Source organism: Pseudoalteromonas sp. TB41 (genome assembly GCF_000497975.1).
In the GTDB taxonomy this organism is placed as follows: domain Bacteria; phylum Pseudomonadota; class Gammaproteobacteria; order Enterobacterales; family Alteromonadaceae; genus Pseudoalteromonas; species Pseudoalteromonas tetraodonis.
This window is the reverse complement of record NZ_AUTH01000090.1, coordinates 1-57,671: the sequence shown is the minus strand read 5'-3', so window position 1 is coordinate 57,671 and position 57,671 is coordinate 1. Positions and strand designations below refer to the sequence as shown.

The 57,671-nt window shown below is 40.9% G+C and carries 56 protein-coding genes (1 of these 56 running past the window's edge); 23 read left to right on the top strand and 33 right to left on the bottom strand.

Annotation, left to right across the window (positions count from 1 at the left end; genetic code table 11):
- The 4 genes from L641_RS0115470 to L641_RS0115450 all read right to left on the bottom strand — a co-directional run.
- Positions 1-172 carry the beginning of an IS982 family transposase gene (locus L641_RS0115470; RefSeq protein ID WP_024601142.1) on the bottom strand. 689 nt of this gene lie to the left of the window's left edge, so the window shows 172 of its 861 coding nt (coding positions 1-172); its start codon is at positions 170-172; its stop codon lies off the left edge, out of view.
- A 72-nt stretch (positions 173-244) separates the two neighbouring features.
- On the bottom strand, positions 245-595 hold the full coding sequence (locus L641_RS0115465; protein WP_024602388.1) for a hypothetical protein: 351 nt from the start codon (positions 593-595) through the stop codon (positions 245-247).
- Positions 596-1,614: 1,019 nt separating this feature from the next.
- Positions 1,615-2,862 carry a DEAD/DEAH box helicase gene (locus L641_RS0115455; protein WP_024602386.1) on the bottom strand — a complete coding sequence of 416 codons (1,248 nt, stop codon included), beginning with the start codon at positions 2,860-2,862 and terminating at the stop codon, positions 1,615-1,617.
- A gap of 91 nt (positions 2,863-2,953) precedes the next feature.
- Positions 2,954-3,658: a DUF3581 domain-containing protein gene (locus L641_RS0115450; RefSeq protein ID WP_024602385.1), complete on the bottom strand. Its 705-nt coding sequence runs from the start codon at positions 3,656-3,658 to the stop codon at positions 2,954-2,956.
- 156 nt (positions 3,659-3,814) lie between these two features.
- On the opposite strand from L641_RS0115450, the gene L641_RS0115445 reads away from it, so the two are divergent.
- Together L641_RS0115445 and L641_RS0115440 are read left to right on the top strand one after the other, a co-directional pair.
- Positions 3,815-4,210: a hypothetical protein gene (locus tag L641_RS0115445; protein WP_024602384.1), complete on the top strand. Its 396-nt coding sequence runs from the start codon at positions 3,815-3,817 to the stop codon at positions 4,208-4,210.
- 87 nt (positions 4,211-4,297) lie between these two features.
- The gene (locus L641_RS0115440) at positions 4,298-5,149 is read left to right on the top strand and encodes a CPBP family intramembrane glutamic endopeptidase (protein WP_024602383.1); all 852 of its coding nucleotides are present in this window, start codon (positions 4,298-4,300) and stop codon (positions 5,147-5,149) included.
- A gap of 57 nt (positions 5,150-5,206) precedes the next feature.
- Here the strand turns inward: L641_RS0115440 and gltX are convergent, their stop codons facing one another.
- From gltX to proB, 3 genes are all read right to left on the bottom strand, one after another.
- Complete coding sequence (gene gltX / locus L641_RS0115435) at positions 5,207-6,691, bottom strand: glutamate--tRNA ligase (protein ID WP_024602382.1); 1,485 nt, start codon at positions 6,689-6,691, stop codon at positions 5,207-5,209.
- 50 nt (positions 6,692-6,741) lie between these two features.
- The gene (locus tag L641_RS0115430) at positions 6,742-7,101 is read right to left on the bottom strand and encodes a glutathione S-transferase N-terminal domain-containing protein (protein WP_008111110.1); all 360 of its coding nucleotides are present in this window, start codon (positions 7,099-7,101) and stop codon (positions 6,742-6,744) included.
- A 106-nt stretch (positions 7,102-7,207) separates the two neighbouring features.
- Entirely contained in the window at positions 7,208-8,311 is a 1,104-nt protein-coding gene (gene proB, locus L641_RS0115425; protein ID WP_024602381.1) for a glutamate 5-kinase, read from the bottom strand.
- Between the two features lie 131 nt (positions 8,312-8,442).
- On the opposite strand from proB, the gene L641_RS0115420 reads away from it, so the two are divergent.
- Complete coding sequence (locus L641_RS0115420) at positions 8,443-9,402, top strand: DMT family transporter (protein ID WP_024602380.1); 960 nt, start codon at positions 8,443-8,445, stop codon at positions 9,400-9,402.
- On the opposite strand, the gene L641_RS0115415 is transcribed toward L641_RS0115420, so the two are convergent.
- The 3 genes from L641_RS0115415 to pdsO are packed head-to-tail and all read right to left on the bottom strand — an operon-like array spanning position 9,297 to position 12,650.
- Complete coding sequence (locus L641_RS0115415; protein WP_024602379.1) at positions 9,297-9,902, bottom strand: class GN sortase; 606 nt, start codon at positions 9,900-9,902, stop codon at positions 9,297-9,299. The two genes, L641_RS0115420 and L641_RS0115415, sit on opposite strands and share 106 nt — an antisense overlap.
- Entirely contained in the window at positions 9,899-11,899 is a 2,001-nt protein-coding gene (locus tag L641_RS0115410; RefSeq protein ID WP_024602378.1) for a marine proteobacterial sortase target protein, read from the bottom strand. The genes L641_RS0115415 and L641_RS0115410 overlap by 4 nt, the downstream gene beginning before the upstream one ends.
- 25 nt (positions 11,900-11,924) lie before the next feature.
- Positions 11,925-12,650 (bottom strand): sortase-associated OmpA-like protein PdsO, encoded by a 726-nt coding sequence (pdsO, locus tag L641_RS0115405; protein WP_024602377.1) that lies wholly within the window; start codon positions 12,648-12,650, stop codon positions 11,925-11,927.
- Positions 12,651-12,878: 228 nt separating this feature from the next.
- Between pdsO and pdsR the strand changes: the two genes are divergently transcribed.
- The 3 genes from pdsR (at position 12,879) to L641_RS23400 (ending at position 15,991) form a co-directional block, all read left to right on the top strand.
- A complete protein-coding gene (pdsR, locus tag L641_RS0115395; protein WP_024602376.1) occupies positions 12,879-13,574 on the top strand; it encodes a proteobacterial dedicated sortase system response regulator in 696 nt (231 codons plus the stop codon).
- Positions 13,568-15,703: a proteobacterial dedicated sortase system histidine kinase gene (gene pdsS, locus L641_RS0115390; protein WP_024602375.1), complete on the top strand. Its 2,136-nt coding sequence runs from the start codon at positions 13,568-13,570 to the stop codon at positions 15,701-15,703. Before pdsR ends, pdsS begins: the two co-directional genes overlap by 7 nt.
- 132 nt (positions 15,704-15,835) lie before the next feature.
- Entirely contained in the window at positions 15,836-15,991 is a 156-nt protein-coding gene (locus tag L641_RS23400) for a hypothetical protein (RefSeq protein ID WP_010387666.1), read from the top strand.
- Between the two features lie 18 nt (positions 15,992-16,009).
- Here L641_RS23400 and L641_RS0115380 read toward each other — a convergent pair whose 3' ends face one another.
- Positions 16,010-17,251 (bottom strand): multifunctional CCA addition/repair protein, encoded by a 1,242-nt coding sequence (locus tag L641_RS0115380; protein ID WP_024602374.1) that lies wholly within the window; start codon positions 17,249-17,251, stop codon positions 16,010-16,012.
- Positions 17,252-17,393: 142 nt separating this feature from the next.
- Between L641_RS0115380 and L641_RS0115370 the strand changes: the two genes are divergently transcribed.
- Positions 17,394-17,612: a hypothetical protein gene (locus tag L641_RS0115370; protein ID WP_024602373.1), complete on the top strand. Its 219-nt coding sequence runs from the start codon at positions 17,394-17,396 to the stop codon at positions 17,610-17,612.
- Positions 17,613-17,617: 5 nt separating this feature from the next.
- Here the strand turns inward: L641_RS0115370 and L641_RS0115365 are convergent, their stop codons facing one another.
- From L641_RS0115365 to L641_RS0115345, 5 genes are read right to left on the bottom strand one after another with little or no spacing between them, the layout of a single operon-like run.
- Positions 17,618-18,769, bottom strand: coding sequence for a murein transglycosylase domain-containing protein (locus L641_RS0115365; protein ID WP_024602372.1), 1,152 nt, complete (start codon positions 18,767-18,769; stop codon positions 17,618-17,620).
- A gap of 26 nt (positions 18,770-18,795) precedes the next feature.
- Positions 18,796-19,296: a DUF1543 domain-containing protein gene (locus L641_RS0115360; protein WP_024602371.1), complete on the bottom strand. Its 501-nt coding sequence runs from the start codon at positions 19,294-19,296 to the stop codon at positions 18,796-18,798.
- A 23-nt stretch (positions 19,297-19,319) separates the two neighbouring features.
- Complete coding sequence (locus tag L641_RS0115355) at positions 19,320-20,669, bottom strand: sigma 54-interacting transcriptional regulator (protein ID WP_024602370.1); 1,350 nt, start codon at positions 20,667-20,669, stop codon at positions 19,320-19,322.
- 2 nt (positions 20,670-20,671) lie between these two features.
- Positions 20,672-21,205, bottom strand: coding sequence for a hypothetical protein (locus L641_RS0115350; protein ID WP_024602369.1), 534 nt, complete (start codon positions 21,203-21,205; stop codon positions 20,672-20,674).
- 1 nt (position 21,206) lies between these two features.
- Positions 21,207-22,661: a HAMP domain-containing sensor histidine kinase gene (locus L641_RS0115345; protein WP_024602368.1), complete on the bottom strand. Its 1,455-nt coding sequence runs from the start codon at positions 22,659-22,661 to the stop codon at positions 21,207-21,209.
- A 297-nt stretch (positions 22,662-22,958) separates the two neighbouring features.
- Between L641_RS0115345 and L641_RS0115340 the strand changes: the two genes are divergently transcribed.
- From L641_RS0115340 to L641_RS0115320, 5 genes are all read left to right on the top strand, one after another.
- Positions 22,959-23,192 (top strand): cag pathogenicity island protein Cag25, encoded by a 234-nt coding sequence (locus tag L641_RS0115340; RefSeq protein ID WP_013465728.1) that lies wholly within the window; start codon positions 22,959-22,961, stop codon positions 23,190-23,192.
- A gap of 12 nt (positions 23,193-23,204) precedes the next feature.
- On the top strand, positions 23,205-23,432 hold the full coding sequence (locus L641_RS0115335) for a hypothetical protein (protein WP_024602367.1): 228 nt from the start codon (positions 23,205-23,207) through the stop codon (positions 23,430-23,432).
- 156 nt (positions 23,433-23,588) lie between these two features.
- Positions 23,589-23,825 (top strand): EF-hand domain-containing protein, encoded by a 237-nt coding sequence (locus L641_RS0115330; protein ID WP_016900452.1) that lies wholly within the window; start codon positions 23,589-23,591, stop codon positions 23,823-23,825.
- A gap of 8 nt (positions 23,826-23,833) precedes the next feature.
- A complete protein-coding gene (locus tag L641_RS0115325) occupies positions 23,834-24,070 on the top strand; it encodes a calcium-binding protein (RefSeq protein WP_024602366.1) in 237 nt (78 codons plus the stop codon).
- Between the two features lie 208 nt (positions 24,071-24,278).
- Positions 24,279-25,967, top strand: coding sequence for an amidohydrolase (locus L641_RS0115320; protein ID WP_024602365.1), 1,689 nt, complete (start codon positions 24,279-24,281; stop codon positions 25,965-25,967).
- A 27-nt stretch (positions 25,968-25,994) separates the two neighbouring features.
- Here the strand turns inward: L641_RS0115320 and L641_RS0115315 are convergent, their stop codons facing one another.
- Positions 25,995-26,231, bottom strand: a complete 237-nt coding sequence (locus L641_RS0115315; RefSeq protein WP_024602364.1) for a YgjV family protein — start codon at positions 26,229-26,231, stop codon at positions 25,995-25,997.
- A 278-nt stretch (positions 26,232-26,509) separates the two neighbouring features.
- Here L641_RS0115315 and L641_RS0115310 point away from each other — a divergent pair, with 278 nt between their 5' ends.
- On the top strand, positions 26,510-27,166 hold the full coding sequence (locus tag L641_RS0115310) for a cyclic nucleotide-binding domain-containing protein (protein ID WP_024602363.1): 657 nt from the start codon (positions 26,510-26,512) through the stop codon (positions 27,164-27,166).
- A 248-nt stretch (positions 27,167-27,414) separates the two neighbouring features.
- On the opposite strand, the gene L641_RS0115305 is transcribed toward L641_RS0115310, so the two are convergent.
- Together L641_RS0115305 and pepB are read right to left on the bottom strand one after the other, a co-directional pair.
- Entirely contained in the window at positions 27,415-27,981 is a 567-nt protein-coding gene (locus L641_RS0115305) for a phosphoribosyltransferase family protein (protein WP_008111161.1), read from the bottom strand.
- A 175-nt stretch (positions 27,982-28,156) separates the two neighbouring features.
- Positions 28,157-29,455: an aminopeptidase PepB gene (gene pepB / locus L641_RS0115300; protein WP_024602362.1), complete on the bottom strand. Its 1,299-nt coding sequence runs from the start codon at positions 29,453-29,455 to the stop codon at positions 28,157-28,159.
- A 269-nt stretch (positions 29,456-29,724) separates the two neighbouring features.
- On the opposite strand from pepB, the gene sfsA reads away from it, so the two are divergent.
- Complete coding sequence (gene sfsA / locus L641_RS0115295; protein ID WP_024602361.1) at positions 29,725-30,444, top strand: DNA/RNA nuclease SfsA; 720 nt, start codon at positions 29,725-29,727, stop codon at positions 30,442-30,444.
- 42 nt (positions 30,445-30,486) lie between these two features.
- On the opposite strand, the gene L641_RS22385 is transcribed toward sfsA, so the two are convergent.
- Together L641_RS22385 and L641_RS23605 are read right to left on the bottom strand one after the other, a co-directional pair.
- Positions 30,487-32,844: a penicillin acylase family protein gene (locus L641_RS22385; RefSeq protein WP_253944066.1), complete on the bottom strand. Its 2,358-nt coding sequence runs from the start codon at positions 32,842-32,844 to the stop codon at positions 30,487-30,489.
- Positions 32,825-33,037 carry a hypothetical protein gene (locus L641_RS23605; RefSeq protein ID WP_253944065.1) on the bottom strand — a complete coding sequence of 71 codons (213 nt, stop codon included), beginning with the start codon at positions 33,035-33,037 and terminating at the stop codon, positions 32,825-32,827. Before L641_RS23605 ends, L641_RS22385 begins: the two co-directional genes overlap by 20 nt.
- Before the next feature lie 145 nt (positions 33,038-33,182).
- Between L641_RS23605 and L641_RS0115285 the strand changes: the two genes are divergently transcribed.
- From L641_RS0115285 to L641_RS0115250, 8 genes are all read left to right on the top strand, one after another.
- Positions 33,183-34,166 carry an AraC family transcriptional regulator gene (locus L641_RS0115285; protein WP_024602360.1) on the top strand — a complete coding sequence of 328 codons (984 nt, stop codon included), beginning with the start codon at positions 33,183-33,185 and terminating at the stop codon, positions 34,164-34,166.
- 222 nt (positions 34,167-34,388) lie between these two features.
- The gene (dksA, locus tag L641_RS0115280; protein ID WP_013465738.1) at positions 34,389-34,832 is read left to right on the top strand and encodes an RNA polymerase-binding protein DksA; all 444 of its coding nucleotides are present in this window, start codon (positions 34,389-34,391) and stop codon (positions 34,830-34,832) included.
- 13 nt (positions 34,833-34,845) lie between these two features.
- Positions 34,846-35,742, top strand: coding sequence for a tRNA glutamyl-Q(34) synthetase GluQRS (gluQRS, locus tag L641_RS0115275; RefSeq protein WP_024602359.1), 897 nt, complete (start codon positions 34,846-34,848; stop codon positions 35,740-35,742).
- Between the two features lie 305 nt (positions 35,743-36,047).
- Positions 36,048-37,346: a polynucleotide adenylyltransferase PcnB gene (gene pcnB / locus L641_RS0115270; RefSeq protein ID WP_024602358.1), complete on the top strand. Its 1,299-nt coding sequence runs from the start codon at positions 36,048-36,050 to the stop codon at positions 37,344-37,346.
- 3 nt (positions 37,347-37,349) lie between these two features.
- Complete coding sequence (folK, locus tag L641_RS0115265; RefSeq protein ID WP_016900471.1) at positions 37,350-37,835, top strand: 2-amino-4-hydroxy-6-hydroxymethyldihydropteridine diphosphokinase; 486 nt, start codon at positions 37,350-37,352, stop codon at positions 37,833-37,835.
- Positions 37,836-37,865: 30 nt separating this feature from the next.
- On the top strand, positions 37,866-38,660 hold the full coding sequence (gene panB, locus L641_RS0115260) for a 3-methyl-2-oxobutanoate hydroxymethyltransferase (protein ID WP_016900473.1): 795 nt from the start codon (positions 37,866-37,868) through the stop codon (positions 38,658-38,660).
- A complete protein-coding gene (gene panC / locus L641_RS0115255; protein ID WP_024602357.1) occupies positions 38,660-39,508 on the top strand; it encodes a pantoate--beta-alanine ligase in 849 nt (282 codons plus the stop codon). Before panB ends, panC begins: the two co-directional genes overlap by 1 nt.
- Positions 39,509-39,538: 30 nt before the next feature.
- Positions 39,539-39,778 carry a hypothetical protein gene (locus L641_RS0115250; RefSeq protein ID WP_013465744.1) on the top strand — a complete coding sequence of 80 codons (240 nt, stop codon included), beginning with the start codon at positions 39,539-39,541 and terminating at the stop codon, positions 39,776-39,778.
- Between the two features lie 68 nt (positions 39,779-39,846).
- Here the strand turns inward: L641_RS0115250 and L641_RS0115245 are convergent, their stop codons facing one another.
- The 11 genes from L641_RS0115245 to L641_RS0115195 form a co-directional block, all read right to left on the bottom strand.
- On the bottom strand, positions 39,847-40,815 hold the full coding sequence (locus L641_RS0115245; protein ID WP_013465745.1) for a phosphate ABC transporter substrate-binding protein PstS family protein: 969 nt from the start codon (positions 40,813-40,815) through the stop codon (positions 39,847-39,849).
- A 79-nt stretch (positions 40,816-40,894) separates the two neighbouring features.
- Positions 40,895-42,241: a phosphate regulon sensor histidine kinase PhoR gene (gene phoR / locus L641_RS0115240; RefSeq protein ID WP_024602356.1), complete on the bottom strand. Its 1,347-nt coding sequence runs from the start codon at positions 42,239-42,241 to the stop codon at positions 40,895-40,897.
- 93 nt (positions 42,242-42,334) lie between these two features.
- Entirely contained in the window at positions 42,335-43,024 is a 690-nt protein-coding gene (gene phoB / locus L641_RS0115235) for a phosphate regulon transcriptional regulator PhoB (protein ID WP_013465747.1), read from the bottom strand.
- A 618-nt stretch (positions 43,025-43,642) separates the two neighbouring features.
- Positions 43,643-44,707: a class II fructose-bisphosphate aldolase gene (gene fba, locus L641_RS0115230; protein ID WP_008111197.1), complete on the bottom strand. Its 1,065-nt coding sequence runs from the start codon at positions 44,705-44,707 to the stop codon at positions 43,643-43,645.
- A gap of 211 nt (positions 44,708-44,918) precedes the next feature.
- Positions 44,919-46,094: a phosphoglycerate kinase gene (locus L641_RS0115225; RefSeq protein ID WP_024602355.1), complete on the bottom strand. Its 1,176-nt coding sequence runs from the start codon at positions 46,092-46,094 to the stop codon at positions 44,919-44,921.
- 50 nt (positions 46,095-46,144) lie between these two features.
- Positions 46,145-47,158, bottom strand: coding sequence for an erythrose-4-phosphate dehydrogenase (gene epd / locus L641_RS0115220; RefSeq protein WP_024602354.1), 1,014 nt, complete (start codon positions 47,156-47,158; stop codon positions 46,145-46,147).
- Between the two features lie 183 nt (positions 47,159-47,341).
- Entirely contained in the window at positions 47,342-48,088 is a 747-nt protein-coding gene (locus L641_RS0115215) for an SIMPL domain-containing protein (protein WP_024602353.1), read from the bottom strand.
- Positions 48,089-48,218: 130 nt separating this feature from the next.
- The gene (locus L641_RS0115210; RefSeq protein ID WP_024602352.1) at positions 48,219-48,842 is read right to left on the bottom strand and encodes a 3'-5' exonuclease; all 624 of its coding nucleotides are present in this window, start codon (positions 48,840-48,842) and stop codon (positions 48,219-48,221) included.
- A gap of 5 nt (positions 48,843-48,847) precedes the next feature.
- Complete coding sequence (locus L641_RS0115205) at positions 48,848-50,686, bottom strand: DUF294 nucleotidyltransferase-like domain-containing protein (protein WP_013465753.1); 1,839 nt, start codon at positions 50,684-50,686, stop codon at positions 48,848-48,850.
- A 111-nt stretch (positions 50,687-50,797) separates the two neighbouring features.
- The gene (locus L641_RS0115200) at positions 50,798-52,522 is read right to left on the bottom strand and encodes a sodium:solute symporter family protein (protein WP_013465754.1); all 1,725 of its coding nucleotides are present in this window, start codon (positions 52,520-52,522) and stop codon (positions 50,798-50,800) included.
- Between the two features lie 10 nt (positions 52,523-52,532).
- On the bottom strand, positions 52,533-52,796 hold the full coding sequence (locus L641_RS0115195; RefSeq protein ID WP_008464847.1) for a DUF4212 domain-containing protein: 264 nt from the start codon (positions 52,794-52,796) through the stop codon (positions 52,533-52,535).
- Between the two features lie 462 nt (positions 52,797-53,258).
- Between L641_RS0115195 and L641_RS0115190 the strand changes: the two genes are divergently transcribed.
- Complete coding sequence (locus tag L641_RS0115190) at positions 53,259-56,699, top strand: PAS-domain containing protein (protein ID WP_024602351.1); 3,441 nt, start codon at positions 53,259-53,261, stop codon at positions 56,697-56,699.
- Between the two features lie 49 nt (positions 56,700-56,748).
- Here L641_RS0115190 and L641_RS0115185 read toward each other — a convergent pair.
- On the bottom strand, positions 56,749-57,671 hold a 923-nt coding region (locus L641_RS0115185), incomplete at its 5' end, for a DUF2339 domain-containing protein (protein WP_024602350.1).

Here is a 57,671-nt window from a genome sequence, read left to right as displayed (position 1 = left end):
GATAACCTGATTGATGAAAGGCAATTAATATAGTCATCACTTCGCTAGAGGATAGTCGAGACGGCTTAATGCGTTGCTTCTCACCTGATTCTATTAGGTGTGTAAGCCACTGAGGTTCAAACAATAAACAAAAATCATCGACATCTACGTAAATTGCATCTAAGTTATTCATGCCCTTGCCTCGGTAATCTTATGTTTCATGGTCGAAAGATCTGATCACCGCAAGGGCATTTAGTTCCATTTCTTATGTGCAGCTCAGGTTAATTATTAATTCTGTATCGCTAACCCAGCGCACCTCAAGCCCAGTCTCTTCTGGTCGACCATCAAAGGTAAATACGTTTTCAGCGGTTAACTTAGGGTTATCGCTTTTAATGTTAACCCCACCAAAAAAGTCTGTTGTGGCTCCGCCACAATCTCCAATAGATATTTCTGCTATTTGCTTCCCATTAGGGGAAGGTACAGATTTTACTACTTCATGGTAACAAGCAGATTCACAGCCTTTAAGGATAAGTGACAAACCAGCCCAGAGGACTAATAGTATCCAAAAGGAATAACCACCAATATTAAATAGAACTTTCTTTATCGAAGAATACATCGGCACTCCATGTACAACTAACATCCCACTAAGGGGCGGTAACACATGGGCTAAAATTAGGAACGAAGTGACGCAGCCCATGTGTTAGCGTCCCAGCGAGCATCGCGAGCGCCTTTAGTGTTTTGTTAGGTTTTTCACAGTTCCCACGCGAGCAATACTAATGATACGAAAAAAAAGAGTAAATATGGTAATGGTCTGCCGATACCTTCTACAAAGATTGAGGTCCTAAACCAAATAGACAAAAAAAGAAGTATTAGAGTGACTATTGCCCACAAATAGACTTTTGCTCCATTTGGGTTTCTTAATACCCTGACCTCGAACTTTTTAAACAAAGAAACATTTTCGCTGGCGCGAATTGTCAATGCTTCTCGTTTAAGGAACTCATTGTTGAATGTGCCATAGTTTAGCGTCCCATAATACCGTTTTGTTTGCCCAGAGTAGCTTGCTGATCTAGGGTTTAAGACTAATGACCAGTTTTCTGTACTGCCCTCCGTTGGAAGAAACTTGATAGTTACCTTTTCTTGACTTGTTTTGCGTGAGCCACCGTAACTTACGGTGACTCTGAAGCGTTCAGAATCCATTCTATTTATTAAGCAAACAGACTCTTTTTTAGTAACCAAGTCTGCACTGCACACGACGTCAGGGTTTGAAAGTTCACTTTGGAAGACGATTAAAAACCATATAAAACTTAACCCAGAGAGAGAAAAGAGAACTTTTGAACGGGTGAATAATTTCACAAGAAACCTAACAATTTAATAGTGCGCTCATCGCGCATATTTCTGCCGACTCCACGCTCATTTGTCTACTATATATAGTTTTAACAAATAACCTAAGGTATTACTATCACTAAGTTTTCTAAAACTTTAAAGAAAAGTTAAATAGAACAATATGCGCGCATCGCTCATTTTCATGAATTTATGCGCAAAGAACAGTTTAACAAATCAATTAACGACGATATTTGGCCAATATCAATGACCGCTTATCGCTCTTAGCTGCCTGTTAGGTGAAGTCCTAAGCTTTTATTTGCGTCTTCTATTCGGCGCTCTTTGCCCTGTAATACGTTTTTTATCGCGATCTTTACGCGCTTTGTTAGTGTTTTTGCGGTTATCTTTTGGTGGCTTATTTAAATCAGGTTCATAGCCTTCAAGCCATTGTGGTGTTAAGCGGGTATCAAGCAGTACTTCAATTTCTTCAAGCAGCCATTGCTCATCTAAACTCACTAGCGACATAGCAAGCCCTTGCTCGCCAGCTCGTCCTGTACGGCCAATACGGTGTACATAATCTTCAGCTATGTATGGTAATTCAAAGTTAATTACATATTTAAGTGCCGGTATATCTAAACCGCGCGCAGCTACATCGGTGGCTACTAAAACACGTGTACTGCCCTCTTTAAAGTTTTGTAATGCGCGATCGCGAGCACCCTGTGATTTATCACCATGAATAGATTCGGTTTTTAAACCATCTTTACACATTTCTTTGGCAAGTTTATCAGCCATTTGTTTAGTGCGGGTGAATATAAGCACTTGTCGCCAGTTTTTCATGCCAATCATGTGCGATACCAGCTCGCGCTTTCTGTCTTCATCTACTGCGTAAATAACTTGTTCAACCTCTACAGCAGCAGAGTTGCGCTTATCAACTTCAATAAGCTCAGGATCTTTGAGCAATTTTTTACTCAGCTCAAATACACTGTCATCAAAGGTGGCGGAAAACAGTAAGGTTTGACGATCGCCTGGGATATGACGCAGTATTCGTCTAATTTCGTCAATAAAACCCATATCAAGCATACGGTCTGCTTCATCAAATACTAAAGAGTCCACGCTTGAAAGCACCACACTGCCCTTCACTATGTGATCAAGTAAGCGCCCTGGCGTTGCCACTATTACTTGCGCTGTTTTAAGTGCTTTGATTTGAGGGCCAATGCTTGCGCCACCATAGGCAAGTGCACCTTTTATATCTGTACCTTGTGCGTATTTTTCAAAGCTTGCAAATACTTGCTGAGCAAGTTCACGGGTGGGCGTTAAAATAACCACACGAGCAATGCCTGGTTCGTCTTTTTTAGTGGTATTTAAAAGCTTATGTAATAGCGGCAAAACAAAAGCGGCTGTTTTACCGGTGCCAGTTTGAGCGCTGCCCATCACGTCTTTGCCCGCTAAAATTGGCGGTATCGTTTTGTGCTGAATGGCGGTAGGCGTAGTGTAATTATTTTGCTCTATTGCCGTTAATAGTAACGGGTCTAGGGCTAGTGATGAGAACGATGTGGCAGACATAAGCTTGGCTTTAAAATAACAAAGAACGCTATTATACCTGAGCTTTAGTAATAAAAAAGGCGCTAAATAGCGCCTATATAAAATGAAGTCTTTAAGCTGGTTTTAATGTGGCTTTACGTTCATTATAAAATGCAATTAAATCATCTACGGTGCTTTGACAGTATTCACGAATACCCGATACCACCATGTGTTTTTCGCCAAAACCCACCTTTTCGCCGTTTTCGAGTAAATTAAAGCGCAAGGTTATTTTGCCGCGTTTACCAGCGTATTCAAAGCTTGGCTCTGCAAACTCAAGGGTTGGTGATTTAATATCAATGTTATTAAGGTTAATGATCATTGATTCATAAATAATCATAGGCCGCGCAGGATTTATCATTACCTCTTGCTTGCCCATTAAAGGAATAATTACATGCGGGAACGCAGCACCTGAGAACTCAACATAATTTTTTATTAAACTGTTTGTAAGTGTTGGGCATTTACTGGTTTTACCGTCGCGTTTAACCTTTAAAATTACTTTTTCGCCATGGTTTACATCAAACTCTTCTCCAGGTTGTTTTGGAAAATTTAGCTTGGTATTTTCATCAACCATACCGGCAAAGGTAAACTCCATTCGCTCACTAATGCCATAGCGGTCTAACACTAGAGAAAAAAGTAAGTCTCCTGGTGCGCAAAACTTTTTAGCGTCTTTATCATGAAGCGGGTTGTAGTCGTCGGCTACACATTTAGCAAAGCGACAACCTTGCTCACGAGAAATTGAAACATAATCAGCATGCTGCTGATAGTAAGGACTTAACATAGTGTGTTCACTGCTTAAACTGCTTATAACCTAGCTATACTACCAGAAAAAAAATCTTGAGAGGTCGAATCTGTTTAATAAAGGCGAAAAATGATAATTTGCAACTCGCTAATTAACTAAGTAAATTAGGCAAATACGAGTTTAAGGGATTAACTAATGAAGTATTTTTGTTTATTAATATGCGCGGTTTCATTATTAACTGGCTGTAATAACATTACTTACACAACCAATATCGACGACGAGGTTTTATCAGAACACGTTTCAAGCCACACTAAAAAACGTGGTCTAGAGCAGTTTTACAGTGTTCAGGACGCTCTCGATAGAGGTGCAAGCCCTCTTGGTGGAATAAAAGGCGAAAGCTGCGATGTATCAGATGATACGCGAACATCCTCAATTAGCTATAACCGTTTGAAATCACAAGCTATAGAATCCCTTAAAAACGATGTGCTTTATTTAGGTGGCAATGCATTTACACTAGAGCAGTGCCAATCAGTATCCCGCTACAATTGTGATTTAGCCGTTATTTGTACCGGACAAGCCTATAATTATTAATAGCTCAAAATTATCTAATTGAGACTATAACGCTATGTGATTCGTTTTCTCTCATTTCCCCTATCAAACAACAAGCAGTATTTGCCAATGACTTTTTACTTTTTAGCTGCCGCTATTTTATGTGTTTTCCCGCAGTGTAAACTCACTGTATTTCGCCAACCATTATGGCGATACTTATTGCTGCTAAGTATTATTAGCGCCTATTATCAAGAATATATAAATTTAAACGCGGTTGCTGTTATAGCTGTTTATGTGGGATTGTTTCACTTTACGCTATTGGCAACCTCAGCGTTAAAACGTAATGTTCTAACGTCTTTATTTATAACAGCCTCACTCGGGTTGGCCTTACATTGGTTTGCGGGTTTTAATAACCTGCCAATTGTTGTTAATGAACAAATCACCAGTAACGCAATTGCATTTACCTTGTATGCTAATTTTGATAAAGCATTAGCGGGTTTAATGCTGGCCGCTTATTTTTTTGCAAAAAATAAAACGGCAAAGCCAGTAACTTTCGGCTACCCTGCTTTAATCATAATTATCACTATTTTAGCAGCGCTCATAACTGCTTTAACGTTAAACCTTGTTGAATTTGCGCCAAAAGTACCTGAATTTTGGTTGTTATTTATAGCTATCAATCTACTTTTTACCTGCGTTGCAGAAGAGGCATTATTTAGGGGAGTGATACAAACTAAGCTTTCAAAACTAATAACCCCGAGCAGGTTTGCACTGCTCGCACCGGCTATCAGTACTTGTGTATTTTCACTGGCACACTTTTCAGCGGGTACTCATTATATGCTTGTGGCGGCTGTTGCAGGTTTTGGTTATGGCTATATTTACTATAAAACAAGCCGATTAGAATGGGCCATTTTATGTCATTGGCTCGTTAATGTGTTTCACTTTTTCTTATTTACTTACCCTATGCTGGCAACTCCATCTTAGAATTACAGGCACAAAAAAGCCGCTTAAATTAAGCGGCTTTTGAATCTGTATACGGGATTACGTACTTGGGTAATCGCGGTATGCGCGTTCTATCTTTTTAGCCTGCTTTTTAGAAATACCTAAATGGGCAAGCGCGACACGTAAACGTGCACGCGATAGGTCAGACCCTAAAATTTCCATTGCATCAAGTACAGAGGTAGACGATGTTTTACCTGTGATTGCAACAAATATTGGCTCTAAGAAGTCTTTAATTTTAAGCTCGTGGAAGGTGGCTACTTCTTTTGCAATTGCAAAAATAGCTGGTTTTTCAAAGCTACGTAAGCCTTCTAGCTGCCATACAAAAAATTGTAATGCTTGGCGAATAACATCTTCGTCAGCTTTACCGGCTGTTAATAGCGCAGGATCGTAAGTCGGGATACCGCCTACAAAGTGCCCTGCTAAATCAACCATGTCAGAGAGCGTATTTATACGCGTTTTAGCTTCTGGTAATACTTTAGCAAGCATGTCGCCATTAAATTTCCAGTCAACAAAACGCTGCATTAGCTCTGCATCAGTTAAGTTTTCGCGGATCCACATACCGTTTAACCAGCTTAACTTGTCTACGTCGAATACTGGGCCACCAAGCGATACACGCTTCATGTCAAAATGTTCAATCATTTCATTAAGGGTGAACTTTTCACGCTCATCAGGCATTGACCAACCCATGCGGCCTAAGTAGTTAAGTACCGCTTCTGGTAGGTAACCCATTTCTTTATAGTAATTAATAGACGTTGGGTTTTTACGCTTGGACAATTTTGATTTATCTGGATTACGCAGTAATGGTAAGTGACCTAGTACGGGTGCTTCCCAACCAAAATCTTCATACAGTTTTAATAGCTTAGGCGCTGAGTTTATCCACTCTTCACCACGGAAAATATGGCTAATTTGCATATGGTGATCATCCACCACGTTAGCTAAAAAGTACGTTGGAAAACCATCTGCTTTTAATAGCACTTGCATGTCTACGTTTTCCCACGGGATCTCAATTTCGTCGCGTAGGTAATCGTTAAACTTAAAGGTACCTTCGCTTGGGATTTTCATACGTATAACGTACGGTTTACCAGCAGCTAGGTTTGCTTTAATTTCATCTTCTGTATGGTTTAAGCCACGACCATCGTATTTAGGACGCAGACCTTCGGCCATTTGCTCTTCACGCATTTGGTCCAGTTCTTCGCTGGTTGCGAAACAGTAGAATGCTTTGCCGTCTTCAACTAACTGATGAGCGTATTTTTTATATAAATCACTGCGCTCAGATTGACGGTATGGACCAAACTCACCACCTACATCAGGACCATGATCCCACTCAAGGCCTAACCAGCGTAAGCTATCCATGATGGCTTGTTCAGATTCTGGTGTGCTGCGAACTTGGTCAGTATCTTCAATACGAAGTACAAATTCACCGCCTTGCTGTTTAGCAAAACAGTAGTTAAATAAGGCAATGTAAGCGGTGCCAAGATGCGGGTCACCAGTTGGTGACGGAGCAACACGGGTACGAATTGTCATGGTAATGTCTCTTTTAATAAGTGAGATGGTATGAAATACCAATAAATATTTTAAGCGGCTACTTTGTTTAAGTAAGCAATAATATCGTTTGATTCATAAAGCCATTTAACTTGGCCATCTTGCTCAATACGTAAACAAGGTACTTTAACTTTTCCGCCTTGCTCTAATAGCTCTTGGCGGTATTGCTCATCATTTTTTGCATCGCGTGTTTCAATTTTTAAGCCTTCACGCTTAATTGAACGGCGCACTTTTACACAAAAAGGGCATGCTTTGAATTGATAGAGCTTAAATTGTGCGGTTTGCTGATCAAGCTTAGTTTGCTCTTGCGGATCACGTTTTTTGCTACGCGGCGTAAAAACAAAATTAAAAAATAAGATGATACAACCTAAAACCCAGCGAACTAATTTCATCTTCAATACTCTTTACAACAAATTTAAGGTGCAAGATTTTAACACAAAAAAGCGCAACACTATAAGCGGATTATACGTTGCGCTATATCGTTAAAAAAGTGCTTAATTACAACACCACCATATCATCTCTGTGTAGCACTTCCACGCCGCTATCGTAATCAAGTAAATGGCTGATTTGATTAGAATGTGCGCCTTTTATTTTATCGATTTCAAGATGACTAAAGCGCGTTAACCCCCGTGCAATAATTTGCTGGTTTACATCAATTAAGTTAATTAAATCTCCACGTTCAAATTCACCTATTGCACGCGTAATACCTTTAGCAAGTAAACTAGCCCCCTTAGATTGCAATGCATGCACCGCACCGGCATCAATTAAAATTTGGCCACTACTTTTAGGCCCTGCCAATAACCATTTTTTTCGACCATCTTTAGGGGCGGTAAGTTTTAAAAAACGGGTGCCTGGCAGTTGCTCGCTCATGCATTTTAAAATTACATTTTCATCCGCGCCTTTGGCAATAATCACCTCAACCCCAGCTCTTCTGGCAATATCGGCTGCCTGTAGTTTGGTTGCCATACCCCCTGTGCCTAGGTTTGTACCGCTGCCACCCGCAAGTTGGCGTAACTCATCATTAATATGGGTAACTTCATCAATCAAGGTGGCGTTAATGTCAGTGCGCGGATCGCTGGTAAATAACCCTTGTTGATCGGTCAGCAATAGTAATTTATCGGCATTGGCCAAAATAGCCACTAATGCCGATAAGTTATCGTTGTCACCTACTTTTATTTCACTGGTAGCAACCGCGTCGTTTTCATTGATGATCGGCACAACATCATAATTTAATAAGGCATTGAGAGTATCGCGGGCATTTAAATAACGCTCTCTGTCGTCAACATCGGCGCGCGTTAGTAGCATTTGCCCCACGTTAACACCATACAACGCAAATAAACTTTGCCAAATATGAATGAGCTGCCCCTGTCCAATGGCGGCCAACATTTGTTTGTCTATTAATGTGCGCCCACAGGGTTTTAATAACTGTTCGCGACCTGCGGCAACCGCACCACTAGAAACTAAAATAACCTGGTGACCTTGCTTTTTTAGCTCACAGCATTGGCGAACAAGTTCCACCATATGTGCTTTGTCTAACTTATCGGTACCGCCAGTGAGTACGCTTGTACCTAGCTTTACAACTACTACCTGATCCCTTTGCATGTTTTTTACTTAGCGCAATAAATGATGAATTTATTTATACCAGTTCGGTATTTTTGAACAAGTAAAAAATATTCAAGCACCCCCTCTGCGTGCTAGGATCGCACTATATTCAACCGATTAAATTACACCTTATGCCTGCCAGTTTATGTTTAATTATTGCCACCTTTTTGTGGGGTAGCTCCTTTATTGCACTTAAATACGCGATTGCGATTTATGATCCGGCCTTGGTGATATTTTTACGTATGCTCACCACTTTACTGATTTCGTTATGTTTATGGCGTTACGTAATTCGTTTTGAATATTTAAAAGGCGATTGGAAGTATTTATTAGGTATGTCGCTGGCAGAGCCTTGTTTGTACTTTTTATTTGAAGGCCACGCAATGGAGTACACCTCTGCATCTCAGGCTGGGGTTATTGTGTCTTGCTTACCTATTATTGTGGCGTTATTAGCCTTTTTTATGCTCAAAGAATACATTAGTAAAGCTATTGTGGTGGGTTTTACGCTGTGTATTGGCGGCAGTATTTTATTGACCTTGCTCTCACCGAGTTCAAGCCAAGCACCAAACCCGTTATTAGGGAATTTTTTAGAATTAATGGCCATGGTGTGCGCTGCATTTTACACCGTGTGTATAAAGCATTTAGCTAACCGCTACTCCCCACTCACATTGATTGCTCTGCAAGGTGTGAGTGGTAGTTTGTTTTTTGCTCCGTTTTTATTATTTATTGACCTACCCAGCGAAAACCAACACGATTTAACCGCACTAATGAGCATTTTGTACTTAGGCTCTTGTGTCACTTTGGGTGGGTACGGCATGTACAACTACGCGATTAGTAAAGTGTCGGTGTTAACCGCAGCGGCTTACTCTAATTTAATTCCAATTTTCACTTTAATTTTGTCAGCCATTATTCTTAACGAAGTACTGACACTTGGCCAGTGGTTCAGCATATTTGTGGTGTTTATAGGCGTAATGATAAGCCAACGCCATCAAGAACTAGTGGTCGATATTCCTAACGCTACCTCGGGTGAGGATATTTCAGCCGACACTAGCCACCTTAAATCGGTACCCGAGGCCAGCGAATCAAAAGGGTAACAGGTCAGTAAATACAGCCCTGCTTGATGCAAAAAATCGGTGTTGTACTGATTAATCACCTCAACATGTGTCACTGAATAATGCTGCACTTTGCCATTTTGTAATTGCAGAGAAAATTGCTCCCCCACTTTAGCGTTTTTTAAAAACGCAAAGTGGGTATCGTTGTGGCCAGCAATAAGTGCTCCTTGCGAATTACCAACATCAGCCCCACCTAATTCCCCCGCAGCTAAAAAATGGCTGGGCGCAAACGCTAAATTTCTACCACTTGCACCATCGAGCACGGTTAGTCGTTTATTATGCTTTGGCCATATTATTTGTGCCACTGGGTAACTATCAGCATAAAACCACGGCTTAATTTTTTTATTGGGTGATTTAAGGGCTGTTTGCCATGCTTGCTCTATTAACACTTGTGCAAGCCATGCCTTTGCCTGCATATATGCACCATGGCCGAATAGGCTCAGTCCTAAGGCTAGTAAACCTATGCTCAACCACTTTTTCATTTACAGCGCCTTACTAACAACAGGCCACCTAGTAGCATTAAAGCTCCAAACACAATATGCATTTTGCTTTGCCCGTCAGTTTGCGGCAAGCGCATACTCATTCCTTGCGGCATTGAATTAGCCACTTGTGTAGTTTGTTTAGCAACTTCTTTAATGGTGCTCTCTTCTATGGCAATAAACGCAGTAAATGGGCTAAGTAATTGATGCTCAAGCGCAAGTTGCTGCACTTGCTGTTTTACAACACTTTGTTGGTTGTATAGCAATAATGACTTTATTTTTTGACGTGCCCAGAGCTTATCAATTCCTGTGGCTTTTGAGCTTGCTTGCGAATTAAGCTTAACCTTAAACTCACCATGCGTTGTTTGCCCCGTAAAAGTAATTGTATCGGTATTATCTAATTTAATAGCCACCATAATAGGCTCAGCAAAATACAGATCCGGTAATGGGGAGGGCCAAAAATCTAAGCTGTCTCCATTTGTATTTGTTAACGCTAAATTAGTCATCGCCGGGTGAGCGAGTTTATCAAACAACTGCTGCATTTTTGGCTGCACATCAAAGGTGCTACCAATAAAGGTATAAGACCCCTTACCTATATCAGCAGCGCGGCGCATAAAAAAGCGATTAGGTGCGCTACCAATGCCGACGGTAAATAAGCGGCTGTCACCTAAAGTGCGCGCAATACTTTTAAATAACTCATCTTCGTTACTCACGCTACCATCGGTTAAAAACACCACTTGGCGTACAAAACCCTCAAACTGCGCACCATTAAGTACGGCATCAAGCGCACCTTGTATTTCAGTACCACCGTCGGCTTGCAAGTTATAAATAAAGCGCCTTGCACGGCGTAAATTAAAGTCACTAGCAACTAAAGGGGTATCACTCATGGCAGTAACCTGATTATTAAAGCCAATAATATTAAAGCTATCATCACTATCAAGTAACGAGAGTGCGTAAAACAGTGCTTTTTTAGCTTGCTCCATAGACTGCCCATGCATAGAGCCCGAGGTATCAACCACAAACACCATTTCACGCGGCAAACGCTCAGACTGGGTAAACTGATCGCTTGGCGGCATCAACATCGCTAACGCAAACTGCTCACCATTTTTTGCTTGCTGAGTAAAAAGTGCGGCTTGAGCTTGCGCTTTTTGTAGTGGCTTAAACTCCAGTACAAAGTCTTTATTTATTGCTTGCTGTGGTTTTAGCACAATGCTGTATTGCCCAAACGCAGAGTTTTCAATATTTACCTGATGGTACTTAGCGTTTATATCAACCAATTCTAAGCCTATATCCATGTTAATTGTTAAGCTTAAATCGCTGGCATTAGCCGCCTCATTGGTTTGCTTTGTATAAATAGGGCTTAACCATCCTTGTGGAGTAAACGAAGATGTATGATCACTTTTTACCGTACGCTTATCTTGCTCTTCGTTCAGTTTCCCTGTTGTTGCATGATACCGTGGCGTTATTGTGGTTGGAAAATGAATCGCAAAGGTTCCATGCTGGTAATCAATAATCTCTTGATATTCAAGCGTTATAACTATTTCTTCTCCTGGCCCTACATTTGCCACATTTGTAATAAACATATTTGCACGCTGCTGTCGCAGCAATGAAGCTTGTTTGCCTGCTTTTTTGGCAGCTTGGTACTGTTTTTCTGCTTGGTGTTTTTTTGCTATTTTACCGTGAATCACTCGCTCACCAATACGCATGGTCATTGCTTGCACGGCACTTTCATCGGGTAAAGGAAAAACATAACGTGCATTTACTGCAAAAGGATTTTCATTTATGTAGTGCTGCGTTACTACAACATGATTAATTAGTCCTGTTAGGGTCATTTTTGCATCGCTTTTTAAAATCACCCCAGGGTTAACCGCCACTCCTTGGCTATCAAACAAGGATAGTTTTGGCGACTGCGCATGGCTTTTAAAGCTGGCTAAAAGCACGATAATAATAAAAATAAAAAGGCTTACCTTGGTAAGCACTTTGGTGGGTTTACTCAACATAAATCACTCCCTCGAACGCACGTTGTTAATTGCTTGCGGTTTGATTACTTGACTGATTTAACGCACGAGTAGTGAGAGTAACGCGTCTGTCAAAAAAGTTATCTTCAAGGGTGTTACTGTTTGCTATGCTTTGTTGCTCGCCAAACGCTTGTGTGCTCAAACGTGTATGGCTTACTCCCTGTTTAATTAAGTAACTTTGTACGGCGTTTACTCTGGCTTTTGAAAGTAATAAGTTTGCTTGCTCTTCACCACGCTGATCGGCAAAGCCACTTAAATCAAGCGCGAGTTGCGGTTGGCTTTTTAATAACGCAACTAATTGATCAAGCTGCTTGGCAAAATGAGGAGCAATATCGCTAGAGCCTGTTTTAAATTGCACCGTCATTGCCAATAAATTATTAAGCTGTGATTGCGTTAGTTGCTCATTTTGCTGCGCCAGTAGTTCAAGTTGCGCCTCTAGGTGGCTGTTATGATTAAGTACGTGCTGGTAGTCGTTGGTTTTCTCTGCCATTACAGTTAAAGCTTGTTGCTGCTCAGCAATGGTTTGCTCAGCCACCTTGGCATCGCCAATTAAGCCACCAGCAAATGCACCTACAAACGCGCCAATAGGCCCACCAACAACGCCACCGATAATGGCACCTGTGCTTAGGCCGACTATGGTTTCCTTTTTTGCTTCTTTCGATGGAGTATCCGCGGCAAAAGCAGGAGCGCAAAAAGTGCTAACAAGTGTGAGTGCGATTAATGTTTTCTTCATGGTCTATTCCTTACTATTAATAATGGTTGGCAAGCTATTGGTTGGCACTTGCGTTGTATCTGTAATTTCAATAGTTGTATTAAAACAGCATGAAGTGGCAACAAAGGGGATCAAAAATGGCAAACTGCTGAGCAATTGTGGCAAAAAAATGGCAATTGTGTTTTTAACCGTACTTAGCGCAAAAACTTCGCTATAGTGCGCCTAAGTCAATATGAGTAATTAATAAAAATGAAGAAAATAGCCATCATTGAAGATGAAACCGCAATCCGCGAAAACTACATAGAAATGCTGAGCGCTCAAGGCTATCAGGTGAGTGGTTATGAAAACCGCGCTCAAGCAGAAGCGGCCTTTAAAGAAGCGCTTCCCGATTTAGCCATTGTTGATATTGGTTTAGACCATGAAATAGATGGCGGCTTTTTACTGTGCCAAACACTGCGTTCACTGTCTAAAACCTTACCAATTATTTTTTTAACTGCTCGCGACAGCGAAATAGACACCGTATGTGGCCTGCGCATGGGCGCCGACGACTACTTAACCAAAGATATTAGCTTAGCCCATTTAGCTGCGCGTATTGGCGCACTATTTCGCCGTATGGAAGCATTAGAGCAACCCGCCGATGCTAACGCACTGATAACACGTGGCCAACTAACGCTCGATACGCAACGCATGCAGGTGCTTTGGCAACACCAGTTAGTTGATTTAACCGTGACTGAATTTTGGATGCTGCATTCACTCGCCCAGCGACCAGGGCACGTTAAAAGCCGTAATGAGTTAATGAGCGATGCTAAAATTTATGTAGACGACAGCACCATTACCTCGCATGTAAAACGTATTCGTAAAAAGTTTATAGCACTCGATAGCCAGTTTGACTGTATAGATACCGTGTATGGCATGGGCTATAGGTGGGAGCAACCCACATGCTGAGATTTGGCCTACGCAGTAAATTTATCCTACTTTCGTGCTTTTTATTTTTGTTGCCATGGCTTGGCTACGAATATGTATGGGAAATGGAAAAGTTTTTACGCCAAGGCCAAGAAAAAACGTTGGTAGGCACTACACGCGCACTGGCCACGGCCCTGCATGAACGCCCCGCTTTATTTGACGAACAAACCAACTTTTTAGATCAGGTGGTAAAAGGTCGCGATCTCTATGCTTATAATTTAAAAAGCCCGATTCAACTCGATGGCAAACTCAACGACTGGGACGCTTATCAATCGCTGTTTTGGCTTTATGATAAACGCTACTTACAAACAGCCAATGATAACCATCAACTGAGCAACTTATCATTTAGCCATATGGTAGGTAAGTTTGATAATTACTTATATGCTGTATTTAAAGTCACAGATGACACTGTAATTTACCGTGCTAAAAACAGCCTCAGCATTACCAATAACGATTACATAAAAATTGGCCTAAAAAATCCTGATGGACAATTTAATACTTATATTATTGCTCCGCGCCAAGATGGCTGGGTCAACGCATTTGATGCCTACAGTAAAATGCCTTTTACTAAAATTCAGGGTTTCTTTAAAAAAACTGAAACAGGTTACAACCTTGAGCTGCGCTTTCCTTTGAGTATGCTTGGCAATAAACTGGGGTTTGCCATTGCTGATGTTGATAGTAAACAGCCAAACCAAACCCCTAGTATAATGTCTACATCGAACTTAAATAACCCGAATGATTTAGGTTCGGTACTGGTGCCCTCCCCTGAAATAAACCGTATATTAAAAGGCATGGGACACAGCGGCAGTCGCATATGGGTGGTCGATAATCATCACCGTGTATTAGCGCAATCGGGCAGTATTCAAAATGCCGATGGCGTATGGGCCGATGGGCTAAAAAATCAAGCGCCAAAAACTGCGTGGCAGCGCTTTGAACAGACCTATTTGCATCCTTTGTACTATAAAATTTTAACCCGTCCCGAAGATGAGTTTATAGATACCTTACACGATGTAGCTTCAATGCAAGGCGCTCATTTAGCCAAAGCACTCAAAGGCCAACCGGCCTCGTCTTGGCGACTCACCCCCGATAACAAAGCGGTGATATTATCGGCTGCGTATCCTATTTGGATTGAGGATAAGGTTATTGGCGCAGTTATAGCTGAAGAAACCACCAATGGCGTGCGTACACTGCGTAATAAATCGCTGGAAAAACTGTTTAATGTGATTTTGGCGGTCATGTTAATTGGCACAGTCACTTTGTTCTTTTTTGCCTCACGTATATCAAGTCGTATTAGGCGACTACGCGATACAGCAGAGCAAGCTATTGATGCCCAAGGGCGGGTAACAGGCCATATAAATTACAGCGATGCCAATGACGAAATTGGCGATTTATCGCGTAGCTTTTCAAATATAGTGAGTCGCCTTGGAGGGTATACCGATTATTTAGAAAATATGTCGTCGCGCTTATCTCACGAGCTGCGCACGCCGGTTGCGGTTGTACGTTCATCACTTGAGAACTTACAAAGCTTGCAGCAAAGTGAACTGAGTCAAAAATACCTTGAGCGTGCCAGTGAAGGAGTTGAGCGTTTAGGTAAAATAATTACCACTATGAGTGAAGCAACCCGACTTGAGCAAAGCATTCAAAGTAATGAGCCAGAGCTGTTTGATTTACAAAAAGTAATTAGTGGCTGTATGCAGGGCTACCAACTTACTTATCCTAACCAGTTATTTACACTCAACATTTGCCAATGCACACTGCCAATGCAAGGTACCCCTGAATTTATAGCGCAACTGCTCGATAAGCTAATTAATAATGCCTTGGAATTTAGTGAAGCTAACACCGCGATTGAAGTCAGTCTGAAGCAAAGCGAAAACAAAGCAACATTAACGGTAAGTAATACAGGTACTTTGTTGCCTGAGGGGCTTACTGAACATATTTTTGATTCTATGGTATCGGTGCGCAGCCAGCAAATGCAGCAACAACCGCATTTAGGTTTAGGACTTTATATTGTCAGGCTGGTGTGTGATTACCATAACGGCACAGTAACAGCACACAATAATGAGCAAGGCAATGGAGTGGTGTTTACCGTGAACCTGCCTTTAAATAATTAAACAAAAAGCGGTTTAATTATAAACCGCTTTATTTTAAAGCTTTGCAGTTACAATTTAATTCACACTCAAGTGTAACGATTCACTTTTAATTCATTCGCTCAGTCTTAGTCTACTCACCTAGGAGGAGTCAGAATGAAAGAGTTACTAGAACCCGAAGAAATAGAGTTTATTCTCGATTTATATCGTCCTAATGCAGCCAATAACCATGCTCAACAGGGCGCGACTAAAAAGCACAAGGTAAGTAATAAACAAGCCATGCAAGCTGAGGCTTTAGCTCGTAGTGCTTAACTACACAAACCTTACAAGTTAGCCATTAAGCTGTAAAAACGCTTTAATACAGTCTATTTCTGCCTGCTTGACCGTTTCGCCTATTTCAGGGCCTTTTTTACCGCTTTTAAGTGCATGTTGCACAATTTGTTTTTTATCCATTTTTTGTAGTTCATTGTGAATTGCACGTAATTTAGCGGCTTGTGGATAAGGCTTATCTACCAGCGTTTCGCCTCGCCCTTGTGCATCACACTGGCACGCTTGAGTAAAGGCAATAAAACGCTCTGGGTGCACTAATGCATTTAAATTAGTGACGATTAATTTATGAATAGTTTGCGGCCTTAACTGTTCAAGCGTGTGGCAAAGCGTATGGTTATCACTGGTGAGCACACCGATATCACGAAAGCGATTAGGTACTTTTAGCCGTTCACAAAAGGCCTCAACCACCGCAACCCCTTCACGTTCATGGCCGCGTAAATTCCCCTGTTTTTTGTAACTGAGCGCTTTACCAAAATCATGAGTTAAAGCAGCAAACCGGGTTTCTAGGTTAAAGTTTAAATCGGCTGCTCGCCTAAGGACTAACATAGTATGTACAAACACATCGCCCTCGGGGTGATGATTTGCCGGCTGTGGGGTGTTTTTCATCTGTTCAATTTCAGGAAAAATACCTAAGCCATCTAATGCTTGAAAATAAAGCTCTGGGTGTTTTTCACCAAGCGCTTTTTCAGTTTCTAACCACACGCGCTCTGGCACTAAATGTTCCAGCTCGCCTTTATTTTTAAGCTCATGCATTAATGCAGTAGTACTTGGATGAATAGACCATTCACTACCATAACGGGCTAAAAAACGGGCAATACGTAATACCCGAACCGGGTCTTCTACAAATGCTTGGGTGGTGTGGCGCAGCACTTTATTTTTTAAATCATCTTGACCATTAAAAGGGTCAATAATAGTGCCGTTTTCGTCAAGTGCCATAGAGTTAATGGTTAAATCTCGGCGTGCTAAGTCTTCTTCAAGGGTTACGTTTGGGCTCGCATCCACCACAAAGCCGGTATAACCTTTACCACTTTTACGCTCAGTGCGCCCTAGTGCATATTCTTCTTTGGTTTTTGGGTGCAAGTAAACGGGAAAGTCGCTGCCAATGGGTAAAAACCCAAGCGCTTCCATAACCTCTGGCGTTTCACCAATAACAACGTAATCGTTATCTTTTGATTGTATGTTTAGCAGTTTATCTCGTACTGCTCCGCCAACTAGGTAAACTTGCTTTAAGCTTTGTTGCACTTTATCCCCAACCACTACTTTTAAGGTTTTCTTTGATGTTAATCATACCTAATCGCAATTTAAAAATCAGTGTTGTTTGCCAAGCTTTAGTAAGCTCATTACAATAGTGCATTATTTTTTATACCTCAACTCATCTTAACTAATGAAAAAACACTCAGCAAAAAAAGAACTTAGGTTACTGCCCATCCTTTTGATCGTTATTATTATGTGTGTTGCGGGGCATTTTTTGCTGCAAGCTAATTTTCAAGACAGTCATTTGGTCGAATACCTATTAGCTGCGATTCCATTTGCTATGTTTGGCTTAGTAATAGTAGCCTTTAAAATGGCCGCTAAAAGTGAACAACAAGAAAGTGATGAGTAAATAAGTTACTGATAGTTTTTTTCTGCTTTAGTGACTTTATATAGGTAGCGTCTTGATTCCGCTCGAGAGTGCTTAGTGGTGAGAATGTTATAAAATTGGCTTGAAGTAAGCTGATTTATTTGTGAAAACGCCACACTTCTATTTTTATTAAAAATGCGCAATACATTACCCGCCCCACCGTTATAAGACGAGATCATGGCAAAGTGCTTACTTTTATCAGTATTAATTTTATGTAAGTAGTTATTTTTTAAAATACTTAAATACGCGCTGCCAATATCAATATTATGCTTTGGATTCAACAACACTGCTTTGGTTGGCTGCCCGGGTACTTTTTTAATTTTTTGATACACATCCCGCCCTGCAGTTGCGGGGATCACTTGCATTAATCCATATGCGTTTGATGAGCTCACCGCATGTGGATTAAAGCTACTTTCGGTTTCAATAATGGCATAAATAAGCGCTGCCGATATTTGATATTTTTTTGCAGCCGCCAGCACATAATCACTGTACTTTTGCTTTCTTAAATGGGTGTTTTGCTCCACTAAATCAAAGCTAACCGACGAAATAAGATGCCCATATTGTCGTTGCTTTTTTAAGTTATTATTTACTAAATAACGCGCAAACCGGTTCGCTCGCCAAGAGTATTTTATTGGTAACTTATCTTGGTCGAGTACTTGTTGATATAAAAATGGTTCGCCTTCTAATATGGGGGCTTCGCTGGTAAAAATATCGGTTTTATCGGGGTCGCTGGAGGTCAGTAGGGTCATAACAATGGCCTGCTGTAACAAGCTTATTGTATTTTTTAACGCGATGGTTTCTACTTTTACAGTGCCTTGCTCAAAATCAATAATGGCACGAGCTTGGTAATCATTACTGTATTTGACGTATTTTTTTGCACTAGGCTGTTGCGTATTTTGCTTACCCCACTTGCGCCCAACAACGCTTTCTAATGCGGCTAAAAGCTGTTTTACGCTACCAACCTGTGCTTTAATAGAGCGGTGTGTTTTTTGTGCTTGCTTGTGAATTGCAACCACATTGGTAGGGTCGTTTTTTACTTGCTTTACCAGTTTATTTAAATCAACAACGGGCGGTAAACCCGACAGTGATTTACAGCCACTTAAGCCAACTAGCAAAAGTATAAACGCATACTTTTTCACACAATATCCAAACAAATGCTTAGCAACTATAATACATGATAACCAAACCAGTCCGGTTTAATTGGTTGTGCTTGGCCGCTTGGGGTTAGCTTAATATTAAGCTGACTATCGAGTAAATCAATCGCAAAGCAGTCATCAACATCATATAAATCATCTTTATGAAGATGACTCAGCCCTGCTAATAAGTCATTTTTAGCGCGTTGTTTCGCTTCTTCACTACTGCTGGCAACATACAAAGCAAAGTCGTGTTGCTCTGCCATTGAGTCGCTTCTGTAAGCACCTAAGTTAACAAAATAAAGTTGCTTATTTTGCTCTACATAACTATCAACCACCTCGATTTTATAACCATCAATATGATTAACCGCCATGTAGCTATCCATGTGTACACTGTTTTTATCACCCACCCATTGGCTTTTTAGTTTGGTATAGGTTTGCTCAATATTTTGGCCTACCACAAAACGTACGTCGTGCATTTCTATGTGACAACCTTGAATGCGTCCACCTAAATACACCATGAATAACTGCATGCTCACTTCCTTTTAAAAACCAATTAAATTAAACCATCTACGTCAATCTCATGCTTTTTAATCAACTTATAAAAATCAGAACGATTACGCTTGGCAAGTTTGGCGCCTTCTGCCACATTGCCTCCTGCCATTTTCAGGGTATTAATTACATAGTCTCGTTCAAACTCTTTTTTAGCTTCATTAAGTGATAATGGCTCAACGTTGCTTTCATTACTGTTTAGGGCACTAAGCACTAAATGTTCAGATATAACCTCACTAGGAGTCAACGCAACCACTTGCTCCACTACATTTTGTAATTGACGTATGTTACCTGGCCAATCATACCTTACTAGGGCATGCATGGCATCGTTTGCAAAGCGCTTTTCTTTTTGCTCCATACGCTTTGCGATGTTGGCACTAAAAAAGTTGGCTAATAAGCTAATATCTTCACGGCGTTCACACAGCGGGGGCAACTTTAAGTTTACGACGTTTAACCGGTAGTATAAATCTTCTCTAAACTGTTGATTACTAATCGCTTCAGGTAGGTTTTTGTGGGTTGCAGAAACAATTCGCACATTAATAGGAATTTCTTCTTGAAAGCCCACTGGGCGAATGGTTTTTTCTTGCAGCACACGCAACAACTTAACTTGTAAATTAAGCGGCATATCACCAATTTCGTCTAAAAATAAGGTACCGCCTTGCGCTTGCTGAAATAGGCCTTGATGATCTTTTACAGCTCCTGTAAATGCCCCTTTTTTGTGACCAAATAGCTCTGATTCTAATAGCTCACCAGGCACGGCCCCACAGTTTATTGCCACAAATGGACCATCACTAACATGGCTATGCTGATGAATCGCCTGCGCAAGCAACTCTTTGCCGGTACCGCTGGCACCAGAAATAAGCACGTTAACTTGTGTAGGCCCTAATAGTTTCACTTGCTCTAGCAAATGCAGCATAGCGCCACTGCGGGTGACAATATTACTCTGCGGGGCGACTTCATCATTATTAACCCCATGTATCTCAATGGCTTTAGCTAGGCTGTCAAACAGCTCATCTTTATCAACGGGTTTTGTGATAAAGGCAAAAATACCTTGCTTGGTGGCCTCTACCGCATCAGGGATAGATCCATGAGCCGTCATCATAATAACAGGCAACGCAGGGTAGCGGTTTTGCAATTGTCGGTGCAGCGCCATGCCGTCCATTTCATCCATTCTTAAATCGGTGATCACCGCATCAAACACTTGGTTTTTAAGTAGTTGTAATGCGTTCATACCACTATCACAGGTCGTTACTTCATAACCCTTTGATTGAATTCGAATCGCCAGTAATTGCAGCAAGCTGGCATCATCATCAACGAGTAAAACTTTAGCACTTGATGGAAGTGTGACTGACATAGTTACTGCTCCTTGGTTTCTTCACGTAGTAAAAGTTGCTGTTCAATTGCGGCTAATGACGACAAGGTTTTTTGCATTTTGGCGTTCAATGCTTGCTGTTGTTTTTTTGCATCTATTTGCATTAATACGTGCTGTTTTTGCAGCCATAAATAGTGCTTTATATCATCGGGCCAATAGTACGCCTGATCCAGCTTAAGTAATTGACTCATCACAGTATTGGGGTCACTACTAAGCTTTAAACATGCTGTACTAAAAAACGCTTTCAGTGCTTGCTCCCCTAAGTAGGTTTCATTGCTAGGCGCTAATTTAAAACCACCGCACTGATTGGCATGCCAAGCAATAACTTGCGCTGCAGAGGGATATATTGGCTCTGATTTTGGCCGAGGTTTGGGATTTGGCTGATTCGTTTTGCTATCTGGCTGAGAGGGTACATTTAATGCTGATTCACCCTGTATTTGAGTGTTTGTTATTTCACACCCAGATAAAAAAACAAGACTGCTGGTTAGCCATACAATAGCCATTAAACGCGCAGACATATTATTTAACTCCTTTATTTTTATAGGGGATGACAGTATTAAATCGACAGCCTTGCGGCTCATTATGCTCAATTTTTAGTTGCCCATGTAACTGTTCAACTGACTCTTTGACTATAGTAAGGCCTAAACCACTGCCTTGTAAGCTAATCTCTTTGGTATGTTTACCTTGATAAAACGCCCCAAAAACATGATCTCTTTCATGCTCTTTAATGCCACAACCCTCATCTGCTACTTGCATATTTAGGCCGTTATTTTCTAGACTCAAGCTAATAGTAACGACTTGGTTTGGCTGAGAAAACTTTAAGCCATTGGAAATTAACTGAATTAAAATCATTTCAATTAACTCCCGTGGCAAACTAAGAGAAATATTAGGTAAACTATTGTGCCAAATAAGCGATTGTTCTCGCGCATTTAAGCGGTGCTCAAAGTGGTTATTTACCTTTTTTATTAGCTGATTAAATTCCACTTCACTGACGTTGTCTTTACTGGTGCGAATGGCGTTATAACTCAATAAACTGTCTATCATAGTACGTAGCCTCACCATCGATTGACTGATCAGCCCAAGTACCGCTTTTTGCTCGTTGTTGATGGGGCCAACGATTTCATCGGCTAGTAATTCAGTGCCCTCAACCATAGAAGCCAAAGGGGTTTTTAATTCGTGAGTAACGTGGCGTAAAAATGTATCTTTTTGTTGTTCTAACATATGCAGCTGCGCTTGCACCCACTGTAACTTGTTACCTAACTCTATGAGTTCAGCTGATCCCTGCACCGATATTTTTTGCTGCCAATCTCCTTGGCCTAATTTATCAATCACTGAGGTTAAGCTTTTTAAGCGCCCGCTTATGCGCCACAAAAAACCGCCGCCAACAAGCAGCGTTAAAGGCGTAAGTGCAATCAACCAGTTTATAAAGGAAGCTTGTAAATTTGTGAGCTTAATTTGGTTTTGAGTGATTTTGGCTTCATTTTCCTCACGTAACCACAATGTTAGCTCCGCTAATATTTCGCTGATTGGCACAAATAACTCAGCTTGTTGACGCGCTTCAACCACAAGTTGAGTATGCGCCGTTTGCAAAGTATCCGTTAGCCGTTGCCATTGGTGTGTATTTGCTTGGTTATTTGAAAGCTGTTTTAGCTCATTGATGTTTTGCAATGATGATTGCCATTTATCTACGATTAGCTTATCGAGTGAGTCGCTCTTTAATACCCAGTTTTGTCTTGTTGCCCTTTCTAAACTATTAAGCTCTTGCTTAAGCAGATTAAACGACTTAGTTACTTGGTAATTATTACTCACAATTTGCTGAGTGACCGCTAATTGCTTATTTAATACATTTAAAAACACAATAACCACTATAGATAAGGGCAACAGCGACAACAGCATGCTCATTACAAATTGGCCAATTAAATTGGGGCGCCAATTTATCAATGCTTTATATTTTTCAGCCATGACTGCGGGCATACAAAAGTCCTTTACTATTTTTAAACGTTCTATTATTAAGCGCTCAACTTATACACTCGCTGAACCATCAAGGATAAAAAGCCCTGCTGTCTCTAAATAGCGACAAGTTAAGCAATTGATTTAAAAAATTTTAAACGCTTATAACTGCAAAATTGTTGCATAAAACACACAGTTACTTGTAAAAATTACGCACCAATCATCACAAAAAAAACATAACTCACTGATTATTAATAAAAATAAATATTGGCATTATTTTTGTTATGAGAACATTAATATTAATCTAAAAAGAGCCAAGGAATGTTCAAAAACAATTTACAGAACGCTGCACTTATCGGTTTGTGCCTAACCAGTACTCATTTATTCGCCCTTGATGTAGATGCTGAATTTAATCGTTTAGACAAAGACAGTAATGGCACATTAAGTGAAGCTGAAGCAGGTGAAGATGCTTTATTACATGAGAACTTTGCACAGATAGACACCGATGAAAACGGACTCATATCTCTAAACGAATTTAAGCTGTTTATAAAATAAAGGAGTACATTCATGAAACAACTAATTGGTGCTTTTTCGCTCCTATTTTTAGCTATTAGTGCCACCGCACTGGCATCGCCATTAAATGTACGTTTTATGCATTTAGATAAAAATATGGATGACCAAATATCGCTTGTTGAGGCAAAGCAAGATAAACAATTACTTAAGCAGTTTGCCGATTTAGACAAAGATAATAACGAGATGATTTCTAAAAAAGAATTCCAAAACTTTAAACCTTAAGTTTAGATTCAAGTTTAATCTATTAGTATAGAGTTAAAAGCACTTGCCATAATCCCTGAGGGAGTGTGTAAACGGATTTAATGTTGGGATTTAAATTATGGCAAGTGCTTTATTTCATTACTGCCAGCAATTAAAATATGCCTTGGAACGCCAACCATGAAAATACAGCTTCTCCTTATTGGTGCTTTACTATTTGTTAGCCATAGTGCCTGTGCACTTGATGTAAAGCAACGCTTTGAACATCTAGACACTAACAACGACGGGTATTTAACCCATAGCGAGCTTGCTGCTCAGCCTCAGCTATTAAACTCATTTTCAAATTGGGATGAAAATCAAGACAACAGAATTTCTTTAACTGAGTTTAAAAACTATCTAACCACCAATTTGTACTGAGTATTTAGATGAAACCTATCTGCCATATTATTTTACTAACGCTTACTGTTGTTAGCTGCATGAGCTTTGCGACAAATAGCTATATTGCCTCAGAATTTGAAAAACTTGACCGTAATCAAGATGGCTTTTTAACTCGTTCGGAAACTGCCAGTGATCCTGCTTTATGGTCACGTTTTGGCAGTTACGACCGTGATAAAGACGCACAATTGTCATTAAGCGAATATAGTTTGTACGCCAGTAAATAAATAGCTCCCTCAAATAAAGCCTAGTTAATTAGGCTTTATTTGAGAAGATTAAACAAATTCTGTCCTGTTAACACGCAACCTATCCTACCCTGAATTTGCTTGCTCTAGCTAAAAGCTGGGCTTATTCGACTATTAATAAATTATGCTATTGGTATTCTAAATTTGAGTTTGCTACTGTGATAGTACAAATAATAACAACATACCTTTTATGCGACTCAATAAATTAATTAAACCGGTATTACTAGCAAGCCTCTGCGCCTTATCTAGTGTGGCAATTGCACAAACGAAAGTAATATATAATGCCAATGGCTACACCCCTTTATACAAAGGAAAAATGCGCCACGGCGAAGTAAATACATTTACAACCTTAGTCATAAAAGATGGCAAAGTTGTAAAAACAGGTCCTGACAGCTTAAAAAATAGCTTCCCGGGCGCAACCCTAATTGACGCCAATGGAAAAACCTTATTACCAGGGCTCATTGATGCCCACGGACACGTAATTGGCCTGGGTGAAAACTTGTCACAGCTGGATGTGCGCGGCGCAAAATCGGTAGATGAAATAACCGCTAAGCTCAACGAATTTGCCAAAGGCAAAGAAGGTTGGATTATTGGTCGGGGCTGGAACCAAGAGCTATGGTCCGACACGCGTTTCCCTACCGCTGCTGATTTAGACAAAGTCGTCAGCGACCGCCCTGTTATTTTATCGCGAGTAGATAGCCATGCTATTTGGGTTAATTCAAAAGCACTAGAACTTGCCAATATTAATGCTGACACACCAGCCCCAGCAGGTGGAGAAATTATAAAAGACGAGTTTGGCAAACCAACCGGTATTTTTATAGATAAAGCAGAAACCTTGGTTACCCAGCATATGCCTGCAACGTCTGCGCAATCGGTTAGCAATGCATTAGATGCCGCAGGTAAACATTTGTTAAGCTTAGGCATTACCTCAACTCACGATGCAGGTATTGATAAAACCACGTGGCAAGTTTATAAACAGCGCGCTGAGTTAGGTACATTACCGCTTAGAATTGTAGCGATGTTAAGTGCAGCAAGCCCAGATTTAAACATGATGCTTAAAGCGGGTCGGTATCAAGATGCTCAAGATTTTTTATCTATTCGCAGTGTAAAAATTTACGCTGATGGTGCCTTAGGGTCACGCGGTGCCGCGCTTATTGAAGAATACGCAGACAGAGCAAACCACTTTGGCCTAATGCTTGAAACCCAACAAAAGCTAGAACAAGTATTTACACTCACTTTTAAAAGCGGGTTTAGTGCAAATACTCACGCCATTGGCGATAGAGCAAATAAAATTGTGCTCGATGCCTATCAAAATGTATTTAAGCAAACCGGTGGTATACTACTGCGTAATCGCATGGAGCATGCACAAATCGTCTCGCCAGAGGATATTCCGCGCTTTAAAACCCTGAAAATAATTCCATCAATGCAACCTGTGCATGCTACATCTGACATGCATATGGCAGAGCAGCGTTTAACCGATAAACAACTCAAAGGCGCATACGCTTGGCAAACATTCTTAGAGCAGGGGTCGACTATTGCAGCGGGTTCTGATTACCCTGTCGAGCTCGCGAACCCGTTTGATGGCTTATATTCTGCCATTACACGTATGGATCATAATCAATTGCCTGAAAACGGTTGGCGCGCCAGTGAAGTGTTAAGCAGAGAAGATGCATTACGTGCGTTTACCCTTGGCGGCGCGTATGCAGCGCATCAAGAGTTTAAGCTAGGGAGTTTAGAGCAAGGTAAATGGGCTGACTTTATACTGGTTGATCAAGACTACTTTAAAGTCCCCATTGAGCAGCTATACAAAACTCAGGTGCTGCAAACGTGGATTGCGGGTACGTTACGCTACGAAAAAGACGCCGCAAAAGCTGAGTAATTAAAAACAAAAAAGGGTTAACTTGCGTTAACCCTTTTTTGTATCAACTTTTGACTGACGATATAGCTTAATAATGTGATAAATATTAACCAAAGCCAACAAGCCGTTGGTAAAAGCCACCGGCACTGAGCCTATAGCCGCACCGTAAAAAGTAAACGCAATACAGCCCAATAAATTAAACCAACGTAGTTTGGTTACATCAGTCATGGTTAATGATATGACTAATAAGACGGATGCTAAATAACCTAAATATTCCCAACTCAATTGTTCTCTCCAAGGCTTTAGGTTAGTATTACGCGTTAAATTTTAGTACATTATTAAGCTACGCTACGCAGTAGTTAAAATAAAAAAGCTAACTTACCAATAAAACCTTAAAATATACTGGTTAATACCACAATTTTTAATCATTACACGGAAGAATGAAGGTCATTTAACGCTATTAATTATATTAACGGCGTGGGCAAGTTAGCATAAATTCTTAATCTTAATGCTATCGTCATTAAGGTGTAATAAATAGGACAATTGTCCGAAGAGCATGATTGATGTTTCAATACCATTTTTCCAGTTACCTTGTTGATCAATTGCTGACGTTTGCCGGCAGTAGTTTTCAGCAATCAAAAAAAGAAATATTAATACAGCAAGACCAACCGTTAACTAAGTTGGTGTTAGTGCGAAGTGGAACTGTATCGTTTAGTTACGATGTAGGTAATGGCAGGCGCCTGCTTCTTGGCCAACTCGACTGTAACAATACCCTAATTGGCGAAATTGAAGCACTTAATAATAACCCCTGCATTTACACGGTAACCTGCTTTAGTGATGTCACGTATAACTTGATTGAATTAAAACATTGGCGCGCATTATTGCTCGATAAACCCGAGCTAAGCTTATATACGGCGCAAACGATTGCGGCTAAGTTTCAAGAAAATCAAAAAATTAATTTAGATAAGCTGTTACTGCCGTTGAGCTACAATATTGCCAAAGACTGCTTATTACGTGCAGAGAATAACAATCCCACCTTGTTACGTGCTTACCCTACGGTAAATGCAGAAGCTGAGCGCTTTGCAACCACTGAGCGTGCATACAGGCGTGTAGTGAGTGAGTTAGTAGAGAAAAACTTAGTGCAAAGAAGCTCGCAAGGACTACAAGCTGTCGATATACCCAAATTAAGTGACTATGTAGATAGCTTTGCACAGCTTTAAAGACAATAAAAAAGGCCACTAAGGCCTTTTTTATTAGGTAAAATAATGCTTAACCTGAACTCTGGTTAAGAGATTTACTAACATATTGATTATGGGTGATAGTTAGATTTATTTTCTCTAGCCAGAGATTTACAGTGAAAACAAGGCGAATTTTCGCGTCAATAGCTGGCCTATTGCAAGTAAATTCAACGCAGTTAGCGCTGAAAATAGCTGCTTGAGATAGATTTATTATCCAGAGGTCAGGTTACTTACTTTTCAAGTAAAATATCGTGGATTTTAGCTAAATCAGATTTACCTTCAATAATTTCATCCGGCGTTAAACCTGATAATTCATGCGGGAATACTAACCACTCTTCAGATTCATGAATGTAGTAATCAGGCACTGTATCAACTTTTGAATTTTTTGGCTTGTAGTATGGACAAGCAATACGAATATCACGTGGTAAGTTTAAACGCATTAGCTCAGAGAGCTTCTCTTTTAACGCTACAATACTACGACCTGAGTCAAAAACATCGTCAACAATCAGTAAAGAGTCACCTGCATTTGCGTTTTCAACTATGTAGTGTAAACCATGTACTTTGATTTCTTTTGATTGCTTACCAATACCGTAATAAGACGAGGTACGAACCGCAATGTGATCCGTTTCTATACCTTTGTAATCATAATATTCCTGAACCGCAATCCCAATTGGAGCACCACCGCGCCATATACCAATAATAAAATCTGGACGAAAGCCATCTTTATACACTTGTGCCGCTACGCGGAATGAATCTTCAAGTAATTGTTGAGCCGTGATATAGCACTTTTCTGACATAGTAAGGATCCCAGTGGTATGTATAATATTTGAGCGAGGTTTAAATAAAAATAGATGCCCAAACACGTAATGGCGAAGGATTTTACCGTAAATAAAACAAAATTGCTTGTTTGGCGGATAAAAAAATAGGCACCCTAAGGTACCTATTTTTTAACTAATGCGTAATCTCAGTAGATTATGCCTTTTCAAGTAGGGTACGTGCTACGGTGCGCATACCTTGTGTAGTTGCACCTGAAGCCCATTGACTTGTGCTACCACCCATATTAAATGCAGCGGCTAAATCGATGTGTACCCAGCCTTTGCCATCGTTTGGCACAAAGCGAGATAAGAAACCAGCGGCGTTAGATGCACCACCGAAACCACCGCCTTTTTGGGCGCGGCTATTTGCTGTATCCGCATACGGCGATGGGCAGTTTTGTTGATGCCACTTTTCAAGTGGTAATGGCCATGCGGCTTCCATTTCTTGTGACGCAAAGTCTTCCACTTCACGCACTAGCTCTTTATCAAGGGCAAACAATGCGTTGTACTCTTGACCAACAGCAACAAGGGCGGCACCAGTAAGGGTTGCCGCATCAATAATTAGTGGAGCGCCTGTCTCGCCTGCGGCCATTAAGCCATCAGCCAATACTAAACGCCCTTCAGCATCGGTATTTACAATTTCAACGGTTGTGCCATTTTTGTAAGTAAGAATGTCACCTAGTTTGTATGCATTACCCGAAATTAAGTTCTCTGCACAACATAAAAACAACTTAATACGCTTTTCTACGCCACGGCTAATTGCCAGTGCCAAACCTGCGGTTACCGTTGCTGCACCACCCATGTCGCACTTCATACCCAACATACCTTCGCTTGGTTTAATTGAGTAACCACCTGAGTCAAACGTAATACCTTTACCAACAAGTGCTGCGCTTACCGGTGCGTTCTCATCGCCAGTTGGGTTGTAATCAAGCTCAAGTAATACTGGCGGACGCTCACTACCACGGCCAACGGCATGAATACCAATCCACTGCTGTTCTAATAGCGCATCGCCTTTTATGATTTGATAGCTAACATGCTCTGGTGCAAGTGATTGAATAAATTCAGCGGCTTTTTCAGCTAAGCTTTCTGGGTAAATGTCATCGGCGGTACCATTGATCATTTCGCGCGCCCACGTTGCCGATGCTTTTAAATCAGCGAGTTCTTTAAGATCAGATTGTGCGTTATCAACAAACTCAACACCGTTTAGTACTTTTGGTGATACAAAGCCTTGGTAAAAAGCCCATTGGCTCTCTGTGCACCATACATCACCTTCAAGAACAACATTTTTAATGCCTTGATTTGCAATTGTACGACCCGCTTTTTGCACATTTTTTAATGTTTCTTGCTCAGATAAATGAACCGTTGCGCCGTGTTCGTTAAAAGATAATGACGCACTTTCGCCCCAATGCTCTGGTGCCAACTGCTCGCTTAATTGAACAACAAATTTTTCACTCATGTTAGAATATCCTTGCACTTAAATGTGCGGTTGAGTTTACTATAGAGCGCTTAAGTTCCCAACTGCTTGAGGTGAATAACCTCAACCGGCCTGTAAACCTCAATTTCACTTACCCTAAACTCAGGTTATTAAGTTTGCTAACATATTGAGCTATCAAAATATTTAAGTTTATTATCTCTAGAAAAAATGAACTCAACGCAGTTAGCGCTAAAACAACTACTTGAAATAAACTTATTATCCAGCGCTCAGGTTACATAAGGAAGTCATAAATGAAGTACACCCCGCCATTACAATCTGCCACTTTATTAAAGCGTTACAAACGCTTTTTAGCTGATTTAGAGCTCAGTGATGGCACTACTTTTACCGCTCACTGTGCTAATACGGGTAAGATGACGGGCTGTGCCGATGCCGGTTTTACTGCCTTTTATTCCACCAGCAGTAATACCAAGCGAAAGTACCCGCAGTCATTAGAGCTGACGCAAAATAATGTATCACAGCTTATTTGTGTAAATACCGCTATCGCCAATAAAGTGGTCGAAGAAGCACTTAATAATGGGGTTATTGATGAGCTTACAGGCTATCAACACATACAAAGTGAAGTGAAGTATGGCAGTGAAAACAGCCGCATCGACTTTTTACTTACCCACAGCAGCAAAGCCAATTGCTATGTTGAAGTAAAATCAGTCACGCTGCTGAGCGAAGATCATCCACAAAGTGGTCAAGGCTACTTCCCTGACGCCCAAACTGTTCGTGGGCAAAAGCATATTCGTGAATTAATCGACATGGTAAAACAAGGGCATCGAGCGGTATTACTATTTGCAGTGCTGCACCAAGGCATCACACAAGTCAGTGCTGCGGTGCATATTGACCCAGCCTATGCACAATTGCTTAGCGAGGCCATTGAGCAAGGCGTAGAAGTATTAGCTTATAAAGCACACATTTCAGCGAGTGAAGTTACTTTAATTGAAAAAGTGCCGTTTATTGACTAGGTAAACAGCGCGCCAGCATTCGTACTGGCGCTCAAAGTGTGCTTACTCTTTACTCATTGATAAATCCATTTCATTAATTAAATTTAGATTAATATCTGCATCTTTAAATAAGATGGGTCTTAATACTGGCGTATTTGAGTAAAAACGCGATTGATCATCAAAATGTTCTGAGCTTGAATCTGAACTTTGCGACATAGTCAGTAATCCTTTTGCCACAGGACCATCATCGGTAAAGTTCATCACAAACATCCAGCTCGATCCGTAATTAACAGGGTAACCACTGGCTGTTAAATTTGACGCTAACGGTTTACCTGTTATCGCATCATCCAATGTTTGATGATCGATATATGGGATCACTGTAGAAAATGAACGACTGCTACTGCGATCAAAACGATACACATTAAAGCCTCCTTCCACACTCATTGGCCCACTCCAAGGAAGTTGCTCGCCTGAAGCAATGCCGCCTGCTAGCGTTTTTTCAACAAATTGCAGCTCACCTAAAGTACTGTTTAATGCCACGCCATTGCTTTGTAAATTAAGCACTGCATGCGCTAATGCCGTTAACGCAGAGCCATCGGCAAGTAAGGTATTTGGCGTATTTGCAGGGTTGGTCACATCAAAATTATCATATAAGTATTCATCACCATTAAATAAGTGAGCAAACTCTCTGATTAACGCAGCACCTTGTGTATCAAGGTTCATAGCGCCATTCCAGTCCTCTAACACGGCGCAGGCAGCTGTTAGGTCAATACTTGATCCATTAGTTAGTGTAACCGGTGTTGCGCCACGCGCTTTACACTGGGCAACTAAATCATCAAATACTAATTCACCTAAATAGATACGATTGCCTACTAGCGTATTTTCAAGTTCAGCCAAATCAAACTTACTGTCTTCACCGCCTCCCTCTTTTATGAGCTTCAACCCCATACGGGTACGCAATGATAATGGCTGATGAACATCGCCATATTGCGCAGCAAAGCCCACAAGAGGTTGTTCAAGATTAGTAACCCAATAGCTGTCATTTGAGTTTTGTACGTAGTCAGTGCGACTTAGTTGGGGAGCTTGTTCAAAAGGCACAACGCCTTGCGGCTCAAATAACTTTAAGTTACCAGGTACTAAATCAAAGCCCGTCGACTCTCTAAGTGCAACCAATTCAGGTTGCAAACGAATTGCCATATTTGCGGTATCACTCAGTTTCAAAACGGTGCTGTCATCAACAAAAAAGACATTACCTTCTTTATCGCTGGCCATGGTGTTATTAAATGAAACGCCATCGTATTTAGCAAACGAGGCCTTCATCTCTTCTAAGCTGGTTGCTTGATTAATAGCTGACCACTGAGCAACCACATCCATATTAAACTCATTGGCATCTTTGATGGTAAATGCTTGGCTGTCGTTCCACCCTAAACCATTTGCGGCAGGTGTTTCAATCATTAAACCATGGTGGCTATAGTAAAACGGTTTGCTAAGTGTAATTGTGGTCCCTGGTGCCACAGTTACCTCAACGTTAATTGTTTTTGAAGTAATTTCATAATTATCACCTTCAACGCTGTAACTCATGCGATCATTTTCATTTAGTGCTAGCTGATAAATTAAAAAATGACGTGCTGTAGAAAAAGTATGGGTCCAAGCTATGTGCTCATTAAAACCAATATTGATCACTCCTGGCATCCCTTGCAAACTGCCCCCCATTACATTCATAGCGTTGGGAATGGTTAGGTGTGATTGCCAAAAGCGTAAATTGCCCTCGTGAGGAAAATGAGGATTTGCTAATAGACCACCTTTACCATTGGCCATCATATCTTTACCAAGCCCCCAACCATTTGACCCTAAGTGATCAAATTTTTTCTCTAGCTTAAATTGCTTTGCTCGCTGATTAATATTGCCTACCATTGAAGACACAGCACTTGGCTGCTCTGACGTAGGCATTGGCAGATACTCATTCGCATCACCCGGGTTTGCTAAAAAAGCGAGCTCTAAAAAGTTAGCCGAGCTGGCTAGCTGCACTGTAGCCATAGAGTACGCCAACATATCTTGTGCTGTTAAACTGGTAACCCAAGGTGCAGAGGCACACTCCGGCGCTAAATTATCAACCCCCGTATCAGTAACGTATTTATTAAAGCCTTGCACAAACCCTTCAAAGTGCGCTCGGCTGTTCTCTTCTAATTGATCATAATTGGCTTGAGCATATTCATTCACACCCAAGGCTTTATAACCAAAGTCAGAAATTAAATGCGTTGAGTCGCCACTGCCTGGTACTTTATCTGGACCATAGTATTTCGAGCGTTCACCGCGCACTTTAATAATTTGATCCATCAATAGACACGCATGATCTTTAGCATAAGCATAACCACTACCAAACGCTAAGCTCTCTAAGTTATCAGCAGTGATATGCGGCACACCGAAGTGTAGTCCAACGGATATTCGCATCAAGTTTATTATCGTCATCAAATGCAATTATTGGCGCGTTCGTCTCTGGAACGGGATCAGGCACCACGACAATTGGTGGTGCAACGTTATTGTCATTGTCTTCGCTACAACCAATTAAAAGTAGGCTACTGGCGATACAAAGTGAGAGTAAATGGGGCTTCATTGTGGTGTTCCTTGTCATTATTATTTGTTTAACTTTACAACCATGCCGTAAATACTTATTAAAATCTTGACCTCAAACGCACAAAATTGACTTTGCGCGCCAGTTAGGGCAGCTTAAACTTTAACCGTCTAGAAAAGGATATTTTATGTATTTTGTAAGTAGCCAAATTATTCGTTCTTTAACTAGTTACTTAGCTTCTCAAGGTCTGAATAAAGAACACTTACTTAATAATATTACTCAAGGAGGGCAGCAACTTAATAACAGTCGCTATAAATACCCGCTTGCTGATTACGAACAGCTCATGAGCATTGGCGCAAAACACTTAAATAGGAACACAGTAGGATTAGAGTTTGGTCAAGCGCTTAATGCGCAAAACTGGGGATTACTTGGGCATATTGCTTTAGTGAGTGACTCTTTATTAAGCGCATTACAACATGCTTTAAAGCTGCATACCTTAGTTAGAAACATTGGCGTTATTAGCCTACATCATCACCCACAACACAGCAGCCTAGAATGGCACCCCAAAACACCAGTCACACACTTCATGGCAGATGAGCTTTTTAGTAGCTGGCTTGCTTTTGCTCAACAATGTTGTGAATGGCAAGCCCCGTTGATGCTCAACCAAGTAAAATTAATGCGCCCACAACCGTCCATCAATGAAGTTAAACAGTATCAAAGTGTATTTAACTGTCCTATTGAGTTTAATAGCACAACAAATAGCATGATCTTTGATAGCCAATTACTACACTGCCCACTAAAAGGCGCTAATAACGAGCTAGAAACTTTATTAGCCGCACAGGCTATTAACTACAACCACGAAGCTCAGTGTATTAGTCAGCTCAAAGCGCTAATAACACAACACCTGCCAGAGCGTTTAAGTGTTCAGCAAGCTGCTCAGGCATTAGCGCTATCAACTCGCAGCCTACAGCGTTACTTAAAACAACAACACACCAGCTACAGCAAAATTATTGACGAAATATGCAAACAACAAGCCCTTATATTACTAAAACAAGGACTCAGTTCGTTAAACATTGCCACTGCGCTAGGCTTTTCTGAACAAAGCGCTTTTCAGCGTGCTTTTAAACGCTGGTATTGTATTACGCCTAAAAAATACTTAACCGAAAAGTAAAAGATAAGTTGTTTTTATTATTTTTGCCCACATAACAACGCCAGTTTATAAACCGATACTGTAATAAAAAAGTATAAACACTGCTTTTGCTACTTTTATATGGGTAAACAGGGTTGAAGCTAATTCGATTATTTAAAAATAAATTTGCCTAGGGTATGAGTTTCTGTTATTTATACCGCCGGCTAATGCTGAGGCATTAAATTAAGGATTTAGGAGAGAGTTATGCCAGACCAAAAAAGACATGGTTTATTGGCTCAAGCCGGTTTAGAACCATACCAAGAAAAACCGGGTGAAGAGTACATGAATGAAGCACAACGTGCTCATTTTAAAACAATTTTAGAAACTTGGCGTAATGATTTACGGAACGAAGTTGATCGTACTAAGTCACACATGCAAGACGAAGCAGCTAACTTTCCTGATCCCGTTGACCGCGCAGCACAAGAAGAAGAGTTCTCATTAGAGCTTCGTACTCGTGACCGCGAACGCAAATTAATTAAGAAAATTGAAAAAACAATCAACTTAATTAAAGAAGACGAGTTTGGTTTTTGTGAGTCTTGTGGCATTGAAATTGGCATTCGTCGTTTAGAAGCACGTCCTACTGCTGATTTATGCGTAGACTGTAAAACACTTGCCGAAATTAAAGAAAAACAAGCTGGACGCGGCTAATTAAGTTATAGCCATGTCTTCTACAGCCGTTACCGCGCAAGTATCTGACTATCGCGGCCGATTTGCACCGTCTCCTTCGGGGCCGTTACATTTTGGCTCACTTGTGGCGGCTGTAGGTAGCTACCTAGATGCAAAAGTTAACCAAGGGAAATGGTTAGTACGCATTGAAGATATAGACACCACTCGCGTTGTTAAAGGCGCAGCCACCGATATCCTAAATACCTTAGACGCCTACAACCTCAATTGGGATGAAAACGTTGTGTATCAAACACAGCGTCTTACTATCTATCAAGATGCAGTAAACTCACTGTCAAAACAACACCTTATTTATGCCTGCCAATGCTCTCGTAAGCAAATAAAAGCGCTAGGTGGAATTTATCAAGGGCAATGTAAACATAGCCAACTCAGTGAACAGGGTCATGCCCTTCGCTTAACTCAATGCCATGCAACCGTGACTTATAACGACCTTATTCAGGGGCGTATTGACGTTGACCCTGCTCTGGCCCATGAAGATTACATTATAAAACGTAGCGACGGCTTATTTGCCTATCAACTGGTAGTGGTTATTGATGACATTGAGCAAGGGATCAATCGAATTGTACGAGGCGCTGATCTACTTGAACCTACCGCCCGTCAAATAAGTCTGTTTAAGCAACTTAATAACCCTATTCCAGAATTTGCTCATTTACCTTTAGCGGTAGCAAAACCCGGATTTAAACTCTCTAAACAAAATTACGCCCCCGCTATTTGCAAACAAAATCCCAAACCGACTTTGATAGCGGTATTTAACTTTTTAGGTTTGCCAACCCACGACCAACTTATGGATTTAACCACAGAGCAATTACTTGCTTGGGGCGTGGCACATTTTAACTTAAGCCGCGTTCCCACTACGCGTGAAATACAGATTTAACGCTCTTTCGCGGATTGGGTATAACAAATTCAAATAAAATCGTTAAAAATGGCTTAATTTCAGCACTGCAACTTAATTTTTCCACCTTGCTGGTATATGATAGCCGCCTAAATATATGCTAATTACATAAAACAGTAAGTACAGCTCTATGAGAAGGTACTTGTTGTCATTTTGATTGCAATGGCGAGTCAATCAACCGCTTCTCTAGGAGACAGACTATTATTTCCAAGCTTTTTCAATTTTGTCGACAAATTATCGGCCCGAATGCCAGTGCCGAAGATGTCGCAATCAGCAGTGAACCGTTGGTGATCCCTCGAGGTGAGCATGGTATTTCTCGCAAACAATTTAGCCCAAATGCAATCAAAGTACTCTATCGCCTAAAAGATGGTGGCTATGATGCCTACTTAGTTGGTGGTTGCATTCGCGATGTATTGTTAGGTCAACAACCCAAAGATTTTGATGTTGTAACCAATGCAACCCCTGAGCAAGTTAAAAAACTGTTTCGTAACTGCCGTTTAATTGGCCGCCGCTTTCGTTTAGCGCACATTGTTTTTGGTCGTGAGATTATTGAAGTGGCCACCATGCGCGGCCATCACGAAGCACAAGAAGACAAAAATCAAATTAGCCAATCAAGCGAACATGGGCAACTACTTCGCGACAACGTATTTGGCAGCATTGAAGAAGATGCCGAGCGTCGTGATTTTTCAATCAATGCCTTATATTACTCAATCAATGATTTTTGTATTTATGATTACGCCAATGGTTTAGCGGCCATAAAGGCAAAACAAATTGAGTTAATTGGCGATCCTGAAACACGCTATCGTGAAGACCCCGTGCGTATGCTTCGTGCAGTGCGCTTTGCTACTAAACTCGATATGCAAATAGCACCTGCAAGCGAAAAGCCAATCACCGCTCTAGCTAGCTTGCTTGATAACATTCCACCGGCACGTTTGTTTGAAGAAATACTCAAGCTGTTTTTAAACGGCAAAGCACAACAAAACTTTTTAATGCTGCGCAAATACGGGTTATTTAAATCGTTGTTCCCAGAACTTGACCGAATTTTAGATAAAAACCCAGGCGGGCTTGAAGAAACTTTCATCAAGCAAATGTTTGCAAACACTGACATCCGCATTAATGCAGAGAAAAAAGTCACCCCTGCGTTTGTATTTGCAGCGTTACTGTGGTTTCCATTGGTTGAACGTACTGAAAAAATTCGACGTCAAGAACAACTCTCTGAATACGATGCCTTTGCCCAAGCAATTAATAAAGTACTTAGTGAGAACGCTCAGCATATTGCAGTGCCAAAACGCTTTACGTTAGGCGCCCGTGATATTTGGCATATTCAACAACGTTTAGACAAACGTGCAGGCCAACGTGCCTATCGCTTAACACAGCAGCCTCGTTTTAAAGCCGCTTATGACTTTTTACTACTGCGTGTTGATGCCGGTGAAACTGAGCATACAGAGCTTGCACAGTGGTGGACACAGTACTTGAGTCAAGATATTAATGGCCAAAAAGAAATGGTGCGAGAGCTAGGTCATCAAGGTGGACCAAAACCACGTAAGCGTCCTCGTCGGCGCACCACTAAAAAACCAGCTGAGTAAATAATGCAACGTGTCTATTTAGGCTTAGGTGCCAACCTTAATACACCTAAAAAACAACTTGATGATGCTGTTGTTGCACTTAAAAACTTGCCTAACAGCGAGTTTATCGCTTGCTCACATTATTATGCGAGCAAGCCTATGGGGCCACAAGATCAACCCGATTATGTGAACGCGGTTGCCTGTATCAATACCTCGCTACAGCCAGAGCAGTTACTTGATTTAACGCAAGCCATAGAGCTGGAGCATGGTCGAGTCAGAAAGGCTGAGCGTTGGGGCGCACGCACACTGGATATTGATATTTTATTATTTGGTGAGCAGGTTATAAATACAAAACGTTTAACGGTCCCTCATTACGGATTAAACGAGAGAGAGTTTGTTGTTTACCCGCTGCAAGAAATTGCACCCGAACTTATTTTACCAAGCGGCGCATCTATCAAACAGATAGCAAATAACCTACCGCTTAACGACTTACAACAATTACCGCTGTAATTAACTAAGGCCACTGTCTGCGAGAATATTATGTCTAAAATAACCGTTTCAACTTTGAATAAAATGAAGGCTGAAAGTAATAAAATCACTGCGTTAACAGCTTATGATGCCAGTTTTGCTAAGTTATTTCATGAGAATGGCGTTGAAGTTGTTTTAGTCGGTGATTCTTTGGGAATGGTATTACAAGGTGGCGATGACACACTCGCTGTGACAAACCAAGAAATTGCGTACCATACTCGCTGTGTTCGCGCTGGAAGCCGTGACCTATTTGTTATTGCCGACCTACCGTTTATGACCTATGCAAATCCAAATGATGCGTGTAAAAATGCCGCAGAGCTCATGCGCGCAGGTGCTAATATGATCAAGCTTGAAGGTGGCGAATGGCTGCATGACAGCATTAAATCACTTACTCAGCAAGGTATTCCGGTGTGTGGACATTTAGGGCTTACGCCGCAATCTGTGCACGTATTTGGTGGTTTTAAAATTCAAGGCCGTGAAGAAGCACAAGCGCAAAAAATTATTGCCGATGCAAAAGCATTAGAGGCAGCGGGTGCTCAACTACTCGTGCTTGAGTGTATTCCAAGTGCCTTAGCAAAACGTATTACTGACTCATTAAGCATTCCGACTATAGGGATTGGTGCGGGCAATGTAACCGATGGCCAAATTTTGGTTATGCACGATTTAGTCGGTATTTCTGCAGGCTACATTCCTAAATTTTCAAAAAACTTTTTACTCGAAACAGGCAACATGCCTGCCGCTGTTAAAAAGTATTGTAACGATGTTAAAAGCGGCGTTTTTCCAAGCGCTGAACACGAGTTTAAATAATGCAGTCAATTACTGAAATTAAATCATTACGCAGTCAAATAAGAGCTTGGCGCCAAGCGGGTTTAAGTGTTGCACTAGTACCTACTATGGGTAACCTGCACCGCGGTCACTTTTCGTTGGTAGAAAAAGCAAAAACACTGGCCGACAAAGTCGTTGTTAGTATTTTTGTTAACCCGATGCAATTTGGTGCTAACGAAGATCTAGACAATTATCCGCGTACCTTAGATGCCGATAAACAAGGTTTAGCCGATCTTGAAACGGATATTTTGTTTATCCCCAGTGTAGAGGCTATTTACCCAAATGGCTTAGGGGTGCAAAGTTTTGTTGATGTACCAGGTATTTCGATGGGCTATTGCGGCGGCTCACGTCCTGGTCATTTTAAAGGTGTAGCAACAGTTGTCACTAAACTATTTAACTTAGTCCAACCTGATTACGCCTGCTTTGGTGAAAAAGACTTTCAGCAGCTGCAAGTTGTTAAAACAATGGCCCGTGATTTGTCGATACCAGTAGAAATTATTGGTGTACCCACCATGCGTGAAGTTAGCGGCCTTGCCATGAGCTCTCGTAATGGGTATTTATCAACTGAGGAAAGACAAACCGCCCCTGTTTTATTTAACACCTTAAAACACTGTGCGCAGCAACTAGAAAACGGTAATAAAGACTTTGCCACACTGGAAAGTGAAGCGAAGAGCGCATTAGAAGACGCGGGCCTAAAACCAGATTATTTTTCGATAGCTCAACGAGATACATTAAAAGCTGCTACACTCGAAGATACACGATTTGTTATTTTAGCTGCCGCCTTTTTAGGAAGTGTTAGATTAATCGACAATATACAGGTTGAAGTTTAATACTGGTGTAGCCTCACTTTAAGGATAAGTATGAAAACTTTTATTAAAACCACTCTAGTGGCTTTTTCTTTTGCAGCATTGGCAGGGTGCCAAAGCCAAGCAGGTAATCCAGCACTTAACCAATGCGCTCAGCAAAGTTATCAATGCGAAACCAGCTGTGAACAACAAACAACCACCGACAGCCTTAAGTCACAGGTTTGCTCATCTAAATGCATCGAAGCGTATAATCAATGCAAAGTACAAGCTGAAAACTTAAGTAAAGCTGACTAATATCAATCGGCATAAATTGTAAACCAAAAAAAACCGCTCATTTGAGCGGTTTTTTAATTATTAGCGGTTTATTTTAAGCCTAACTTTTTCAACTCAACTTCAACTAGCTTTGCAGAAAGTGGCACATAACCATCTTTTTCTACAATTTTTTGACCTTCTTGCGAAAGTACCATCTTTAAAAACTCAGCTTCAACTGGGCCAAGTGGCTTATTTGGGTGTTTATTTACATAAACATATAAGAAACGTGAAAGTGGGTATTTACCTTGAGCTACGTTTTCAAGCGTGGCATCAACAAAGTTAGTACCTTTTTTAGATAACGGAACAGTACGCACACCCGATGTTTTATAACCAATGCCAGAATAACCAATGGCATTTAGTGATGCTGAAATTGACTGTACAACAGAAGCTGAACCCGGTTGCTCGTTCACGTTATTACGAAAATCGCCTTTACATAAGGCTTTCTTTTTAAAGTAACCGTAAGTCCCTGATACTGAGTTACGTCCATATAATTGCACGTCTTTTGCAGCCCAATCACCTTCTAGACCGACATCACTCCAGCGGTTTACTTGCTCTGGTGCGCCACATTTACGTGTTGATGAGAAAATAGCATCGATTTGGTCAATACGCAGCCCTTCAATTGGGTTATCTTTATGAACAAATACCGCCAATGCATCAATTGCTACACGTACTTGTGTTGGCTTATAGCCATAGCGCTTTTCAAATGCTTCAATTTCTTTCGACTTCATAGCACGGCTCATTGGACCTAAATTTGCCGTACCTTCTGTTAATGCTGGTGGCGCAGTAGACGAACCTGCCGCTTGAATTTGAATATTTACATTTGGGTAAATACGCTTATATTCTTCAGCCCAAAAGGTCATCATGTTGGCTAACGTATCAGACCCTACCGATGAAAAGTTACCTGATACACCGCTAATTTTTTGATACTCAGGCATACCGTCTTCTAATGCTACTGCTTGCGCAGATACAAATGTTGTAACAGCCACACCCATTGCGGCAACTAAGTTTTTAAATTTCATTTTGGGGTTCTCCAGTTTGTTCGTCCCATTTCCTAACTGCGGTTCACTCTAAAGTGAGTACATGACAATGGTGTGACTCTTAAATGACACTTTTATGACTAGCAGTATTACTCGTCACTAATGGCGGAATAGAGATCAGCCTATCGCTTGAAAACGCAAAAGAAAAACAGGAGCCTTTACCCAGTTCACTGTTAATTTTTAATTGGCTACCATGGCGAGTAAGTACATGTTTAGTAATTGCTAAGCCTAATCCTGAACCTCCTGTGGTGCGGCTTCTGGCTTTATCGACCCGATAAAAACGCTCAGTTAAGCGATTTATATGCTCTGGTGCAATACCATCACCATTATCGGTAACACTAAAACATGCCTGTTCATTGTTGCGCTGCCAACACACCTCAATTTTACCACCTGGCTTAGTATAATGAATGGCATTAAATACTAAGTTTGAAAACGCACTTCTGAGCTCATCCTCAGCACCGGTAATATCAAGTGACGCATCAATATTAAAAATAAGTTGATGGCCTTTATCTTGATTTATAGACTGCGCTTCAGTTTCAATCAGTTTTAGCAATTGCGGTACATTTACTGCCTTATCATTACTGTGGCGTTTTGCGCCTTCAATACGTGATAACGAAAGTAACTGATTCACTAAACTATCCATGCGTTTACATTGCTCTAGCATGGTAGTTTGTGCCTTATTCCACATTGCAGGCGGAGGAAGCGAATCACTGTCGAGCATTTCAAGGTAGCCGGTAACAACCGTTAAAGGGGTTCTGAGCTCATGAGACACATTAGCAACAAAGTCTTTACGCATCTGCTCAAGCTGCTTTAAACGGGTGACATCACGTACTACCACCAATAATTGAGTGTTAGCATAAGGCATCACCCTAAACTCAAGAACTTGCTCAACACTGTGGCCACTTTCAAGCTCCAGTGCATCACTAAACTCTTTACGGCGCATATATTTAGCAAATTTAGGATCGCGAATGAGGTTATCTAAACGCTGACCATGATCAACCGGCCATTGTAACCCTAACACTTTGAGTGCAAGTTGATTACACCACACAATTGATAAATCGTTTTGCAATACAACAACAGCATCAGGCACCGCCTCAGCACCGTCACGAAAACGGCGTATCAGCTCTGCCAATTCGTTACGCTTTTTACGATTACGATGTTGCAGCTGATAGATGCCTTCAAATACTTGCTCCCACGACCCTTCCCCTTCTGGTGGGTTAAAACTGCGCTGGTTATGCAGCCAATCACTTAACCGATAAAGTTGATGGTAATGCCACATAAGTAGCGAAAAAGCGCCCAAAAACAACATCAAAAATGGGGCACCAATAAGCACCCCAATTAAAAGTAAAGGTATAAAATAGACAAACAGCCGCTTTGTTAGCGCCTGCTTGTTAATAACTCGATACATACACGCTCTTTACCTTATAAACGCTAGCAGACAAGTTGACTGAACTAGGTTAATAGATTGCTACTTAACTAAGTAAGCTTAATTGTAAGCACACTATAGTTTACTCGAAAAGCGATAACCAGCTCCGCGTACCGTTTGTACTAAGCGGTCATGTCCAAGCGTAGCAATCGCTTTACGCAAGCGACGAATATGAACATCTACGGTTCTGTCTTCAACATACACATTCGTTCCCCATACATGATCAAGCAGTTGCTCACGGCTGTAAACACGCTCTGGATGGGTCATAAAAAAGTGTAACAGTCTAAATTCGGTTGGCCCCATATCAAGCTCACTGCCCCCTGAGGTAACACGATGCGAAATAGGGTCCAAGCGCAGGCCATGCACTTCAATTGCTTCTTCTAAAGAGGTAGGTGCTACTCGGCGAATAACCGCTTTAATACGCGCCATTAACTCTTTAGGTGAAAACGGCTTAGTAACGTAATCATCAGCGCCCACTTCTAAACCGCGTATTTTGTCTTCTTCTTCGCCGCGAGCAGTCAGCATAATGATAGGGATTTGGCGTGTGTGTTCATTTTGTTTGAATTTTTTAGCAATTTGAATTCCACTACCACCAGGTAGCATCCAATCGAGTAACACCATATCTGGATAAGGTTCAACCATTGCGGCTATTGCAGAATCATAATCTTCTGCCTCGATGGCTTGAAAGCCATTTTGTTCTAAAACAAAAACCAACATTTCCCTGATAGGTGCTTCGTCATCAACGACTAATACTTTACGTGACATTCCAATTTATCTCTTAGGCTATTGAGTAGGTTTCATTATTATGACTAAGTATGACATTTTTATTAAAGTGTAACGTCTAAATTAAAATGAGACTAAAAAAACACAAAATAGTAACAAAAAATTGAATATGTCATATTTTTATCATCTTGAGCAGTAAATCAAAAAGTGGTTTGCAGTAAAGTGAGTCGTTATTAAAGGCATTATTTATGATATTAACTTGGGATCATCAAATTACTAACTAGCAGCTATTTTTAGGCTTAATAATAAAAGTCGGCACCTATTTAGATCAGGTTTATTATGATCTTAAATACAAGGATCAGAGTTTTATCAAGCAGATCCCTTTTCGGATCACTATTTTACCCACTAACAAAGCTAAACCAATGATTTACTGTGTGATTTTTATCCATTCATTATGATGTTCGACACTTAAAAGTACAAAATGCGTCACTTTAAGCCCTTCACTTAGTAAAGTAATGATCCCAGATAAGGTTAGTTAGTAATCGAGTGATCCCAGATTTATCGGTAAGTAAAATACTGATCTCTTACAGATCAAAAAAGCCAGTGCGTAAGCAACTGGCTTTTTATAATGAGTGCGAGAGTATCGCCGTTATTGGCTCATTATTTTATTTTTGGGTTTAACTCACCGCTTAAGTATTTAAGGTGCATTTCATCCAATGAAATTGGCTTAATTTTACTTGCTTGACCCGCAGTACCAAACGCTTCGTAACGGGCGATACAAATATCAGTCATCGCTTGTGTTGCAGCGGCTAAAAACTTACGTGGGTCGAAGTTAGACGGGTTCATTGCTAAATGACGACGGATTGCACCGGTAGACGCTAAACGTAAGTCAGTATCAATGTTTACCTTACGCACACCGTATTTAATACCTTCAACAATTTGCTCAACTGGCACACCGTATGTTTCAGGAATTTCGCCACCGTATTGGTTAATCACTTCTAACCACTCTTGTGGTACAGAAGACGAGCCATGCATTACTAAGTGCGTGTTTGGAATACGCGCATGAATTTCTTTAATACGATCAATCGCTAAAATGTCGTCGGTTGGTGGACGAGTAAATTTGTAGGCACCGTGTGATGTACCACAGGCAATAGCCAGCGCATCAACATGAGTTTTATTTACAAAATCAGCTGCTTCTTCTGGATTCGTTAGCATTTGCTCTGTGGTAAGTTTACCCTCAGCGCCAACGCCGTCTTCTTCACCCGCTTCACCGGTTTCAAGTGAACCTAATACACCTAGCTCACCCTCAACTGAAACACCACATGCGTGTGCCATTTCAACTGTTTTACGTGTTACATCAACGTTGTAATCGTAGCTTGACGGAGTTTTACCATCGCTCATTAACGAGCCATCCATCATTACTGATGAAAAACCTAACTGAATTGAACGCTGACATACACCCGGTGATGTACCGTGATCCTGATGCATAACCACGGGGATATGTGGCCATTCTTCAACTGCCGCTAAAATCATATGACGAATAAAAGGTGCACCGGCATACGCACGTGCGCCCGCAGAACCTTGCACAATAACAGGGCTGTTTGTTTTATCAGCCGCTTCCATAATTGCGCGCATTTGCTCTTGGTTATTTACATTAAACGCGGGTACACCGTAACCATGCTCAGCGGCATGATCCAGAAGTTGTCGCATACTGATTAAAGCCATTGGGTATTCTCCAATTTATCGGTAGTTATTTTACTACCTAGTTTGAACGGATTTGTTAGTTTGGCGCAATCACTGCGCCATGAATTAAAAGGTATATGACCTAAAATTCATATTATTAACGACTAAATAAAAGTGAGAGGTATTTACTCGTTAATTGTAGCAGATGTGGGGTTAGCACATCTGCTTTACGGCTAGCTAATACCCTAAGGTATTATTTAGCGCGTGATTCTAGCATTGCAACTGCAGGTAGTTTTTTGCCTTCTAAAAACTCTAAGAACGCACCACCACCAGTAGAAATATACGATACTTTATCACTAATGCCATACTTATCAATTGCCGCTAGGGTGTCACCACCACCAGCAATAGAAAATGCGTTTGAATCAGCAATCGCTTTTGCAATAGCGCGAGTGCCATTACCGAATTGATCAAACTCAAACACACCCACTGGGCCATTCCATACAACAGTGCCCGCATTAGCAATAATTTTTGCAAGTTGATTTGCGGTATCAGGGCCAATATCAAAAATCATATCGTCGCTGGTGACTTCACTTACATCTTTAAGTGTTGCTACAGCTGACTCTGAAAACTCATTACCCACAACAACATCTGTCGGTACCGGTATTTCGCCATCGTTGGCTTTCGCTGCAGCGCATAAACGATTTGCTTCATCCATTAAATCAGCCTCATAAAGTGACTTACCTACAGGATGACCAGCAGCTGCAATAAAGGTATTGGCAATACCACCGCCGGTAACAAGCTGATCAACAATTTTAGATAACGAATCAAGTACGGTTAATTTAGTTGATACTTTAGAACCACCCACAATCGCCACTAACGGACGGGCTGGGTTATCAAGTGCTTTGCCTAAGGCGTCTAGTTCAGCCGATAATAATGGACCGGCACACGCTACATCAGCAAACAGACCCACACCATGGGTTGACGCTTGTGCGCGATGCGCAGTACCAAAGGCATCCATTACGTAAACATCACATAATGCAGCTAGTTGCTTTGATAGGGCTTCGTCGTCTTTTTTCTCGCCTTTGTTAAAACGTACGTTTTCAAAAACAACCACTTCATTATCTGCAACATCAACGCCGTTTAAGTAATCTTTTTCTAGGCGAACAGGTTGCTCAAGTGCATCATTTAAGTAATCGACAACCGGAGCCAATGAAAACTCTTCTTCGTATTGCCCTTCCGTAGGACGGCCAAGGTGTGACATAACCATCACTTTCGCGCCTTTCTCTAACGCTAGTTTGATAGTAGGTAACGCAGCACGAATACGTGCATCTGACGTCACTTTTCCTGCTTTAACGGGTACATTTAAATCTTCACGAATTAATACGCGTTTGCCGTTTAAATCTAAATCTGCCATTTTAATGACCGACATGAACATCTCCTTAGTTAACGATACTGAACCTGAAAAATACGTTTAAAATATTACTTAAATGCCATCATAGCACGCGCGGTATCGAGCATGCGATTCGCAAATCCCCACTCGTTATCACACCAAACTAATAACTTTATCAGTCGTTTATGACTAACACGTGTCTGTGTGCCATCTATGATACAAGAATGTGGGTCATGGTTAAAATCAACCGATACCAATGGTTCTTCGGTGTAACTTAAAATACCTTCAAGGCGGTCTTTAGCTTGTGCTTTAAGGGCATTATTAACCGCACTTAAATCTACATCGGCATTAACCGTGACACTTAAATCCATCGCCGTCACATTAATGGTCGGTACACGGACCGCAATGGCCTCAAAGCGACCTTTAAATTTAGGTAAAATACGGTCTATACCACGGGCTAATTTTGTATCTACAGGAATAATAGACTGACTGGCGGCACGCGTACGGCGTAAATCATGATGATACGCATCAATCACTTGCTGATCGTTCATTGACGCATGAATGGTTGTAATAGCACCTGATTCAATGCCAAAAGCATCATCGAGTACTTTAATAACAGGAACAACGCAGTTGGTGGTACACGAGCCATTAGAGACAATAGTATGCTCGTTTTTCAGCTCATCGTCATTAATACCGTAAACAATAGTGGCATCAACATCATTATCCGCAGGATGTGAAAACAGCACCTTTTTTGCGCCCGCAGTCAAATGTAACTGTGCGTGCTCACGTGAGTGGTAAACCCCCGTACACTCAAGCACCACATCAACATCTAACGTTTGCCACGGTAATTCAACTGGATTTTGTTCACAAAATAACGCAATGGTGTCATCAGCAACGCTGATAGTGTCTTCACCTAGTTTAACTGGAAAAGCAAAACGACCATGAGAGGTGTCGTATTTTAATAAATGGGCAATAGCTTCAGGGTCGGCTAGTTCGTTAATTGCAACAATTTTGATCTCGTCGCTTAAGCCTGATTCGTATAGTGCACGGACAATATTTCGACCAATACGACCAAAACCATTAATTGCAAGTTTGATTGCCATGAAATATAAAATCCACTCTAGTTACGTACAGAGAAAGGCAGCGTCGCCTTTTAGATGGCGGTATTGTAATCGACCTTGCCTGTGATTATAAGAGCCAAGCATTAGAAACTTTAAATTAACGTCATAATCAACACACACTGCACTTTTACTTTTAGCCCTGCTAGTGGGTATTTGCACTGTTTGCTATTTTAGTTTTAAATCAAACACCACCTTTATTGATGCTTTAACGCTTATTGTTGCGCCTAAATATTGCTGCTGCATAAATGGATTCTCGTTATTACTAGCAACCATACTATTTCTGTGGCTAGATAAAATAATGTGCTTAACACCGCCCGCGTCATAATCGTAATCTGAGCTGCCGGAATTTGCACTGATACTGTAAACGTTGCCAAGTTCAGCGCCAAAAGCTTGAGCGAGCTTATTTCCCTTCGCTTTTGCGTTATCGATTGCTAATTGTGTTGCCTCTGCCTCTAACTGATTAACTTTAGAGGATAAACCATTAATTTTTTCGATATTGTCTATTTGTAAGCGTTGAGCAAAATTAATAAATTCATCGACTTTTTTAATATCTTTTAATGTGACTTTAACTGTTTTCAGGGCTAAATACTTATCGCCTGAAACAGTCCCAGATTCTGTACCAATCATAGTGTATAACTTGCTTTTTAAACCAGATATATAAACATCGTCTTGGCCAAAACCGTATTTGTCTGATTGTTCAAGTAGCAAGCTAATCCGGCCATCAAGCTCACGTTTAGCCTCAAGTAATGTATCTTCAGTGCTTTTTACTTCAAATATAATTTGAGCCATATCAGGCTCAACAAATACCTCAGCTGACCCCTGCACTGAAATATGACGATTAGCTGGCACGCTTGAATTAGCAAAAGTAATAAGAGGGAATAAGGTAATAAAAATAGCGATGATAAGTTTCATATTCGTTCCTTGAATTCATAATAAATCACACGTTCCCATAATTATACAAATAAAAACAAAAGTAAACTGCCTCATTAACCAAGTATTTATGCATTCTTTATAGGTTGGGTTTCGCTTCGCTCTGCCCAACCTACGTCAACTCGCCTACTTTGAGCTCCTTACCGGCGCTTATTTGATGGCATTGGGCTAATAACAACTCAGCAGTAGCTTGTGCATCGGTAAGGGCGTGATGACAATGATAGCTTGGTAAGTCGTAGCGTTTACGACATTCATTAAGAGTTAAATCGTCTAATTTTATATCTGAGCTATGCTTTAGCAGACGCTTTTTTTCTATTTGTAAGGTATCGATAATCAACTTGGGGCGCTGGGTGATCCCTGCATTTTTTAGTGCTAACTTTAAAAAACCCCAATCGAGCATGGCATTATGAAATACTAAAATACAGTCACTAAAGTGAGCGCTTAAAGACGTTATAATGCTTTGTAGACTTTGCCCTTGTGCCACAGAGTCAGTACTAATGCCATGAAAAACGGGGCTCTGCTCTAGACTTTTCACCTCTTTATTAACCAAATGCTGCGACTGACTGTTTTTGATACATTCGTTATCAATCAGTACCCAAGCAACCGAGACAATTTCATGTTGTTTAGGATCAAGCCCTGTTAATTCCAAATCAATCACTAAGTAACGTTGCTTTAAAGCACTTTGCATGAGCAAGTGGCGGCGCTTTAAATAACGAGTAATAAGCTGCTTAACCATTGTTGTTACAAACTCCCACGCGCAAATTTAAACGCCGCGCCTTGCTGCGCTTGTTTTACTAGGTAAAATGCTTCTTTAAGCTGATGACGCTCTAACGAATTGAGCTTATCTGGGTTTATACAATTGCTGGGCAACCCCTCTTCGTTTATTTGTGTGCGCAACCTAAGTTGAGTTAAAAATCGCCAACAATCTTTTAAATTATAAATATCTTCTTTGCTTAACAATGAATACTTTAATAAGGCGTCTAATCGCTCTTGGGTGTTAGCACGGCGGATGCCTACTTTTAATGCATACAGCCTTGCCAGATCGTTAATGATCACTACCCCGCGCTTTTTAAGATCGATGTATTTGTGATGCTGCTCGGTTTTTTCAGTTTTAAAGTTATTGAATAAACCAATCGGCGCGCTGTTGGTATTCACATCGCTGGCCATTGCCGCATAAAAAAGATCGTTGCGAGAAATATGGGTTAACTCTTCACAAAACTGGCTATAAAGCGTGGTTGATCCTTCAATAAAACGCAGATCAAAAAATATTTTACAGTTGAGCATTGCCTGGGGTGTGGGGCTGGTGATCCACTTTAAAAACTTCGCCCGCCAATCACTAACACTCATTCGACACGCATCACTGCTGGCCATAATGTTACCAGGGCAACGACGAATACCGCATTCAACTAAGTTTTCACAAACAAATTCACCCATTTGTTTAAAGTACGCGTGCTGCTCATCGTTTAGACCATCGGGTAATAACAAGCCGTTATCTTGATCAGAATGCAGTGTTTGCTCTTCGCGCGCTTGAGAGCCAAAACAAATAAAGCTAAAGCTCGTAGGTGCAACACCATGTTGTTGTTGAAATAAAAATATTAGCCGCGAGGTTAGCGCATCGGTTAAACCGCTGAGTAGTTTTCCAATCAGTGAAATATCATCAATATTATTAGAAAACCCCTTTAATAACTCAGGAATTTCTTTAGCGTAACGCTTTAAATCAGCGACATTATGCGCTTTATAAATACGACCAATGAGCTGGACAGGGTCGCTTTTTTGTTGACGTAGTAAGTCTGTACTAGTGATCATACCTAGCGGTTTATGATTTTCATCAAGCACAGGTAAATGATGAATATTATGCTTAAGCATTAAGTGTAGCGCTGAAAACACACGATTATTTTCAAATATAAACTTAGGCTTATTGGTCATAATACTATTGATAGCTTGCGCGGGGTCCACCTCATCAGCAAGCACTCGATTACGTAAATCACGGTCAGTAACCACCCCAACAAGGTGCGAGTTTTCGGTGATCATTATTGAAGAAACCCCATGCTCTTGCATTTTTTTAGCACTATGACGGATGCTGGCATCGGGGGGCAGCGTTATCGCTTTGCGAGTCATGATCTCTGATATTTTACGCTCAGACCAGCTGTCGTTGTTGCTCTTATAATGCGATGAAAGTAATCGATTTGCATGTGCACGGACAAAGTATTGCTCAAAGGCTTTATATTCTCGGCGTAAATAATCAAAATGCGTTTGGTCGAGCATATACACTATGCCCTCTTTTTGTACTTCTAAACTGTTTTGAATTGCATCTCCCGTTAGTAAAGAGGGGTAACCAAAGTAATCACCTTGGGTTAAACGCGTTACCGTATCGCCTTTGGCATCGACTAAATCGTATAACCCGGAGCGGATTAAAAATAACTTAGGCTGTTCACTGTTAAGCCATTGCGTTTGGTTTTCTCGGGTCAAATAAATACTATCGAGATGGTTAACAAAATAACTGCAGGCGCTGTCCTGTAACATTGAAAATGGTGCTTGCTTGTTAATAAACTGCGCGACTTCCTGTTGCTCACTACTCATAAATCATCCTCAATAAAAAAGCGACTTAACCTGAAATGTAGTCATTTTTTAAACAAATAAAAAGCCCGACTTAAGTCGGGCTTTGATGCGTTATATCATTAGCTATATGGATTAGTGAGCATGCGCTTCACTAGACCCTTTAGGATTACGAATACCTTCAACCATTTCTTGAATTTCAACTGGTGTCGGTTGAGTCATTTTCATAACACCTGCAGCTACTGCAAAGTTAATGATCATACCTACTAAACCAATCCCTTCAGGTGAAATACCTAAGAACCAATTTTCTGGGCTATTAAGCTCTGGGCTCACAAACTTAAAGTAGATGATGTATGCAGCAGTAAAGGTGATACCCGTTACCATGCCTGCAATTGCACCATGTTTATTCATTGATTTAGAGAAAATACCCATAATAATTGCAGGGAAGAAGCTCGCTGCTGCTAAGCCGAAGGCAAAGGCAACAACCGAGGCCACAAATCCTGGCGGGTTAATCCCAAAGTAGGCGGATATTACAATAGCAATCATCGCTGCTAACCTCGCTGCAAGTAATTCTTGCTTGTCGGTTATATCCGGTTTGAGTGTCCGTTTTAGCAAATCGTGCGATACTGAGGTTGAAATAACCAATAGTAAGCCCGCTGTAGTCGATAGTGCCGCGGCAATACCACCAGCAGCAACGAGTGCAATAACCCATGCTGGTAAGTCGGCAATTTCAGGGTTCGCTAGTACCATAATATCGCGGTCAACGTTTACTTCGTTCGCGCTATTAGGGTCAGTGATTTTACCTGATGTGTAAAACATTTTGCCGTCACCATTTTTATCATTAAAGGTAATTAGGCCCGTACGTTCCCAGTTTTTGATCCATGCAGGCGCATCTGCATACGCTGTGCCGCTACCGTCTTTACCATTAATGGTGTCAATCATGTTTACACGGGCAAACGAAGCTACTGCAGGTGCTGTTGTGTAAACAATAGCAATGAACACCAGTGTCCACGCCGCTGAAATACGTGTGTCCTTTACGCGAGGTACAGTGAAAAAGCGAACAATTACATGTGGTAAACCAGCAGTACCCACCATAAGAGCACCTGTGATTGCAAATACATCAATCATGCTCTTCGAGCCTTCAGTGTATTGGCCAAAGCCCAACTCAGTACTTAAACCATCTAATTTATCCAATACATACATGCCTGAACCATCACTTAGCGTGGCACCAAACCCTGTTTGTGGGAAAAAGTGACCGGTTGCCATCATCGAGATGAAAATAGCCGGTACTAAATAAGCAAATACCAGTACACAGTACTGCGCAACTTGCGTGTAAGTAATGCCTTTCATGCCACCAAGTACAGCATAAAAGAAAACAATGATCATGCCGATGTAAACGCCGGTTTCAATTTCAACTTCTAAGAAACGAGAGAACACCACACCCACACCACGCATTTGACCCGCAATGTAAGTAAAACAAATAAAGATGGCACATAAAATAGCCACTAAACGCGCAGTACGTGAGTAGTAACGATCCCCGATAAAGTCTGGCACAGTAAACTTGCCGAATTTACGTAAGTAAGGCGCTAAACACATGGCCAGTAGTACATAACCACCCGTCCACCCCATTAAGTAAACACTACCGTCATAGCCAGCAAACGAAATAATACCTGCCATTGAAATAAATGACGCAGCACTCATCCAATCCGCAGCAGTTGCCATACCATTGGCTAGTGGAGGTACACCACCACCGGCAACATAGAATTCATTTGTTGACCCTGCACGAGCCCAGATTGCAATGCCGATATAAAGCGCAAAGCTTAAACCGACGATTATAAAAGTGAGTATTTGAACATCCATTGCTTAGCTCCTATTCGTCTACGCCATATTTTTTATCTAACGTATTCATTTTGAAAACGTACACAAAAATCAAAGCTACAAAGGTATAAATCGCGCCTTGCTGGGCGAACCAGAAGCCAAGTTTAAACCCAAAAAAACGTACTTCATTTAGTACATCTACAAGTAATATGCCAAAGCCAAAAGAGACCACAAACCATACCGCTAATAACTTAAACAGTAATGAAATGTTTTCTGCCCAATAAGCTTTTGCTTGTTCTTCATTTTTAAAAGCCATTTTTATTTTCCCCTTTAAACATCGCAAGATTACGATGGGTGGTTTTTTATATTCGTTAATCAATTTAGCAACGCTACTCAAATATTGAATTGCGACAATAGTCGTAACAACATGTTAACGTTTTCGTAAACTGTAGGCGCTTAATTAGTAAACAACAAGTGAACTACTTTAATTTCAGTAAGTTAATTAATTTATTTGCGAGGTGTTTACGCCAATTTTTGAGTAAAGCGTGGGAATAAGACATTAGTCTAACTAAATAACCAATTTAAAATAAAACATTAAAAATCAATACTTTACTTTATTTATAGATAATATAAATAAAATGTATACCCCCCTATTTAACCCGCAACCAAGTATTGTAAAAACCCAAACTACCTCAAACGCCAACTGACGCTCGCATCTTGAAATAGTTTGGGTATAGTTATGGCAAATTATAAAAATATTCTACAAGGTTAAATAAACATGACGGCTGTACTACTCATTGTTGCCTTTGGCTACATAGGCGTGCTGTTTTGGCTGGCTAATTGGGGGGATAAAACCACGCCACTTGCCAAGCGTATTAGTCATCACCCGTTTGTGTATTCATTTGCACTAGGTATTTATTGCACTTCATGGACTTACTACGGCTCAGTAGGCACAGCAGCGACCAGCAGCTGGAGTTTTTTACCTATATTGTTAGGCCCCGCTTTATTGTTTTTTTTCGGTCAAGGCTTTTTACGTAAACTGGTACTGGTGAGTAAAAAACAAAATATCACCACTATTGCCGACTTTATTTCAGCCCGCTATGGTAAGCGTCAAACCACCGCCATTATGGTGACAATAATCGCCTTATTGGCCACCATTCCGTACATTGCATTGCAATTAAAAGCACTCAGCTCTAGCTTTTTACTCCTACAAAACAGCAATCAGATATCAGGGGATATTTTAGCGCTATCGGCCACGTTAATGATGGCGCTATTTGCTATATTTTTTGGCACGCGCAAAGTTGATGTAACCGAATACCGTTCAGGTTTAATGCTCGCTGTGGCGTTTGAATCTCTAGTTAAACTGTTTGCCTTAGCCGCCGTTGCAGGGCTTGCGATATACAGCTTATTTAATTTACCTACCCAAAGTAGCAGTCAAGTTGCCGAGTCTATTTGGATGCACTGGACACACTTTGACTTTTTTAGTTTTAATTTTATCGGCCAGTCACTTATGGCAGCAGCGGCTATTATTTGTTTGCCACGCCAATTTCATGTAACCGTGGTCGATAACCAAGATAAGCGCCATTTATTCACTGCGCGTTGGGCCTTCCCACTGTATTTATTACTAACAGCAGCAATGATTTTACCTATTGCCACCGCTGCGATTCACCCAGAAATAGGCCGCAGCTTATCACCAGACAGCTTTGTACTTGCCTTACCTATGCTGCACAATAATGCTTTTTTGACTACGTTTGTGTTTATTGGGGGGCTTTCAGCAGCTACAGCCATGATTGTTGTAGCCACATTAACGTTAAGTACCATGATCTCAAATGATGTGGTACTGCCGTTAATGTTACGTCGTAAATTTAAACGTAACTTAATTACCAGCAGCTATAAATCACGTATTTTACTAGTGCGTCGATTTACCATTGCCGGAGTACTTATTTTAGCTTACTTCTATCAGCAATGGTTTGGAAATGGCAGTGCACTGGCTAGTATGGGATTGGTTGCTTTTTCATTGGTATCGCAACTATTGCCTGCCATTGTGGGTGGTTTATATTGGCGAAAAGGCCATGCCTATGGGGTTTATGCTGGACTACTCGCCGGCGTGATATGTTGGGTGCTGTTTTTAATGTTGCCTATTTTAGATGCCCCCAACCCACTAGACAGTGAGTTACAACAAACCCTAATAACGCGCGGTACACTTATCGCTTTGTTTGCTAATATTGGCTGTTACATTAGTTTTTCGCTAGGGGCTGAAGAGCGCTTAATCGACAAAATTCAAGCGGCTGCTTTTGTTAATCCTAAAGATCAGGCTATTTTATCGCGTCGCTTAAATAAAAATGTAAAAGCCACGGTATACGACTTCAAAATACTGCTACAGACCTTTTTAGGCATTCAACGTAGCCAGCAAGTATTATCACACTATGCGCTTCATCACGACTTAAACGACAACAATGCTCACCCTCGCGCTGACTTTATTGCTTACTGCGAACGTGCGCTTACTGGGGTATTAGGTGCCTCATCAGCGCAAGCACTTATTCATACCGTATCATCGGGCAAACGCATGGCGTTTGAAGAGGTGGTAAACTTTTTTGATGAAACCACACAAGCACTGCAGTTTAATCAAAACTTATTGTTTACCTCGTTAGAGAACTTAAGCCATGGCCTATCCGTTGTTGATAAAGACCTAAACCTCGTGGCTTGGAATAAGCGCTACAGTGAAATGTTTAATTACCCCGAGGGCTTTTTGCAAGTTGGCCAACCTATTGAGGAAATAATCCGGTATAACGCAGAGCGCGGTGAATGTGGCCCAGGTGAAATTGACCGTCATGTTGATAAGCGAGTTCAGCATTTAAAAAATGGTAGTTCACATCACTTTATTCGCCATCGTCGAAACGGCCAAGTGTATGAAATGATCGGTAACCCACTTCCTGATGGCGGATTTGTGACTAGTTTTTCTGATATTACTAATCACATTAGTACGCAAAATGCGCTAGAAGAAATTAATATGGACTTAGAAAACCGTATTGAAGCGCGCACCCAAGAAGTACAAACGATTAATAGTAATCTACAAGCACAAATAGATAGCCGCGTACAAACAGAGCAAGCACTTACTTTGGCCAAGCGCGAGGCAGAACAAGCCAATGATAGTAAAACTCGCTTTTTAGCATTGGCCAGTCACGATATTTTACAGCCATTAAATGCTGCACGTTTATACCTTGCCGCGATTGACGAAACACAACTAGACACCACGAATAAAAATAATTTTAATAAGCTTGGCGACAGTTTAGATTCAACTGTGCATTTAATGTCGGCCTTACTCGAAATTGCAAAATTAGAACAAGGCGCAATGACCCCAAGCCCACGTCACTTTTGTATTGACGATATTTTAGACCCTCTCAAAAGTGAATATGCCATTTTATCAAGCGATAAAGGACTGTCATTTACAGTGCGCTCAAATAAGCAAATAGTGCATAGTGACATTACCTACTTGCGCCGAATACTACAAAACTTGCTGTCTAATGCGATTAAATACACCGAAAATGGCCGAGTGCTAATTGCCTGCAGAAATCGTAAACACAGTTTACGAATAGAAGTATGGGATACAGGCCCGGGCATTAGCGATATTGAACAGGCAAAAATATTTAACGACTTTTACCGAATTGAAGCGGGCGACAATAAAGGCGTAGGCCTTGGTCTAGGGGTAGTTAAACGTATGGCTGATTTACTGAGCCTGCCGATTGATGTGGTTTCTTTACCTAATAAAGGCAGTCGATTTAGTATAGAAGTGCCTTATGGTGATGCGCAATTAGTGCAACAAAAACAAACAAATCAAAATATCGTAGACAACCGCGCTGCGATTAATATTATTGCCGTTGACGACGATCCTGAAAACTTAGCCGCGATGGCCAGCTTATTGAAAAAATGGCGGGCAAATTACACCTTATTCGACAAAGTTGATGCTGTGTTAGCGTATGCTAAAGCGCATGCAGCGCCCGATGTTATTTTAATGGATTATCAATTAGGTAATGATTGGGATGGCATTACTTTAATTAAAACACTGCGAGAGACTTGGCAAAGCGACATTCCGGCAATTTTAATTACCGCGGTGCGTGACACCGAGCTAAAACAAACAACCAAAGCTGAAAATATTCATTACCTAAGTAAACCAGTAAAACCAGGTAAACTTAAGGCCCTGCTTAATCATAGTACTTAACCCCCAATAAACGCTTAAGCCCAGTAAAATACTGGGCTTAAAGCTATGCTTAATTGCTATAATTACGCTTTCTTAGTTTTTGGAACAACCAACTAAGCCCGACTAACGAAAGCCCTAAGCCAATAAACGATAATGCCTTTAAAAGCCCAGTTAAATTAGCCATATCAATTAAAAATACTTTAACGATTACCGCACCAAGAATCCCCAAACCGACATTTTGTAATAACCGCAGCTGTTTTAAATGTCCGGCGATCACCACCAATGCGCCAAGTAATAACCAAATAACCGAATAGCTATATAGCTCGGCGTCACTGGTTGCCTTATCAAGGTAAATAAAGCCGCCTTGCCAATATTGGCGGATCAAGGTGTTGATAGCTAATACCGCTAATAAACCAGACACACCGAGTGTAATTTGACTCAATTTAGCATTTAACGATTTAACTAAACTCGCTAACCATAACGCCAGCAGGCTCGGGACGAACCAGATTAAAAGCACCCAGTTAAATATTGGCGTTTCACCAACATAAAGACGCATTAATAACGGATTATCATCCAACGTTGTATTGATTAATAATAAGCCAGCTAACGCTGATAAAATCAAACCTGCAGTGCGGTATAACTTACCCAGCTGCCCTGCACTTTGCGCGCGATATAAATAAACGCAGCCTAAAGCAAGCAAGTTACAGCTGAGCAAAACTTGCTCATAAAAACTTAAAGAAAACAACTGAGGGTAGTGCCCTACCAGTTGATAACTGGTTTCGGTTGTCACAAATAACGCTAAACAATGCAGTGCTGCCCCCTCTAACCATATTTTTAGTTTTGAAGTATTAAAACATTTAGCCGCTGCAAAAAATAACCCAATACACAGCGGGTAAACAACTAAGCTCCAATGCAAACCAAAGATAGTTAGAGAATCATAACTAGGCGTCCACGGCGATAAGGTAAGGCGTAAAAGTAATGCCGCCACAAGGG

Bases quoted from the DNA above. Each gene is read 5' to 3' on its own strand.
- L641_RS0115330 (WP_016900452.1), top strand. From the start codon at position 23,589: ATGAAAATACAGCTTCTCCTTATTGGTGCTTTACTATTTGTTAGCCAT.
- L641_RS0115200 (WP_013465754.1), bottom strand. From the start codon at position 52,522: ATGGATGTTCAAATACTCACTTTTATAATCGTCGGTTTAAGCTTTGCG.
- L641_RS0115305 (WP_008111161.1), bottom strand. From the start codon at position 27,981: ATGTCAGAAAAGTGCTATATCACGGCTCAACAATTACTTGAAGATTCA.
- L641_RS0115370 (WP_024602373.1), top strand. From the start codon at position 17,394: ATGAAAAAACACTCAGCAAAAAAAGAACTTAGGTTACTGCCCATCCTT.
- L641_RS0115465 (WP_024602388.1), bottom strand. From the start codon at position 595: ATGTATTCTTCGATAAAGAAAGTTCTATTTAATATTGGTGGTTATTCC.
- L641_RS0115445 (WP_024602384.1), top strand. From the start codon at position 3,815: ATGAAGTATTTTTGTTTATTAATATGCGCGGTTTCATTATTAACTGGC.
- L641_RS0115335 (WP_024602367.1), top strand. From the start codon at position 23,205: ATGAAACAACTAATTGGTGCTTTTTCGCTCCTATTTTTAGCTATTAGT.
- L641_RS0115350 (WP_024602369.1), bottom strand. From the start codon at position 21,205: ATGTCTGCGCGTTTAATGGCTATTGTATGGCTAACCAGCAGTCTTGTT.
- fba (WP_008111197.1), bottom strand. From the start codon at position 44,707: ATGGCTTTAATCAGTATGCGACAACTTCTGGATCATGCCGCTGAGCAT.
- L641_RS0115415 (WP_024602379.1), bottom strand. From the start codon at position 9,902: ATGAAAAAGTGGTTGAGCATAGGTTTACTAGCCTTAGGACTGAGCCTA.
- L641_RS0115215 (WP_024602353.1), bottom strand. From the start codon at position 48,088: ATGAAACTTATCATCGCTATTTTTATTACCTTATTCCCTCTTATTACT.
- L641_RS0115310 (WP_024602363.1), top strand. From the start codon at position 26,510: ATGTTTCAATACCATTTTTCCAGTTACCTTGTTGATCAATTGCTGACG.
- proB (WP_024602381.1), bottom strand. From the start codon at position 8,311: ATGCAAAGGGATCAGGTAGTAGTTGTAAAGCTAGGTACAAGCGTACTC.
- sfsA (WP_024602361.1), top strand. From the start codon at position 29,725: ATGAAGTACACCCCGCCATTACAATCTGCCACTTTATTAAAGCGTTAC.
- L641_RS0115430 (WP_008111110.1), bottom strand. From the start codon at position 7,101: ATGAAATTAGTTCGCTGGGTTTTAGGTTGTATCATCTTATTTTTTAAT.
- phoB (WP_013465747.1), bottom strand. From the start codon at position 43,024: ATGTCACGTAAAGTATTAGTCGTTGATGACGAAGCACCTATCAGGGAA.
- L641_RS0115320 (WP_024602365.1), top strand. From the start codon at position 24,279: ATGCGACTCAATAAATTAATTAAACCGGTATTACTAGCAAGCCTCTGC.
- L641_RS0115285 (WP_024602360.1), top strand. From the start codon at position 33,183: ATGTATTTTGTAAGTAGCCAAATTATTCGTTCTTTAACTAGTTACTTA.
- L641_RS0115195 (WP_008464847.1), bottom strand. From the start codon at position 52,796: ATGGCTTTTAAAAATGAAGAACAAGCAAAAGCTTATTGGGCAGAAAAC.
- gltX (WP_024602382.1), bottom strand. From the start codon at position 6,691: ATGACAATTCGTACCCGTGTTGCTCCGTCACCAACTGGTGACCCGCAT.
- panC (WP_024602357.1), top strand. From the start codon at position 38,660: ATGCAGTCAATTACTGAAATTAAATCATTACGCAGTCAAATAAGAGCT.
- L641_RS23605 (WP_253944065.1), bottom strand. From the start codon at position 33,037: ATGAAGCCCCATTTACTCTCACTTTGTATCGCCAGTAGCCTACTTTTA.
- L641_RS0115340 (WP_013465728.1), top strand. From the start codon at position 22,959: ATGTTCAAAAACAATTTACAGAACGCTGCACTTATCGGTTTGTGCCTA.
- L641_RS0115205 (WP_013465753.1), bottom strand. From the start codon at position 50,686: ATGAGTAGTGAGCAACAGGAAGTCGCGCAGTTTATTAACAAGCAAGCA.
- dksA (WP_013465738.1), top strand. From the start codon at position 34,389: ATGCCAGACCAAAAAAGACATGGTTTATTGGCTCAAGCCGGTTTAGAA.
- L641_RS0115345 (WP_024602368.1), bottom strand. From the start codon at position 22,661: ATGCCCGCAGTCATGGCTGAAAAATATAAAGCATTGATAAATTGGCGC.
- L641_RS0115245 (WP_013465745.1), bottom strand. From the start codon at position 40,815: ATGAAATTTAAAAACTTAGTTGCCGCAATGGGTGTGGCTGTTACAACA.
- L641_RS0115360 (WP_024602371.1), bottom strand. From the start codon at position 19,296: ATGCAGTTATTCATGGTGTATTTAGGTGGACGCATTCAAGGTTGTCAC.
- gluQRS (WP_024602359.1), top strand. From the start codon at position 34,846: ATGTCTTCTACAGCCGTTACCGCGCAAGTATCTGACTATCGCGGCCGA.
- L641_RS0115450 (WP_024602385.1), bottom strand. From the start codon at position 3,658: ATGTTAAGTCCTTACTATCAGCAGCATGCTGATTATGTTTCAATTTCT.
- phoR (WP_024602356.1), bottom strand. From the start codon at position 42,241: ATGTATCGAGTTATTAACAAGCAGGCGCTAACAAAGCGGCTGTTTGTC.
- L641_RS0115440 (WP_024602383.1), top strand. From the start codon at position 4,298: ATGACTTTTTACTTTTTAGCTGCCGCTATTTTATGTGTTTTCCCGCAG.
- L641_RS0115455 (WP_024602386.1), bottom strand. From the start codon at position 2,862: ATGTCTGCCACATCGTTCTCATCACTAGCCCTAGACCCGTTACTATTA.
- L641_RS23400 (WP_010387666.1), top strand. From the start codon at position 15,836: ATGAAAGAGTTACTAGAACCCGAAGAAATAGAGTTTATTCTCGATTTA.
- L641_RS0115410 (WP_024602378.1), bottom strand. From the start codon at position 11,899: ATGTTGAGTAAACCCACCAAAGTGCTTACCAAGGTAAGCCTTTTTATT.
- pdsS (WP_024602375.1), top strand. From the start codon at position 13,568: ATGCTGAGATTTGGCCTACGCAGTAAATTTATCCTACTTTCGTGCTTT.
- L641_RS0115190 (WP_024602351.1), top strand. From the start codon at position 53,259: ATGACGGCTGTACTACTCATTGTTGCCTTTGGCTACATAGGCGTGCTG.
- L641_RS0115325 (WP_024602366.1), top strand. From the start codon at position 23,834: ATGAAACCTATCTGCCATATTATTTTACTAACGCTTACTGTTGTTAGC.
- pdsO (WP_024602377.1), bottom strand. From the start codon at position 12,650: ATGAAGAAAACATTAATCGCACTCACACTTGTTAGCACTTTTTGCGCT.
- L641_RS0115250 (WP_013465744.1), top strand. From the start codon at position 39,539: ATGAAAACTTTTATTAAAACCACTCTAGTGGCTTTTTCTTTTGCAGCA.
- L641_RS0115210 (WP_024602352.1), bottom strand. From the start codon at position 48,842: ATGGTTAAGCAGCTTATTACTCGTTATTTAAAGCGCCGCCACTTGCTC.
- L641_RS0115420 (WP_024602380.1), top strand. From the start codon at position 8,443: ATGCCTGCCAGTTTATGTTTAATTATTGCCACCTTTTTGTGGGGTAGC.
- L641_RS0115225 (WP_024602355.1), bottom strand. From the start codon at position 46,094: ATGTCGGTCATTAAAATGGCAGATTTAGATTTAAACGGCAAACGCGTA.
- pepB (WP_024602362.1), bottom strand. From the start codon at position 29,455: ATGAGTGAAAAATTTGTTGTTCAATTAAGCGAGCAGTTGGCACCAGAG.
- pdsR (WP_024602376.1), top strand. From the start codon at position 12,879: ATGAAGAAAATAGCCATCATTGAAGATGAAACCGCAATCCGCGAAAAC.
- folK (WP_016900471.1), top strand. From the start codon at position 37,350: ATGCAACGTGTCTATTTAGGCTTAGGTGCCAACCTTAATACACCTAAA.
- L641_RS0115355 (WP_024602370.1), bottom strand. From the start codon at position 20,669: ATGTCAGTCACACTTCCATCAAGTGCTAAAGTTTTACTCGTTGATGAT.
- epd (WP_024602354.1), bottom strand. From the start codon at position 47,158: ATGGCAATCAAACTTGCAATTAATGGTTTTGGTCGTATTGGTCGAAAT.
- panB (WP_016900473.1), top strand. From the start codon at position 37,866: ATGTCTAAAATAACCGTTTCAACTTTGAATAAAATGAAGGCTGAAAGT.